Raw genomic sequence first — 41853 nt, forward strand, 5'->3', positions numbered from 1 at the left:
AGGGAGCACGACGGTTTCGTCATTCTGACGGCCGACAGCGCGGGCGGCATGCTTGACGTGCATGACCGCCGACCGGTGGTGTTCTCGCCCGAACTGGCGCGGGAATGGCTGGACCCGGCCACGCCCAAGGAGCGAGCCGAAGAAATGGCGTTATCCCAGGGCGAGGCCAGCGATGTATTCGAGTGGTACAAGGTCGACAGGGCCGTTGGCAACGTCAGGAACCAGGGCGCCACGCTGATCAAGGAAGTCCCATGAACTGATCAACAGCTGTAGGAGCGAGCTTGCTCGCGATGGACTCAAGAGCGCCGCGTTTAGCCAGTAAACACGCGTAATCGTTAACGACCATCGCGAGCAAGCTCGCTCCTACAGCAGCATTACGCTCAATGGAGGGGCTTCGTTGTATTCCCGTGCTGCTCAGAACTTGCGGTCAGGCTCTGACAGTTCCTTACCGTCGTCAGGATGCTTCCAGTCCGGTACCGAACGTTTCTGCTGCTCAATCTCTTCTTCCGTGGGTTCGTCTTCATCTTCTTCCGGGTCCGGTTGCTTGGGTTCATTGGCCATGTTCACCTCTCTTCCTGAAGGGATCGGTCATCAACTTAAGCTTAGATCAGTTCCCCTGCCCCGCTCAGAGCCACCAGCGCAGCAAAAAGAAGAAGCCCATGCTCAACAGCATGCTGAGCAACGTATTGCGCGTGTAGAGAACCAGCCCGACCGCCACCAGCGAGCTGATCAGATAGGGATTGTCCCAGTGCAGATTCAGCTGTTTTTCCGGCATGAACACAATCGGCCCGCAGATGGCGGTCAACATGCCCGGTACGGCAAACCCGAGGAACTGCCGGGCATTGCTGCTCAAGCGTAGCGGCAGTCGCGGTTCCAGAAAAACATAGCGGTTGAGGAACACCAACACGCCCATTCCGATAATCACTGCCCAGACCATCATGTGCGTCCACCGTAGAATTTATTGCAGACAAACCCGGCGGTCATGCCCGCCAGCCCCGACAGCACCAGCGCCGAGCCCCATTGCCAGTAGCTGAACAGCACCGAGCAGAACAGCGACACCGCCACGCACACCACGGTCGGCACATTGCGCACCACCGGGGTGATCAGGGCGATGAAGGTCGCCGCGATGGAGAAATCCAGGCCCAGGTGTTCAAGACCGGGAATGCTGCTGCCGAGCACAATGCCCGCCAGGGTGAACAGGTTCCAGGCGATGTAGAACGTCAGGCCCACGCCCAGGGCGTACCAGCGGTTGAACTGCTGTTTGTCGTGCTGGCTGGTCAGGGCGAACAACTCATCGGTGAGCAAGAACCCCAGGCCCGCGCGCCAGCGCCCCGGCAATGGCGAAATCACCGAGCGCATGCTCATCCCGTAGAGCAAATGCTGGGAGGTCAGCAGCAGTGTGGTCAGCAAGATCGAAAAAATCCCGGCACCGCCCTTGAGCATGCCGATGGCCACCAGTTGCGCGGCACCGGCAAACACAATGCTCGACAGGCCCTGGCCTTGCAGGGGCGTGAGGTTGGCTTCGATGGCCATGGAACCGGCCAGCAAGCCCCAGGGCGCGGTGGCCAGGGACAACGGCATGATCGCCGCTGCGCCGCGCAAAAAGGCACTGCGCGGCATGATTGAGTTGGACATAACGTTCTACAGACAGGGATAGACCCCAGACTGTGCCAGCAGTCGCGGCCGAAGGCTTGAACAATCTTGCTCACTGATACGTGGCGTGCCATTCATCGGCTGCCCGCTTGATTCGCCAAAGTGCTAGCAACATGATGGCCCTGCATTTTCATCGGGGCAGGCCCTTCATGAGTTCAGTGGAAACCGACAGCGACGTTTATAAAACCCTGCTTGAATCGACCCGGGCGATTCCCTGGCGCATCGACTGGAAAACCATGACGTTCAGCTACATCGGGCCACAGATCGAAGAATTGCTGGGCTGGAAACAGCACAGCTGGGCGACGGTCAATGACTGGGTCGAGCGCATGCATCCGGATGACCGCGACTACGTGATGGACTTCTGCGTCTCGCAATCGCGCGCCGGTATCGATCACGAGGCCGACTATCGCGCACTCACCGAAAGCGGTGAGTACGTCTGGATCCGCGATGTGGTGCATGTGGTGCGCAAGGACGGCGAAGTCGAGGCGCTGGTAGGTTTCATGTTCGATATCAGCGAGCGCAAGAAAACCGAAGAGCACCTGATCCGCCTGCAAAAGCAGCTTGAAGAGTATTCCTTCCAGGACGGCCTGACCGGCATCGCCAACCGGCGCATGTTCGACACCGTGCTGGAGCGCGAGTGGAACAATGCCCAGCGCACCGGCTTGCCATTGTCGGTGATCGTGCTGGATATCGACTACTTCAAGCAGTACAACGACCATTACGGCCACATCAAGGGCGACGAATGCCTGCGCCGCGTTGCGCAAACCTTGTCCCTGGCGGCGAACCGGCCACGGGATTTCATTGCGCGGATCGGCGGTGAAGAGTTTGTCTGGCTGCTGCCGGAAACCGATGCCGAGTCAGCGCGGCTGGTGGCGCACAAGTGCCTGCACCTGATTCGCCAGCAGCAGATCCCCCATGAATTCTCGAACGTGTCGAAGCTGCTGAGTATCAGCCTCGGCGTCGGCACCACCCTGGCGTCGATGCACGCGACGGCCCTGGAATTCGTCGAACAGGTCGATCATTTGCTGTACAAGGCCAAGCACAATGGCCGAATGCGCGCCGAGTACGCTGATTTTCGTGATTGACAAACGGCGCGCCGGCTTTTAAAACTGAGCGCCTCACTCAGGGTGTAAGCAAGTATGTCCGCAACCTTCAATCTCGACTCTTCCGTCATTGGCTTGATTGCCAAGGCGCAAGGTTGCGTTGCGCACGCCCTCAAATCGAAGAAACAGTCGCTCATGTGACCGGGGCGCGCTGTCCCGTCAGATGAGCTGACAGGACATTGAGCGCGACGGACCACCCTCCCCTTGCTTACTCTCCTTCCATGCCCCTGACGGTGACGAAATCGGTCAACCATCAGGAGAAAGTGCATGTCAGCGTTTCAAGGTATCTGGGTTCCACTGGTCACACCGTTCCACAACGGTGCCATCGATTTTGTCGGCTTGCGCCGGCTGGTCAGCCATCTGCTGGAAAAAGGTGTCGACGGACTCATCGTTTGCGGCACCACCGGCGAACCGGCGGCGATGGGCAAGCATGAGCAACTGGCGGTGCTCGATGCGGTGCTGGAACTGGTGCCGGCGCAACAGGTGGTCATGGGCCTGGCCGGTAACAACCTGACCGAGTTGTTGCAGTTCCAGAGCGAGATCCTCAAGCGCCCGGTGGCTGGCCTGCTGGTGCCGGCACCGTATTACATCCGCCCTTCCCAGGCCGGCCTCGAAGCGTTTTTCCGCACGGTCGCCGATGCCTCCAGCGTACCGCTGATTCTCTACGACATCCCATACCGTACCGGCGTGGCCTTCGAACAGGCGACCCTGCTCAACATCGTCGCCCACGAGCGGATCGTCGCCATCAAGGATTGCGGCGGTAATTTTTCCAACACCCTCGCCTTGCTCAACAGCGGCCTTGTCGACGTGCTGTGCGGCGAAGACAACCAGATCTTCAATGCCCTGTGCCTGGGCGCCAAAGGTGCGATTGCCGCGTCGGCGCATGTCCATCCCGAACTGTTCGTACAATTACACCGACAGATCCGCGACAACCAATTGGCCGAGGGCCGCGCTACGTTTTTCCGTTTGCTGCCACTGATCAACAGCCTGTTCCTGGAGCCCAACCCGGCCCCGGTGAAAACCGCACTGGCCCTGCAAGGCTTGATCGGTGACGAACTGCGCGCGCCCATGCAACGCAGCAGTGACCCGATGACCGAGCGTTTGAAGGGTGTGCTCAGCGCATTGGGCCGCGACAATCGATAGAGCAACGGCCTGCGGCCCGAGTAACATGGAGCGATTCGTTCAGCCTTCAGGGGCACCGACATGCTGTACCGAATCGCCGCCGACGGGCTGATGCTGTTTCACTTGCTGTTCATCGTGTTTGTGTTGTTCGGCGGGTTGCTGGTGCTCAAATGGCGCCACCTGATCTGGTGGCACCCGCCGGCCGCGCTGTGGGGTATGGCGGTGGAGTTCTTCCACCTGCCCTGCCCGCTGACCGACTGGGAAAACCTCATGCGTCATGGGGCCGGGCAAAGCGGCTATGGCGCGAGTTTCATCGAGCATTATGTGTGGCTGGTCATCTACCCGGCCGGGCTGACCCCGGCTATTCAACTGTGGCTTGCCGCTGTGGTACTGGTACTCAACGTGCTGGTTTATCTTCGAGTGATCAGGAAGTGGAAGCGCCCCTGAAAGATCGCAGCCTGCGGCAGCTCCTTTTCCAGAGCAAAGAGTTGAATCGGGCGACTAATTTGTAGGAACTGACTCACTCGATAAATGGAAAAGGAGCTGAAAACGCAGGAACAATCCGACTTAACAACCCATCTACAATCGTCAATAGTACCCCCCTATTACGGAAAATTTAAACTGCAAAGGGGGCATCATGAATCGTACGGATCTACTCTCCCTAAAAAATCATATTCACGCGGTCATATCGCAGAGCGAAACAGTCGAAAGTTTATGGGCTACATGCTTTAAAATAATAAAAGAAATGAATTTTGACTATTTCTCCTATCACATCCAGCATCCGACTCCTTTTACAAACCCTAAAGTGCATACTTATGGAAACTACCCACTTGACGCATCAAGCTTCCTTACTAGGAAAAGCTCTCATATAAGCACAGGACATTTTAAGATCACGCCAGAACAGTTAACAATTTTCAATCAAGCACAAAACCATGAAACTTTACACACGATAAAAATAAATGATTCGATTTTCTTTATAACTCAATCCACTCAAAAACCCGAAGGAATAGTAGAACATTTTTTATTAGCAAGAACACATTATGAAATCGACCACCATGAGCTAAAAATATCACGCGCATTAATGAAAACCATTGCAGAAGAAACTTACAGAAAACTACTCAATTTAAACAACACCACTTCACAGACAATATTTTTATCGCCCAGAGAGAAAGAAATACTGCTCTGGGGCGCAGACGGAAAAACCTCAGAAGAAATCGCAATAATTCTCGGCCTATCGCAAGACGCAATAAATTTTCACCACAAGAAAATACAAAAAAAGTTAAATACGACCAACCGCGCACAAGCCATTGCCCATGCAATAGTTAAAGGCTACATATAGAACACAACACACCGGACAAATATCACAGCAAAAAACATCAAATAAGGACCGAATTGTCAGATTATCAATGAATGGTTGCTCCGGCACTCAGGTTCAATATCGTTCCAGTCATTGCGGTGCATTGCTCAAGAAAAAACACGGCCTGTGCAACCTCTTCAGGCTTTACCCAGCGCTTGAGTGCCGTGTTTTTTGCGGCTAGGGCGATCAACTCTGTCACATCAGTGCCCGTTTGGGTCGATCTTGTTTGCAGGCTCTTTTCTTCCCCGGGTGTCATGACATCACCAGGAGCAATGCAGTTGACCCTGATCGTCTGGCCACACTCCCAAGCCAAGGGCCCAATAATGGCGTGCAATGCGCCTTTGGCGGCAGTGTAAAGGGTGTTGCCTGTGTGCTTTGCACCTGGCAAAGCCGCCTGTGAGCCGATGAAAATGATATGTCCTTCCCTTTGCTCCTCCTGCCAACGGCGTATTGCCAGTCGTGCCAATAAGATAGGACTGAATACATTCAGCGCAAAGATCGCCTGCAGCCCGGGTAACCGAGAGTTGACGAACTCATCATCAACACAGGCCCCTGCATTTAAAACGAGCAAATCGGGTATGCCTTTGATTCTTTCAGCCGTTTGCCAAACCTGTTCGATTTTTTTTGTTTGATAAAGATCGCAGACAACATCACCGCCACCCCGCTGCAAGGTAACAACTGCATATCCTGCCTCCCTGAGCGAGTCAGCAATAGCCCGACCAATGCCGTAGCTGGCGCCCGTCACCCATGCTGTTTTACTCTCCAGCGCCTTCATCGAGGGTCTCCATGTCATACCCTAATACAGCAGAAGCGATTCTCTGCGCTTCAACGAAAGGTGTGGACTTGCCATCTATCGTAGGGACATACCAGTTGTAGTAGGTGCTGCCTTCGGTCAGGACCCCTGTAATGAACAAATGCTCTTGTGCCACGCCATACAACGATACTGCTTTTGATTCAGCATTCACGGCAATTCCTGGTGTCGCGAGCCAATCAGTGTGACGTGCATGAATACGCCCGCCGTCAACCAGTGCGCCCAACAACACAGATGTGTTGTTCTTCAGCGTCGGTTGAGAGGTATAGCCTTGCAGAAGTTGGTCGAGATCAAAGGATACCGGGGTGTCAAATACGGTTGACTGCACATTCCAGCAGTGTTTCTTTGGCGCCCATTGCAACTCGGGAGCGGGACCGAGCGGCGTTGAAACAATTCCCGCGTCGATCAACATCAACAACTCGTCCTGGCGGTCATGCTGCGGGCCTATTGCATTACGGTTAATTGCAGAAGCAAAGTGGTTGTAGAACCAACTATGGGAGGATGGCGTCAGCCCCCCGTAATTCACAACAGTCCTGATGGCATCCCGTGCATTCATCAAGACTTCAACTGCACGCTTCACGGCGCTTCCGGATAGCCCCAAATGAGCCTCACAAAGGTCCTGTTTTACGAACTCAACGACCGCAGCACTGTATTCCTGACTGTTTTTTTGCGACATCTCAGGCCAAAGTAAGCCATTCATCAACTCCATGGCGGCCTGCGCCGGCACTTCCCGATCCAGCATGACTCGTGCAACATCCTGGGCGAGCAGCGGATAAATTTCCGTCATGAAGTTGATCGCTGCCTGCCCCCGCTGCTTGCGCAACGCCAGTGCGGCTTGCTTATTGAACTGGAGCGTCGGAGCAAAGACCGCGCGACCATCATCGACAGGACGTGCCCGTGAGGGTAGTCCGCTACGAGAGAAAAGGATGATATTTGGCTCGTTACCTGACGGTTTATAGACGCCATCGGCAAAAATCCCCCCCCTGCCCCGGGTCAATTCAGCGATAGCATCCATGGCCGTCAAACCAAAACCTTGTATTCCGACAGTGCTGCCTGCCGGAATATTCAGGCTACTGAGTTCGGCGGTGTAGATATCAGCGATCATCTCTTGGCCGTTGGCCACTGGAAGCATATGACCGATAGCAACCACTACATGGTCACTGACAATTTTGCGCTGCGTAAGCAAACAGGTGACTTCTTTCTGCCCGGCCTGTTGTACATCGATAGCCTCGTCATCAATGTATTCCACTTGGCAATTCACCGGACAACGCTCCAACAAGCGCTGATACAGTTCATGGCAGTAAGCTCCAAACAGGCGTCTGGGTACGTAAGCGCCGGTATCCGCCGCGATCCCTTTTTGATTCAGCCAGGGCAAGAAATCAACAAACGTGCCTTTGAGCAATGATGTCTGAAATCCCCCCCCGGGGATCAAGGTCAGTAAGCCTGCCACTGTGTTCAGAAGAAACCTGTCAGAGAGGGACTGCTCATGAACGCCCTGCCCCGGCACGCCTTTATTAACGACAACGATCTGTACCTGCTGCTCCGGCTGTTGCGCGGCCAGCGACAAAATACGCTCCAGCACGCAAAGCCCTCGAGGACCCAGCCCGATAATGGTAATACTCACGGCTTTCATGGCATGTGACCTTGTGAATGACATTAAAACGCGTCGGATGTCGGTGCCTGGCGCTCGGAGAGAACCTTATGCGGCTGAGCAACCAGTGTTCTCAAGGCCTGAGCAATTCTTTGCGCTGCGCCAGCGCCTCCCAGCAAAACCCAGTTTGGCAGCGTAATGTGATGACGCCTTGCTGATTCAGCTTGGGGCAGTTGGTAACGCGTCGGCTCGAAATCGCCCTTATTGCTAAAGTTCTTTATTCGCGGGCTCGAGAGTGGGTTGTACAGCGTGAACTTATTCATCGGCTGATAAAGCGGGCTGACTTGAACATTCAACTCTTCGGTCATGGCCAGGGCCAAGGCGTCTATCGTGCATCCAGGGAAGTACTTTCCGAGCCCTACTTTCATTACCAGGTTGTAATAGGTACACCGTGTATTACGTGGATCACGTCGCAAGAAGGTGACGAAGTCCTCCTCACCTTTGAACAAAACCTGCAAGGTCTCTGCGCACTCTTCACGTTGCGCATTCTGCCGATCCAGGTGCTGCAGCCGGTCAAGCAATATGGCGGATTGAAATTCCGTCAGGCAAAAATTCTGCCCTTGTACCGTTCCTCGCTCTACCAGCTCCAAACGTCTCTCTTCAGGCGTCCCCGAAAACAGCCGGCCGTCAGCCCTCAATTGCTCAAGCTTCTCCGCCAGTACGGGATCCGATGTCACAACGGCTCCCCCTTCTCCTGAGGTCAGCACCTTGGCTTGTTGCATGCTGAAACATCCCAGGGCGCCAAATGTACCTACCTTGCGGCCACGCCACATTGCCCCGTGAGCCTGCGAGCAATCCTCAATAAGCGGGATTTTGTAACGCTCGCAAATGTCCACGAACGAGTCGATGTCCGCCGTTCGGCAGTAGGCATGTACAAGCAAGATCGCCTTTGTTTTCGAGTTAATCCGTGCTTCGGCCGCTTGCGGTGACATCGCCATGGACTCGGGATCAATATCAACCAGCACCGGGACTGCGCCCACGCTGCAGGTTGCGGAAGCGCAGGCCACCCAAGTCAGGCCGGGGATCAATACTTCGTCGCCCGCCCCTATGCCCAATGCCAGAAGCGAAATCGTCAGCGCAGAGGTTCCGCTAGTGACAGGCGTGCAATACCGAGTACCACAGTACTCGGCAAAAGCCCTTGCAAATCGTCGCTCATAGGCCTCTTGGCCGCTATAAGCTCCACTTATCGTCCACCGTGTCGACTTCAGCACCTCAGTAATGACTTTCAGAGTATCGCTGTCATGGGAAGGCCATTTTGGCCAAACGTGCGTTGTCACAGGTGTGTTGGAGCCAATTGAAGTTGTTGTATCGGTAATAGGAATACTCATGACTTTTCCTAATGATGGGTTATGGCCTGGTTAAAAGAAATGGCTCAAGAAATGAGATCCCAAAAAGGTTCGGAGCGATCGGACTTTCCAAGTGTGGTATGGGCGCGGTTGGTGCAGTTGGTACACATCTCGCAAGCACCTTTACGATTACCGATTTCCAACTCTCCTCGAATACGCGAGTAGTCATCACTGTTCCAAATCTCGGCAATGGACTGGTCGCATATATTGCCCATGACATGACTTCGATAGGCGTCCTCGTAACACAGGACAACATCTCCAGTGATCGTAACGATCAACATTTCCGTAGGTGCAAAACATCGTTGAGAGATATCCAGTTCCGTGGCCTTTGGCAGTTCCGCCATTTTTCCGCCACGATTGGTCAGCACCAGATCGTCTGAGAACTGGACAACTTGTTTGGGCCTGGGCGGGTGTGATTTTCCGCTGTGGGAAGTGATAACAATCATTTGCATGCCGGCATCGACCAGCGAGTCATACCGCTGCTGAGTAAGAAGATCCCCGTTTGTAAACAGTACAGGGCGGCATTTTGGAACCGCCTGTAAAATACGCCTGACGACACACTCCAAACCTTTATGTATTAGCGGTTCATTATAAAAATGAAAGGAAATTCTCCCGTCGAAATCTATTTCCTCCAACCGGAGAATAAACGACGACAGCACGTTCTCCTGAATTAATCTGGGCACCTGAGGGAAAGGCATAATCGACACAGGGCAATAGCTGCATTTTCGATTACACCGCGAATTTATTTCTATTTCAACGTTCAAAAGTCTCATAAAACCTCGCTTCGTAATTTTCAAATGACAGCGTTCACTATTGTTTTCAGCGGTGCTTCATCCTTTGACGATAGTTTCAATAGTGCGGCAGATTGCCAATGCATGTTTATGGTCAATAGCCGGGGAGCACAACATTTCAATACCGACCGGTAACGCATCTGGGCCCGTCACGGAGAAATTCATTGCAACTGTTTCAGCACAGCTGGAGACCGAAACATGGCGGGCCAGTGCCAGATGATCAGCTGAAAATTCATTTCGACTATTTATCGCAGGTGCTGCTATTCCGACGGTGGGATGTATCAGCACCTGGCATTTGCTTCTATTGAAATAATCGACAACGTCTTGCTTTATTTCCCCCGCGACCGCCTGAGCGCGCTCATACACGGGTAGACTAGGCCTGCCTGGTGGAAAAGCCAGTGCCTTGATTCTATTGGCTACCGAGGTATCACGACTTTCAAGTAGTTCTTCCAGTGACGCGGGCCCCTGTGATCGAGAACCGAGATAAGAGTTAAACGCTTCTAACAACTCATGGTTGACGATCGTTGCTAATGCATGAGCTGCCAACTCGAATGAGGCAGGTACCTCTTGCATGACAATATGGGCACCCGCGGCGGAAAGTTTAAATATTGCCTCGTGCATGCTCTCTTCAATACTCGGCGTCAATGCCGCCAGAGAAAAGTTTGCCGCAACGGCAATATGCAAATCGATAGGCTCTACGGCGGGTAACTCCTGGTACTCATGGATGAGACTGTCCAGCAACGAGATATCGTCAAGGGTATTCGCGATCAGCCCTAACCGATCGTAACCGGAGGACGTCAGCGGACAAACTCCATCCGTGGCAAACCCCGGGCAAGGCGCTCGATAAGCAGAAACGCCACAGAATGCCGCCGGGATACGTAGCGAACCCACTGTATCTTCGCCGACGGCGAAATAGACAGCACCGCCTGCTACTCCTGCTGCGCATCCACCGCTGCTCCCACCCGGAGAGTGATGAGGGTACGCAGGATTAACCACCTGCCCGAAGTAGGGGTTATCGGATGACCAGCCATAACTCATTTCATCCAGATTAGCTTTGCCGATACAAATGGCACCCAGGGATCTCAAGCGGCCAATAAGTGAATTATCAGCTGGCGGGTAATTGTTGTTCAGGACTAGAGTACCGTTAGTTGTCGGAAACCCTGCCACGTCAATACTATCCTTGACGATATAACTTATGCCGGAAAGTATTCCGTCTCGACGTTTCAATTCTGCACGGCCAGAAAAGTCACTTTCCGGAGCAGCAGATATCCGATTGACAAAGACGTTATAGTTGTCCACCCAGTCGCTGTCTTTATAAAACGGATGCGACGCATCCATTTTGATTGACGCCGATTGCTCCAACGCTTGACGCAGATTTTTCTTGCTAAGCATCTGCTGCACCCTCTGATATTTACCCTTGCGTACCGGAAAGACATGAGCGCAGAAAAGCGATATCGGCGTTCAGCCCATCCATGGAAAGTTTGGAGTAGTCATTTTCAAGGATGTAGGCTTCACAAAACCCCAGTTTCTCTATTCGTTCAATAATGGCAGCAACACGTCCTTCACCCTGCCCTAAAAGGGCATTACCATAACCAGGCAGGACACCATCCTTGACATGAACCTGGGAGAATAAATAGGGATGAACTGAAGAAATAATGTCTTCAACTGAATGCCCCCAGCGGACTGGATTAAAAATATCCAGAAGCACCCTGAAATTGGGTTCACCAACCTGCCCCACCAGCGCTAACTGTTTTTCCGCCGACAAACTGTTTTCGCTGGCAATCAAGACTTTGTGTTGTTGCGCCGATTGACACAACTCTTTGAAGAATACTGCCGTTTCGGCAAGGTCATCAGCCCCAACTATTTCATTTTTATTGAAGCTCGGGATATAAATGGCAGATATATCCAAAAATTCTGCTACATGGAAAACATGTAGGCAAAACTCAAAAAACTCAGTTTGGAATTTTTTCCCGGCATAACTATTCAGGCCAAAGTCCTCAACCAGATTCAATCCTAGGGCACTGATTTTCTGACGACTATCGCTACACCCCAGACATTGACGCAGCTGTTGCTCATTGCCGACACGACACGCCCTCAACATACGCATCTGGGACAGCGTCTGGATGCCCACGTGCATCATCATTCCATCAGGCAAAGTGCCAGGCAGGCCAGATTCGGGCAAGCTCCAGGCTGCGCAACCTACGTTAGTCATCGTAGGATTCCAGGTAAGTAACCGCCTGCTGCAACTGCCCGCAAGAAAGCTCACGCCAGTGTTCAATATAAGCAACCGTGCCAATCGTTACAGGGATAACCAGGTTCAGCGCTCCGGCACGATGCGCAACGATCGCCGCCAAGGATTCATACAGGGCTGCTGTCTCGACCTCTGCGGGGACAGTCACTCTCAAGCCTGCACTTTTCAGCGCATTAACAATGACATGGCAGGTATCCCACGCCAGCAGATTGCGTTGGGCACTGATAACGGCAGATACGGCAATGTCGATAGCCACGGCTTCACCATGACTCACTTTATAGTTAGTCGCCGATTCAATATGAGGGCTAAAGGTATGACCAAAGTCGACATACCGCTGATAACTATCAAGCTCATACAAATTCTCAGACAATTCCGTCAGCATGCCAGCCACAGAGCGGTCAATAACCTCCCAGCCTATTGCGCTTTGGAGTTTCTCCTCATTCATGTGAGCCGAGACGCTGACCAGTTGCCTGAAAAGTTTTGCATCCTTGATGATGGCTATTTTGATCGCTTCCGCAAAACCGGCTCTTAAATGCTCTACGGCGAGGGTCTTTAAAAAACAAGGGCAAACAAAGGTATACTCCGCCGGGTAAAATGCCCCCAAGACACTTTTTTTACCATCATAGTTAATTCCGTTCTTTATGCCGACCGAGGCATCAATCATGCCAATGAATGTAGTCGGAACCTTTATGCACTTTACACCGCGCCTGTATATCGAAGCTGCAAACCCGACAATGTCCAGGCATACGCCGCCACCGACGGCAATAATCTGGCCATTTCTTGGCAAGCTGACGTCCTTCGCCAGGCGACACACTTCCAGCGACATCTCAATTTCTTTATTTTCCTCGGTTACGGCAAGCTCAAAAAAATTGACACGCTCTCCTCCTTTCAACTGAGAGAATTTTCTGCGAATGGCTTCTCCATACAGAGCATTTACGGTCGGAGTGTAAATAACCATGACAGAGGCGGTGTCGACGATAGATTCCAGCAAGCCAGAGCTTTCTGAAAATATATTGTCAGAAAGAAAAATCTTGTACTCCCTTAATAGAGTGGTACTAATTGCATAACGATTGTCGCCCTGCTTTAGCTCAGATACTGAATGCCACCTATTTGAAAAGCTCATTAAGTTACTCATGATCTACGCCCCTCTTTATTCATTAACAACGTATCAAATCCCAGCGAAGTGGCGGCTACAGGCTCTGGTGCAACCTGCACAAGTCGCTTTATGACAAGTTTCACCGCACAACTACTGACTATCGCCTGAGATAGAAAAGCAAAGTTCGAGAGCAAGCATAACCATTGAAGGGTGACTTTGTTCAGACTGACCAGAAATAACAAGGGGAAAGCAAATATTGCCAGGCGAGTACAAATAGCCAGCAACGACCAGGCCGTTCGCCCGGACGCCTGTAATATCGAGCCATTGATATGTATCAGGCCCGATATCACAAAGTTCAACGAAATGCACGTCAGAAAATAGGCGGCCTTACCTTCTACATGGCTGTCGCTGGAAAAAAAAGACACCATGACACTTCCCCACAAAAAGCACCCTGCCGTCAAGCACAGCATAGTACTCACTACCATCGTCAACGAAACAACATATATTTTTTTGACTTTGCCAATATCGTTGGCGCCAAAACAGTATGCAGCTACTGGAACGCATCCATAAGCAACCGAAACGGATGGAATAAAAAGTGCCTGGATTAACATTAACCCAATCCCGACTGCCGCCTGCACTTGCGCGCCCAGTTTTGCAGCTGCCCAATACATCAGTCCGGTGTACACATAAATCACAAACGTTTCCAAGCCAGCTGGCAGGCCGACTGAGATGATTCGTCGTGCGATAACGCTCTCCCAGCAAAACGCTATTCTCGGCTGTGCAAAATGACGATAGCGAACAACCGCTCTATATAGGATGATCACCGCTGCAACCGAGGTTGCCAGGGTTGTAGCCATTCCTGCGCCTAACGTGCCAAGCCCGGTGATACCCGGTACACCGAAGATCAGTAACGGCGCCAAAACCAGGTTGATTGGAACGGAAATGCATTGAGCAACCAAGGGCCCATAGGGCTCGCCAGCTGCACGCAGCCCGAACGTTGTCACAGTGATAATAATTTGCAGCGCTAATCCAGGCATATAGCCATACAAATAGGATTCACCCATCTTTTGTGCGGCCTCACCTGAGGCAAACCCTGACATGGCGCGCCCGCCGCCCATATAACCCGCAACGACAACACATACACCGCAAGCGATAGCCATCAGCCCTGCATGAATAAAAACCGTACGCGCCTGTGCATACTTCCCTGCCCCCAACGCCTGGCCAATCAAGGACACAGCACCTATCCCCAGTAGTTGGCCAAACATGCCGGTAAGCAAAGCAGCGGTGGCTGTAGAGGTGACCCCTGCTATGGCATCAGCGCCCAACCGACTGACAAAAAACAAATCAATAACCAGATATAAGGATTGAATAACGATTCCCACCCCAATGGGAATTGACATGTGCGAAATGCTCTTTGCGACCCTTATATAATCAGCAAACATAGCCTCTCACTCTAACGGAATTACAGCACTACGCGGGAGTGCCTTGCTGCAGTGCGAATGGGTAGAAGAATAGTACCTGCGTGGAAGCGCACAACTACCAAAATTGGTAGTTGTGCCTTAATTGCGTAGCCGGCACGATAACTGGTGAGCCATCGATTATCTGTCTGCCGAGGGGATGTTTTATATGGGTCATCGCACTTACGACAGCATTATAGACATGATCTTACATCACGTAACCGCTTCCCCTGATCGCGTCGCCGTTAAATGCGGGGCACAGTGGTTAACCTATAGGCAACTGAACGAACAAGCGGAGCGAGTGGCTGCGTACCTGGAGCAAACGGGTGCCGCAAACCATGGAATTATCGCTGTTGCCATGGAGAGAACAGTCCAACTGGTAGCCGTCTGCTTGGGAATCATGAAGCATGGCAGTGCCTATCTCCCAATAGACATCGAACACCCAAAGGAAAGAATCCAGAGCGTGCTGAACAACGCCAAGGTTGAGCATATTTTTTGCGACGCCCCTGTATCTTTTCCTCAGCGATTCTCTGAGAGGATCGTAAACCCCCAAGATATTGTCAATGATAGCTATCAACGGAAAAGGACGAATCTTCCAAATAGTGAGACGCCGGCTTACTGCATTTATACGTCTGGCTCGACAGGCGAATCTAAAGGAGTGCTAATAAGCCATGGTGGGTTACTGAATCATACCCAATGGTTTATAGATGAATTTGGCGTTACTGAAACAGACATCATATTGCAACGAACCTCGGTCGCATTTGACGCGTCCGTATGGGAACTGTGGACTGGGCTGGCGGCTGGCGCCTGTACGGTCATGCTGCCCGCCGCTTATGCTAAACATCCGTTTGGCATATTATTGACACTGCAACAAGAGCATATATCGATTGCGCAATTTGTTCCGACACTGCTACTTGAATTAGTGCGATTAAGGCAATTCGAGCATATTCCCTGCCGATTGGTCTTTTGCGGTGGTGAGTCATTAACCTGGGCGCTTGTCGATCAGTTCTTTTCGAAGACCCAAAGTCAGCTGGTTAATCTCTATGGGCCTACCGAAACGACCATCGACGCAACTTTTTGGCGCGTGAACCAGGATACCGGCAGAGATTTGCCTCCATCCATTGGTAACCCCATTCGCGGCATGCAGGTTTATCTGCTGGATGAACAGGGTGGCCCAGTCACGCGGGAGCAAGAGGGGGAAATTGCGATCGCTGGACCAGGTGTAGCGATAGGGTATGTCAATACTCCGGGCGATAACGCCCTGCGTTTTTCAACGCTCAACGTTGATGGAAAGCCAGTACGCATTTATAAAACCGGAGACATCGGGATTGTTTCAGCCTCCGGAGAGCTCTCCTTCCTGGGTCGGCGCGACAGTCAGCACAAGGTGAATGGGCACAGGGTCGAGCTATTGGCCATTGAGCAAATTGTCCAACAAACACCAGGAGTGCATTACGCCACCGTCTATCTCGACACTCTGGTTAGCGGAGAAAAACAGATTTGTGCGTGTTACGTAGCACAGGCCAACGTTGAGACTCACTTGCTTGAGCAAAGAATCAAACAGACAGTCTCAGCACAACTCCCCGCCTACATGCACCCCAGCCAGCTGTATTCGCTTGCCAATCTGCCTCTTTTGCCTAACGGAAAGGTCAATCACAACGCACTGCGTGAGATGAATGTAAAACCCAGTGTCATCATACCGTCAGTCACTGGCGACGCTTCGACATTGGATCGATTACAAGCTATCTGGAAAGAGATCCTCAGCCACCAGGCGATCTCGGCCGACAGCCATTTTTTTGAATGCGGCGCGACTTCCCTTTCGGTGATGATGCTGCTTGGCAGAATTGCCAACCTCTTCAATGTTGACCTGACCCCCAAAGATATTTTCGACCATCCGATACTGGCTCAGCAGGCGGGGTTGCTCAACGGCAGCGCACGCCAGGGTGATGAAAACAGCCTATTGCTGGACGCCCAAGCCTGGCGCAAGCGCGAAGGCGAAGATACGCCCGGACTGGCTCAACGCGAGATTCTTGAAAAGCCCCCCGAAACCCCAGCCTATCTGGAAAATGTGGTGATGGCGTTTTACATTCGAGGCGAGTGTTCAGTGGCCAGGGTTCGCGAAGCCTTCGGCGCCGTACTTGAACAGCAACCAGCGTTACGCTGCAGTTTCGAACTCAACTCACACGGCCAGTGGCGTCGTTCACAACACGCCCTTGATGAGTTTCCGTTGCCTTTTCACCTGATAAACCTGCCGCTTGAAAGCGATATCAGCCAAACCGTGGCCGATCTGATCGTTGAAGAATCATTGACCGCTTTTGACCTGAGACATCCACCGTTGATTCGGGCAACCTACCTTGAATGCCAAGGGACGGATGACGTGCTGATCATCACCGCCCATCACATTGCATTCGATGGCTGGTCAGGTGCGGTACTGATGGACCAGCTTTGCGCGCACTATCAGTCGTTACTCGCTACCGGCGTGCCTGACGAAGCCAAATATTGCCTGCAATACGCAGAATTTACTGATGCCCAACATCAACGTTTGGCTGAAAACCTGCTGGATAGACATAGCGCTTTTTGGCAAGAGACACTGAAACAACTGCCCGAACCCTTTCCGTTGCGCGGTGCTATTCAGCGGCCTCAGCAATTTACCTATCGCAGTGCCGTTCTACCGCTCAACCTGGATGCGCAATACCCCGCAATCGCGCAATTGTGCAGCCGAACAGGCTTCAGCCTTTATACCGTTATCCTCACTGCGTTCTTGGTTTCTCTCGCCAGAAACACAGGCACGATCGACCTCTACGTACGCTCTCCAGTAGCCAACCGGACCGACGCGGCCCTGGAGCCGGTAGTGGGGTATTTTGTTCACCCCATGGTGATTCGACCCCGGCTTTCTGAATGGTCTCCTTCTCTGCGGCTGCTGGAGCAGGTCAATCATTGTGTGTTGGATGCCTATGGCCACGCCATGCTGCCGCCGCATATTTTTGAGGCCAACTGTTCGCCCCGCGCTGTCGCTTACGGCTCCCGATTTCCCTATTGGTATAACCACCATAACTATCCCTCACGGCAGCGCCAATTAGGCACCTCACAGCTCCACGGTATCGGGGTTCCGTCCAGCGGGATTAAGACCGATGTTTCGCTTAACACACTACGTACCGAAAGCGGATTGGTCGGTAGTCTTTCCTACTACCGTGACGCCATTCCTGACGATTGCGTGCACGCCCTGTTGGTCAGCTTCAAGCAGGCATTGAATGAGTTACTTGCCATCGGGAAGTGACAGCAAGTAGTGGTGCAGTGTTAAGACACACTCTTTACAGGAGACGATCATTGTGATGGGTCAACTCACTGAAACACCTGAAAATAGTGATACATCGTTACTTCTGCATTTAGACGAACTGCCTAAGCTTGTAGAGAAGACAGTGAGATTCAGTGGCCGCTGCGAGGCTGTCCGGCAGCTGGGAGGCCTCACGTTCCTGCGAGTGGCCAGCCAATATTTTTCGTTGCAGGTCATTGTTCTGGATTCGACACTCAGAAACGCCACGGCCGAGATTAGCCGGGGGGACATCGTCTCGGTGAGCGGCCTGTTAAGATCAAGGCCGGATGCCCATGAGCGTCCAGCCAGCCCGCGAATAGATCCGAATAAATACGAGGTCGTTCTCCAGCAATTCTCCATCATTCTTCAATCGCAAAAAATTGATCTCTTGACGGAGAAGGATGCAAAAAGTCGGCAATCCCTCAGGCATCGCAATCATCAGGCCAGCCAACTCATATCGTTGGTCAGACTTCACCTTGAGCAGCAAGGCTTTGTGCAGCTTCAGGCGCCGTCGTCGACAGACTTCCATGAGCAGCAACGAATACGTGAGTTAACGGCACTGAGCGGTAACAGCTTTTTCAGCTCTCCCCTGTTCAGTGCTTACACGACCGAACAGTTGATGTTTGGCACGCAGCGTTTTTATTTTTTTGTCAAGGGAACAGGTGCCCTGCCCGACTTACTGCATCTCGTGATTGCTCATCATGAACCTGGTCTCCACGCGAACGAGAACTTACTGACCACCATCACTGGACATATTATCGAACTGCTCGCGCCTGATATTTCTTGGGAACTGGATGAGGCAACCGCTCGCTGGCAAGACTTGATCCTTCATACCCAGCCGTCACCTCGAATCTCCAGCAGTTACAACGGGTCCCCCCCAATTCAGCCCCTTGCCAGCGCGAAAAATGGTAAACGGATTGCGATACGTCGGCGCCTGCAAGGCGCGCGAGAAACGTCGGGCAGTATCGCCTCTGCCGTGAGTTTGACCCTGGGCCCACTCAAAGAGGCGCTGGAAGCAACCACCCCCACTAAACACCTCAAGCCCCCCGCGCACGAAGTTCTGGCAGACATGGACGCTGAAAACGGTACAGCCTACGAAGCCTACTCAAAACTGGAATCTGAACATCAGGCGCTGTTGGTCGAACAATCCTTACGGGCGTTCAACCCCTATCAAGACCTTGCTGCGGCCCAATGCTCATCCCGGGCAGCGCTACGCTACATGGAACCTGCCCTGCATCACTACGGAATTGATCCGGCCATGGCGCAACGATTTCTCTCGCTCCAGGCCCAGCTCCACGGAGACTTGAGCAACGCCGTTTGCCCCATTGTGCTGTTCCAGCTGCTGTGGACAGTGCTGGGCAATCCTTCGGCCAAACTGTTACTTCAGAGCAACACTAGCCGAGACCGCCTGCTTTCCACGTTTGTCAATCGACGGATCCTGACCGATATTCGTCAACTGGTGTTTATCCATCCCTCCGCGATCGACGCCCTGGAGTCGTTACTGGAGCGCATACGTGACAAAGATACGCTGGGGCGGCTTCGCACACTGTTGCGCAACGTGATCGCCAAAACGCCTACCGAGCTTGCCACGTTGCTGACCACCCTGGCCGCGATGGAACCCATCAGAGCAAACGCTGCAATTGCAGAAACAAAAATGCTCGAAAATGCCGTGAAGCACGGTCTTACCACACCTTACTGGATGTCTCTCTGTTTAGGTTGTAAAGACCTGGCGCCTTTCATCAACTCGTTACGCAGCAGCAATCTGCAATCCAGTCAGAGGATACTTGGCAATAATCCTGTTTTTTCACCAATATCAGAAAACAGCCTAAATATGCTTGATGGCGTAACTCTCGGTAACCACGAGAGCTTGCCGCTCGCCGAAACTATTTACACGCTATTCAGACCGGTCACCGCGGGCATTAGCGAGTTGAAAAACACACTATCTGAATTGCAAGACCATTGTGTGCATATAGAGCGCGCACGATTAAATAATTTCAGTCTGAATTTTATTCCACACCTGCACTGCTATCGCTACATTATCTGCCAACGGCGACAAATCCATGACCAGATCCGAATTTACCTATCTAAAAATGCAGCATCATTCTTTGCAAAATCAACGAGTGGAATTTGCACCGACATTAATCGGGAACTTTTCAAGCGAGCCGATCACTTCCATTTAAATATATTCAGTGAGCGTTTAGGAAAAGTAATAGGTAATGTACAGCTGTATACCTTAAGCATCCACTACGAAAATGCGCTGCTTATTCGCGGCATAAATCCGATAAAAAGCTATTCAACTGTTTACTTGGCGGATGAGCTATTGGATTGTGTCATTGCCTGCGCAAAGGATCTTGCGACCGAAAATGATTTTTCGCTGGTTTGCGTTGCAGAACAAAATGGCCTTTGGAATTCTAACTCCAATCGCCCTGAGATACGTGCCGCGCTGGCAAAACGGGTTGCGCATCAGGACCCTATTTTCTTGGAAGATCCCTTTCTTCTTTATAAACACTACACTACGGATATATATATTTCCTCCGTCTATCAGTTATGGCGTAGTCCACGTTAAACCACCCGGCGTACTTGTCAGCACTACGGGCTCCGGCGACGGCACCGAGTTTAACCAGGAAGGCACCGGTAACCAGGCAACCGGATTGCAACAATAATTGCGTAGTGGCCCTTGTGGGGATGGTCGCGATCTTTATTGCCGCACACGAAACTCAGGGAACGCATATTCTTCTGTAGATACCGTATTACCCCTCAAGGATTTTGCACATGCTGTCGACAGAAGACCTGGCACTGCTCGAAGCCATCCGCGAAACCGGCAGTCTGTCGCGGGCGGCGGCGCACTTGGGCTAGGCGCCGTCGACCGTGTCCTATGCGGCGCGGCAACTGGAGGAGCGCTTCGATGCGTTGCTGTTCGATCGCCGCCGCTACCGTTTGCAACTGACCCCGGCGGGCGAGTTGCTGGTCAACGAAGCGGCGCGGCTGATGCAGGACGTCTCGCGCCTGACCCAACGGGTCCAGCAAGTCGCCAACGGCTGGGAGAGCCGCTTGTGGATCGTGACCGACGAACTGCTGGAGTTCGAACCCCTGATCCCGGTGATCCACGAATTCGATGCGCTGCAATCCGGCGTGCCGCTGCGCATCACCCAGGAAGTGCTCAAAGGGGTCTGGGAAGCCCTGCGCGAAGGCCGTGCGGACCTGGTCATTGGTGCCACCAATGAACCGCCGGCCATTGCCAGCTTGCGCTGGATGCAATTGGGGGAAATGGAATGGGTGTTTGCGGTGTCGCCCAGACACCCGCTGGCCAAGGCCAAAGGCCCGATTACCCGGGCCATGGTCGCGCAGCACCGGGCGATTGTGGTGGCCGACTCGTCCAGAGTCACCGAGGGCAGCACCTACGGCGTCACCGGGGGGGCAACCGGTGCTGGCCGTGCCGACCATGCGCGCAAAAATCCTCGCCCAGTGCAATGTGCTGGGAGTGGGCTGGCTGCCGCGGCATAGGGTTGGCTCGCTGCTGAAAACGGCACGCTGGTTGAAAAGCCAATGGCCGACCCGCGAGAGCCGAACATCCTGTACGCCGGTTGGCGTGGCGACCATGACGGTCGCGCCCTGAGCTGGTGGCTGGAGCAGCTGAAGAAATCGTACCTGGCCACCTGACTGGTCCAGGGAACGGACCGGTTTACCTGACGCCCGACGTTCAGTTGGCAATCACGCTCATGTTCCGCCCACTGGCCTTGGCCACGTACAGCGCCTTGTCTGCTGCACCAATCAAGTCTTCGGGGCGGACCTGGGACGCGGCATTGCTGGCACAGACGCCGACACTGACGGTCACGATGCCTTCCGGGCTGTCACTGTGGGCAATGTCGGCCTGCAGTACCGCACGGCGGATTTTCTCCGCCACCAGAAATGCCCCCACGTAGTCGCTGCCGGGCAGCACCACGGCAAACTCTTCGCCACCATAGCGGGCGGCCAGGTCACCGGGACGCTTGATGCTGTTCGTGATGATCGCACTGACCTTGCGCAAACACTCGTCACCGGCCAGGTGGCCGTAGCAGTCGTTGAACGGTTTGAAATGGTCGACATCAATCATCAACAGCGCCAATTCGGACTGGCTGCGTCGGGCACGGCCCATTTCGGCATCGATGAAAGCGTCGAGCTGACGGCGGTTGGCCAGCCCCGTCAGCGCGTCCTTGAGGGCCAGGCCTTCGAGGTTGCGATTGACCTCCAGGAGCTTGTCCTGGGTGTCCAGCAACTCGACCTGCACCAGATTCTGCTGCCTCATCAGGTTGATAAGCCGAAACCCCAGTACCCCGAGAAAACTCAGCAACAGCGCGACGATGCCGGCGCTGAGCAGCGTCTCCTTGCGCCAGCTGCCGAGCACTTCATCCTTGTTCACCGCGGTAAAAACGATCAGCGGATAACCCTCGACCCGGCGATAGCCCGTCACCCGCTCGACACCGTCAACGATCGACCTGAGCGTGGCCGTACCCGCATCGCCCTTGGGCAACAACTCGTTGAACAACGGGCTCTTGGCGAGGCTGGAACCGATCTCCGCTTCCTTGAAGGGCCTGCGAATGACAATGCGGGCATTGTCGCCGATCAGGTTGATCACGCCGTTACTGCCCATGTCGATGCTGTCGTAGAGCTGCAGGAAATGGCTGAGGTAAATCGTCGCCACCGCCACCCCGGCAAAGCTGCCGTCGGGATGATTGAACCGGCGCGAAACCGTCATGATCCATTCACCGCTCGAACGGCTCTTGATCGACGGCCCGATGTGCGGCCCACGGCTGGGGTTATCGCGATGGAAGGTGAAGTATTCGCGGTCGGAATTGTTGACGCCGGTTTGGCCGGCGCCGTTGGAATTGGCGATCCATTGCCCTTTTTCGTCGAAAACGAACACGCCATGGAGCTGACTCAACTCACTGCGCTGGGCATTGAGCAATGCCGGCAGCCGGGATTGATCCACACCCTCGTGCTCCAGCCGATCGACCAGGGTGAACAACAGTGTGTCGGCCTGCTTGATCGTTGCCTGCGCTTGCGATGCCAGGGTCTGCGCAAGGTTGGACATCGTCACTTCCTTGTCATGCAGGTAGTACTGGCGCGAGCTCCAGGCTTCCCAGATCACGATAGCCACCATCGACAGGCACACTGCGAGCAGCAGGATCACCGCCGAGCGAACCTTGAGCCGGGGCACCGCTGGCCGGAGCATTTCAATATGATCGTTGATCGATGGATGTACCATGCTGCTCCCTGATTGTCTGTGACAGGGCGATTCTTCCTGATCGCCTCTTTTGCTGACTATGCCTGATACAGGCTCGCAATGATGTTAGCGCGACGCCTGCTTTACCGCCTCCAGCCACGCCGGATCCAGCCGCGTCTGTTCGGTGTCGATGCCCAGCGCTTGCATTCGTTCCTTGTGCTGATCCATTTCGCGGAGCAACTGGCCGTGGTCGCTGGAGTTGCCATCGAGTTGATGCATCTGGTTCAACCCCAAATGGTAGAAACGCAACAGCTTCATCGCAACCGGATCGCCCTTTTCTACGGCCGTCGTTACATGATGCATGACATTGGTAACGCTCATCAGGCTGCGCTTGAGTTGCCAACTGTAGACCGCCGGCGCCATCCATTCCTGGCGCCAGAACACCTTGCGCATCAACGCTGCCATCGCCAGCACCGCAACGAACACGCCACCGGCATTGAAGCGCAGATTGTCGCCTCCCGGCGTGCCGAACAGAGCCACCGCCGCCGTGGACAGCACCATCGCCAGCGCCAGAAAGATCAGGGCAATGATGATCGTGCTGCGCCGTGTCTGTTGCCGGTAGGTCTGGGCGTTCATCGGCTGGATTTCGAACATTGCGTCGGGTTTCCTGAGCTTCAATGGTAAAAAGGGGTCTGAGGCAAAAAGACTGCGGGCCATTATCGCCTCTGCGCGGGATTTAGCTATGCTGGGGCTCCTTTTCATCTTTTCATCGTCAAGCAGGGACATGGCGAGACAGCGCAGTTCGTGCCATCTTCTTTCATGAATACACATTATTCGGATGCCATTCGTTGTTGTTGTGTGAATGACATCGTTTTAAGGATCATTGAATGACCCAACGCCAAGTTATCAACGCCTCCGTCAGTCCCAAAGGCAGCCTGGAAACACTCTCGCAACGGGAAGTCCAGCAACTGAGCGAAGCCGGTTCCGGCAGCACCTACACCCTCTTCCGCCAGTGCGCCCTGGCCATCCTCAACACCGGCGCCCATGTCGACAACGCCAAGACCATTCTTGAAGCCTACAAGGATTTTGAGATCCGCATTCACCAGCAGGACCGTGGCGTGCGCCTGGAACTGCTGAACGCCCCGGCCGACGCCTTCGTCGACGGTGAAATGATCGCCAGCACCCGGGAAATGCTGTTCAGCGCCCTGCGTGACATCGTCTACACCGAAAACGAACTCGACAGCCAACGCATCGACCTGAGCAGCTCCCAGGGCATCAGCGATTACGTCTTCCACCTGCTGCGCAACGCCCGCACCCTGCGCCCTGGCGTCGAGCCGAAGATCGTGGTGTGTTGGGGCGGGCACTCGATCAACACCGAAGAATACAAATACACCAAGAAAGTCGGCCACGAACTGGGCCTGCGCAGCCTGGACATCTGCACCGGTTGCGGCCCCGGCGTGATGAAAGGCCCGATGAAAGGCGCCACCATCGCCCACGCCAAGCAACGCATCCACGGCGGCCGCTACCTGGGCCTGACCGAACCCGGAATCATCGCCGCCGAGGCGCCGAACCCGATCGTCAACGAACTGGTGATCCTGCCGGACATCGAAAAACGCCTGGAAGCCTTCGTCCGCGTAGGCCACGGCATCATCATCTTCCCGGGCGGCGCCGGTACGGCCGAAGAGTTCCTGTACCTGCTGGGCATCCTGATGCACCCGGGCAATGAAGGCCTGCCCTTCCCGGTCATCCTCACCGGGCCGAAACACGCCGCGCCGTACCTGGAACAACTGGACGCATTCGTCGGTGCGACCCTGGGCGAAACCGCCAAGCAGCACTACCAGATCATCATCGATGACCCGGCCGAAGTGGCGCGGCAGATGACCCAGGGTCTCAAGGCGGTCAAGCAGTTCCGCCGCGAGCGCAACGACGCGTTCCACTTCAACTGGCTGCTGAAAATCGACGAAGGCTTCCAGCGCCCGTTCGACCCGACCCACGAAAACATGGCCAACCTGAAACTGAGCCTCGACCTGCCGTCCCACGAACTGGCAGCGAACCTGCGCCGCGCGTTCTCCGGCATCGTCGCCGGCAACGTCAAGGACAAGGGCATCCGCCTGATCGAAGAACACGGGCCGTACCAGATCCGTGGTGACGCGGCGATCATGCAACCGCTGGACCTGCTGCTCAAAGCCTTCGTCGCCCAACACCGGATGAAACTGCCGGGCGGCGCGGCGTATGTGCCGTGTTATCGGGTGGTGGCATAACCCTTTCGGTGTAATAACGCCGACATGAGCTTTACCGTCGCGAGCCGCAGTGAAAGCTGCGGTTCGCGGCACTCTATGGAAAGAAAAAATGCGCCAACGTAATTCCGCCAGACTGCTGGTGATCAATCCCTCGCAACAGGTTCTGCTGTTTCACTTCCAACACAAAAACGATGCCCTCGCTGGCCAAAGCCACTGGGCGACACCCGGTGGGGGGCTTGAGCAGGGTGAATCCTTTGAGGTTGCGGCGGTTCGTGAACTGTTTGAAGAGACGGGTTTACGCATCGACACGGTGGGTCCGAGCGTTGCAGAACGCAGTTTTCCGATGATGCTGCCAAGCGGCGAAACGGTGTTGTCCGTTGAGCGCTATTTCGTGGTTCGTACCGACAGTGAACACCTGTCCCGGGAGGGATGGACGGCTAACGAAGTCCGGGTAATGGCTGACCATAAATGGTGGTCGGTGGCAGAGCTGCAAGAGACCCGAGAAACGGTGTGGCCGGAGCAGTTGATCACGATGCTGGAAAACGCCTGAAGCGTGCAAGCGAACACAACCCCTGTGGCGAGGGGGCTTGCCCCCGTTCGGCTGCGCAGCAGTCGCAAATTCATTCAGCGCGGTCAGCCTGAAAAACCGCATTGCCTGATTTGGGGCCGCTGCGCAGCCCAACGGGGGCAAGCCCCCTCGCCACAAAGGTTCTGTGTTTAGTCCAATGGGGCAACATTATCCAGAGCGCGGTTGACCGCCAGGTCGGCCAGCATGATCACCTGCTGGATGCCCAACAGCATGCTGCGTTGCGGGCCGTCCAGAAACGTGGCGAAATCAGTCGCCATCACGCTTGCTGAAGCCAGCGATTCACAGGCGTGGGCCAACAGGGTTTCGGTGTCGATGTTCGGGGCGATGACGAACATCGTGCTGGGATTGTGGGGGGCGATGCTTTTGAGGATGGCAGGTTTCAGGTGGAGAGTTGATGCACGCTGACCGGTATCGGCTTTTGATTCGGGGGGATTTGGCGTGGGTTTGACCATGACGAAGCTCCTTGATTGATGGAGCCGCCACAATTCGCTGCGAAACGAAGAAGGTGGCGGCCATACGCGGGTTCGCAGACCGGGAATCAAGGAACCCGGCAGACCCGAAAGTCTCCCGCGCACAGCCGCCATAACGCAAAACAGTGGGCGAACAAAAGCGCCAACTGCAAGGAAACGGTGGCGCTGAGCGCCTTGATTAACCTGGGCTGCGAAACCCGATCGCTGAATTTGCAGCGACCCGGCAACGATAGAATCAGGGTCCAAGGCCCACAAGCCGGCGGATTCTGGCGTAGATGTAGGCAACGACGCAAGGCGGTGTAGCCTCACTCCTGGTCCTACAGCCGCCTCTGACATCCACAAATTCCTGTGGTGTGAGCCAAAGGATTATCGTTGGTTGTAAGACCGCCATCGCGAGCAAGCTCGCTCCCACAGAAGAGCAAAAAGCAGAGCATCCCGCACCACCGCGTCGCTTCTCACCACTCATCAGGCCGAGCGTTAGCTCGCCTGCAGCTTTTGATCTTGATCCACCCGCCCCCTCGGAAGGCTGAGTGGAGGTGTTTATCCGGGGATTGGCGCGCAGCGCCGTTCGACGCAGTCGAACACATCGCATGTAGGTGCCAGCGAAGCCAACCGGAGGGCGATGCCCCCGGATGAATGCCGCAGCGAAGGAACCCCGAGCCTCAGCGAGGGGCCGTACGTAAGGGGCGAGACTTTTTGGTTCCTTTTGTGTCGTTTGACAAAAGGGACTCGCCGTAAGGGCGAAACCGCCAGCCGCCGTTACCGCAGCAATGGATATGTACACGGTCAACAAAAAGACAGGTCGGCTGTCAGGCCGCCTTCGCAAGCAATCCCGCTCCTGCGATTCAAGGCTGCAATGCCTGGGGCCCGGTGGACTGTTCTTTCGGCGGCCCGTCGGTACCTTCGAAGGAGACTTTCTCGGCCACGAACTGCCAATCCTTGTAGCTGGCCATGCCTTTGAAGTCCGCCCACTGGCTGGGAAAATTCTCTTGCTTGAGCGGCTTCTGCTCGGACGGGCAGTACACGCCGCTGATCCGCCCGTCAAAATCACGCATCAGCTCCCATTCGCCCCCTGTCATCGGCTCCGGGTACAACTGCCGCAGATGATGCCTGGCCGACGGAAAACGCTCGTCCTGCAACAGGTCCTTGAGTTCTTTCGGATACTGGGCCATACCGGGCGAACTGCGGTAATAGCTGCGCAGCGCCTGGGCATATTGCGTACCGACCCAGAGCAACTGGTTTTCGCGATCGCGGCGCGAAGCGGTGGCCCACAACTCGCCGGCACTGGCCAGGCCCATGCCCAGCACGACGACCAGAAACAGCACACCCAGGTAGGTGAAGCCGTCCTGGTTCGAAGGTTTACCACTCGGAATACAGGCTGCCATCACGCGCCCTCCCGCTGGCCCCACTCTTGATATCGGCCACCCCGCCCGCCACGCCATCCGGTGGCGCGACTATGACCCAGGTGTCCTTGCGCTCGGCAATCGGGTCCAGCGGCTGGTTGCGCAGGTAGCGCAGTTCGACCAGCTGTTCGATGGAATCGGGATAACGCCCGGTGTCTCCATAGTAATGATCCAGCGCCTCGCGCATGGACGACAGGCTCTGATGCAAGGTGGTCTCTTTGGAAGCTTCCAGGCTGCTGAAGTAGCGTGGCAAGGCGATCGTCATCAGGGTCGCGATGATTGCCATGACCACCATCAGTTCAATCAGGGTAAAGCCCTTTTGCCGACGCATATGCTCACCACTCTCGGTAGGCGATGCCATTGAGGCCCTTGCCGCGGGCCTTGGAGTAAACGTCAAAGACGTCCTGGCCCTCGCGCGGGTTCTCAGCCGAACTGTCATAGGAACGCAGGCCCCAGCCGCCCTCGTCGTCACGCTTGACGGCTGCCAGCGGGTCACGGGGGATGCGCCGCAGGAAGTAGAACTTGGCGCCCTTTGCGCTGCGCGTGTCACGCACACCCTCGACCAGTACTTGCAGGTTCGGCGGGTAGCCGCTGCTGTCGAGCGACTTCTCGATGTAGCCCGCGTCGAAGGCTTGTTTGTAAGCGTCGATGGCATCGCGGATCTGGTACAGCGCGGTTCGCAGGTCCTGCTCTTTGCCCCGACGCACCACGGTCTCGGTCAGCGGTGCGGCCATGCCGGCCAGCAGGCCGACCAGGGCGAGCGTCACCACGACTTCGACCAGGGTAAAACCGCGTTGCGAGGCGTTCATGATCAAGGCTTCCCGACGGTAACGGTGGTGGCGATCGGGGCGATCATGGGGTTGGCCTGAACCGTGGTGCTCATCGAACGGTCCGGTGCCTGGATGTGCATGCTGGTTTCGGTACCGGTCGGGAATTCCATGTCCGACGGACTCTGGTACGGCAGATTGCGCACGATCCGCGGGGTGATCGACAGCACCAGTTCGGATTTGATGACGTCGTCCCTGTTGCTGCCGAACAGGCGACCCAGGCCGGGAATGTCGCCAAGGCCGGGAATCTTGTTGCCGGTGGCGCCGTGGTCGTCGCGCACCAGACCGGCGAGGATCTGGGTTTCGCCGTCATGCAGACGCAAGGTGGTCTGGGCGTTGCGGGTATCGACCTGGACCGGAATGGTGCCCTGAGCGGTCGGTGTCAGCGGCGTGGCGTTACTGACTTCCAGCGCGATCTTGATCGCCACTTCGTTGTTCAGGTGCACGATGGGCTGCACTTCGAGCTTCAGACCGACGTCGAGGTAGGTCACGCTTTCGGTGATCACCGGGCCCTGGGTCGAAGGCACCGAGGTGGCGCTGATGATCGGCACGCGCTGACCGATGTGGATGCGCGCCTGTTCGCGGTTGCTGACCCGAATCACGGGGCTGGCCAGGGTATTGATGTCCTTGTCCTGGGCATTGATCTTGGCCTGGGGCGATGGCGAGATCGTGATGCGGCCGGAGTTGATGCCCTTGAGCTGATCGAGAAGGGTCACCGCCGATCCGTCGCTGTTGACCACGCCGAAGGTGTTTGGCCATTGCAGGCCAAGGTCGAGAATGCGCTGGCGGGCGACTTCCATCACTTCCACTTCCAGCACCACTTCCGGGTTGGACTGGTCCTGCGATTGCAGGAGTTTTTCCGCCATGCGCACCGCGTCACCGGTATCGCGCATGGTCAGGGTGTTGAGGCGCTCATCGACGAACACGTCGCGGGTCTTGAGCATGGTCTTGATCATGTTCAACGCCGTGTTGGCATCGATGCTGGTCAGGTAGAAGGTGCGCATCACCAACTCCTGGTAATCCTTGAGTTTCTGCGGCGAGTCCGGGTAGATCAGCACGGTGTTTTCATTGACCACTTTCTGATGCAGCTGGTTCTGTTGCAGCAGCAGATCCACGGCGTCTTCGATACGCACGTCACGTACGAAGATCGTGGCTTTCATGTCCGGGCGCAGGTCCTTGTCGAAGATGAAGTTCAGGCCGGCGACCTGGGACAGCACTTCGAAAATGGTCTTGAGGTTGGCATCGCGAAATTCCAGGGTCACCGGCCGGTCAAGGCGCGTGCGCAGTTGTGGGTACTGCACCACGTTGCGGCTCTGCACCAGGCGGATGCTGCCTTGCAGTTCCAGGGCGCCTTCGTTCTTCGGGTCCAGTTCGAGAATCTGTCTGACCTGGCGGTCGGCACCGTAGATGTCACCGCGACGCAGGTCGCCACGGGCCAGTTCGAGTTTCTCATCCATGCTGCGCAGGTAGTCGAGTTGGCGCAGGGAATCCTGGGCACGACGGTTGTTCGGTTCGATGTTCAAGACCCGGCTATAAGTCATGCGGGCCCCGGCGAAATTACGCTGGGTGCGGTCCATGTCGGCCTGGGTCAGCAGCGCCGTCACGGCGCGGGCCCGTCCGCTGTTGAGAGCCATGTGCAGTTCGGTATCGCGAGGGTTTTCCCGCAATCCCTCTTCGATGCGCGCCAGACCGGCTTCATATTGGCCCGATTCGATCAGGGCCGAAGCTTCATCCCTGGCAACCTGCGCCGAACTGCATGCGGCCAGCCCCGCGCAGAGACAAAGGCTCATCAGCAAACGGGATTTGTTCATTCCGTACTCCCCACAGACAAGGTCTGCGCCAAATGCAGAGGCAGGTAGACCAGGCTCAGTTCCTTATCGGAAATCCGCTCGATCCGCCAGGTTTCGTCGATGACATCCCCTTTGCGCACGACGTATATTTTTTCGCCGCTCTGCAAAAACACCTGCAGATCGGAACGGTCATCCAGCCTGCCGACAAACTGGAAGGGCAACGGTGGTGCAGTGGGGACTTGCACCACAGGAGTAACGACTACCGGTTGTTCAGTGACGGTACCAAGGGCCGGCGCCGCTATCCAGCTGCGGGCGGCGAACAGGTCGCCTGCCGGGCTCAGGTCCTTGATCGGCGCCAGCGCAGCGGCGCTCGATGCAGCCGTCGATGCGCCAGGGGTCTTGCCCTTGGCTGGCGTAGCCACGGTGGCCACCGCAAGGTCGCTGTCGTCGGCCTGATTGAAGTATTCGGGGAGCCAGGCAAGCGCAGCCGCTACACCGAAGAACGCCACCCAACCCGACACTCGTTTGGTATTCATCATGACCTCGACAGGTAAAGGGTCATGCGGATCCGCCCGGTCAGGTCGGTATCGGCGATATTCTTGCGCTGTAGCTCCACATCCTCGAGCACCACCGCCGGCAACTGGCCGAGCAAGGCGTGCAGGAAACGCCGCAGTTGCGGGTAGCTGCCACGTACCGGCAGCAGAATCTGATAACGGGCCAGCTGGGTCTTGGGGTCCACGCCCAGGGAGTATTCACCCCGGGACAAGGTGATGCGTTCCTGGGCGGCCAGGGCGTAGATCTTGTCGATGGCCACGGTGGCCTGGGGCTGGGACGGCAACTTGCTGCGAAAATCGTCGAGCTGGCGCTGCGGCACCACCGGCGCGGCCACGCTGCCGTCTTCGACCTTGGCCAGGTACTCGGTGGCTTCGCGAGTTTGCTGGCTGAGGCTTTGCAGCGACTCCCAGTTCGGCAGCAACCCCACCAGGCCATAGCTCAGCGCCAGCACCAGCATGACCATCCCTGCCAGCCCCGGAACGCCCAGGCCTTGCAGGTATTCGTGGACGATCAATTTATGGATTTGCATCGCCGATCTCCCAGGTAGCCGACAGGTTGAACTGCACCGGGTGTTCCGGCACGTTGGCGACAATTTCGTGGCTCAGCAGCGATACGTCGGACAGCTCGTCGCTGGCTTCGAGACGGCGGTGGAAATCGAGCATGGCGTCCAGGTCCAGCGCCTCGGCGCTGATCCGCACCTGGCCCTTGCGGGCGTCCGGGGTCAGGGTCAGCAGGGCAATGTTGTCCCGCGGCATGGCTTCGAGGGTGGCGAACAGGCGTTCCCAAGGGCGGCGCAACTGCTGGGAGACCTTGCGCATTTCCGCCAGGTTATGCGCCTGCTCGCGAATTTGCGCCGGGGTCAGGCTGAGCTTGCTGCCGGTATCGCCGGTGAGCACTCGCTGTGTGATTTGCAGATGACCTTGCTGTTGTTCGGCTTCGTGGCTCAGGTGCTGTTGCACCAGCAGGCAGGTCAGTGTCAGCACCACGCCACCGGCCAGCAGGCTCCAGCCCAAGGGGCCTGCACGGCGGCGCGGCTGAAAGTCGAGCATCAGGGGGCGCATGTCAGGCCACCGCCCGAGACATGAGGTACAGGCAATCGCGTACGGCTGTCCGGTCTTCTTCGAGGGTGCGCAGATGCACACCAGGCACGTCAGGAGGCGAATCGATGCGCGCCGGTGCATGCAGGTAGACATTCAACGGCCGTTCGCTGCTGGAAGCCTGCAACTGGTGTTCACGACCGATCAACGCGGTCAGCGCCGCATCGCTGTCGCTGCTGCCCACCGATCGCACCGAGGTCCAGCGCCCTTCCCTGGCCAGCAGCAACACGCTGCGCACCGGTTCGGCGACCACGAACAGGAAATCCCCGGCCTCAAAGCTTTTGTCGAAATGGTTGAACGCCGTCATCAGGTACGGCTGCACCGAACGCAAGCGCAAACCGCGAGCCCTGACCAGGGCGCGCAGGCGTTCGAGCAGGTCCTGTGGCAGCGCGGTGGCGATGCGGTCGTAACCGGCGGGTTCGGCCGAGAGTACCAGGCTCCAGGGTTGTGTCGGGGCACCGTAGAGGTCTTCGAAACACAGTTGGGCGAAGCCGAGCAATTCGGCCGGGCTACTGATCTGCTCACTCCAGGGCACCAGGCAATAGCGGCTGAAGTGCCCGGAGATCACCACCGTCAGTTCCGCCCTGGCAACGGTGTGTTCGGCCAACAAACGGTCGAGGGTATCGAGGGCCACCGTCCAGGCCTGGAAGCCTTCGTCAATGTAGCCGACGCTGCCCAGCCAGTGGGTTGCAGCGCCTTGCCGCTGCCCCAGGCCAACACCGCTTGCGCCGAGCACGGCGACAAATTGCTCACGAGATAAAAGTGACACGATTGATCTCCTCGAGAGTCGTCCGGCCTTGTTCCACCATCTCCAGCGCCGACTCGCGCAACAGGCGCAAGCCACGTTTGCAGGCGTGCGCCTTGATTTTCGAAATGGGTTGGCGCTCGACGATCATTTGCCGCAATTCGTCGTCCAGGTGCAGCAACTCGGCAATTGCGCTACGCCCGCGATAACCGGTGCCCCGACAATGCCCGCAGCCCTTGCCGTGGACGAACCGGTAGTGAGCGACCTTTTGCGGATCAAGCCCCGAGACCTCCAGCTCTTCTTGCGTCGGGCTGTAGGGGCTGCTGCAACTGGTGCAGACCAGGCGGATCAAACGCTGGGCCAGTACGGCATTGAGTGCCGAGACCAGGCTGTAGGGATCGATTTCCATCTGGGTGAAACGGCCGATGACGTCGAACACGTTGTTGGCGTGAATGGTGGTGAACACAAGGTGACCGGTGAGCGCCGATTGCACGGCGATCTGTGCGGTGTCCGGGTCGCGGATTTCACCGACCATGATCTTGTCCGGGTCATGGCGCAGGATCGAGCGCAGGCCCCGGGCGAAGGTCAGGCCTTTCTTCTCGTTGACGGGGATCTGCAGCACGCCCGGCAGTTGATATTCCACCGGGTCTTCAATGGTGATGATCTTGTCCACGCCGTGGTTGATCTCGGTGATCATCGCGTACAGGGTAGTGGTCTTGCCGCTACCGGTCGGCCCGGTCACCAGCACCATGCCGTAGGGTTCGGCGGCCAGCCGGCGCAGCTGGCGCAGGGTTTCTTCTTCAAAGCCCAGGGCCTGCAACTGCACGCCACAGACCTTGTCCGCCAGGTCCTGTTTGTCGAGTACCCGCAGCACCGCGTCTTCGCCGAAAATGCTCGGCATGATCGACACCCGGAAGTCGATCTGACGGCCGCTGATGCCGATCTTGAAGCGACCATCCTGGGGCACGCGTTTTTCGCCAATGTCCAGTTCGGCCATGACCTTGACCCGGGAAATCACTTGCTCGGCGAACTCGCTGCCCTGGATTTTGCTGATGTTGTTGAGCACGCCGTCGATCCGGTACTTGATCACCAGGCCGCTGCCGGTGGTGCCGAGGTGGATGTCGCTGGCGTGCATTTTCAGCGCGTCGTACAGGGTCGAGTTGACCAGTTTGACCACGACGCTGGAATCTTCGCTGATGCTGGTCAGGGACAGGCTTTGCAGGTTATCGGTTTCGGCGCCGGCGTCGCTCTGGGCGTTGAGCGACTCCACCGCATGGAAGCTTTCTTCGTGACGCGCCAGATAGGCCTTCAGGTCATCGGCATGCACCAGGTACAGCGGCGCACCTTGCAGGCACTCATCGATCCAGGCCAGGCGCGCACTGTCGAAGGGGTCGGCGAAAACACCGATGACCGCATCGTTGTGACGCAACAGGGTGAATTCGCGCTTGAGGCATTGGGCCAGGGTCACCCGGTCGAACACCGGCGTGGAATTGAACAGGCTGTCGGTGTCGAGCACCGGGTAGTGCAGGGTTACGCCGAGGCATTGAATGAAAGGCATGGGAGCCAGTGCGCACAGCCGCCCCAGGGCGTCCAGCATCCGCTCGCCGGAACTGGTGGCCAGGGCTCGGGCCTGGGCCAGTTGCTCACTGGTGAAACGAGTCGGTGAACATTCCGGTTGCGCCGGTTCTACGGCAAAGGATAGACGGTCCATGGCTTGCTCTCCTACGCCCGGGGCTTTGGGCCCTGTCGGCGCGGCGAGCCATTCGGCGGAGGCCGGAACGTCTTGTCGCGCCACTACTCCCCGGTGAGCAACTGTTCGTCGTCTGGCGCCTTGGAGGCCGATGTATTTTTTCGGCGATCTGCCAGCACCCAGCTACCGTCGTACAACTGCAGCGGGAAACTCTCGGTCCTGCTCTGGCGTCGTTCGACAAAGCCTTCGGAAGTGCTCACCCCCACTTTGGGTTCGCGTTGCCTGCCCAGAAGATCAAGCACGGCACGGGCCAATTCCGCCAATGGAAACGGTTTGAACAGGATATGGCTGACGCCCAGTTGCCGGGCCCGCTCGCAAACCTCTGCGGTTGGATGCCCTGTGATCAGCACGAAATGACACTTCCTGTTCTGGCGGACGGCATCGAGCACCTGAAAGCCTTCCATATCGGGCAAGCGGTAATCGAACACCATCACATCGGGCGCGAAATCATCGGCTTCAGCGATTCCTTTCGCACCGTCGTGGGCAATCCGGACTTCCAGTGCTTGCGCCTGCAGGTAACCCTGGAGGTTCTCCGCCAGCAACTGTTCGTCATCAACAACCAGTACTTTATTCAACAAGGTGGACTCCTTGAAACCGCAGGTCCGGATTTTGAACCTGACGGAGTGCGCGTCCTGATAGGACTAACGCACACTTCGTGCCAGGCTGGGCACCGGTAATTTGAGGACTTCATGTCCTTGAATTTAAAAAACAATGCCTTTTCGTAGCGCAGTTCCATCCCCCAAAAACGGGGAAAGCGACGTGATTGGCACTGGACTTTTCCCCCCACTGTTGGGGAAACCCCCTATTGATCGGCAATCCGTTCGATTCGATTGCGCGAGCGCAATGGCGCCGACGCCCTCATCCCGGTTAAGCGTAGCCCTGCGGTTTCGCCAGTGGAAGCGTCTGCACCGGGCGGTATCGAGTTTCATGATCGGCCTCCGGTCAGGGCGTGGCAGCAATGGGTTTATAGGGTGCGACCAAATAGAAACGCTGGTCCGGCAGATCCACCGTGACGATATGGGCACCGCTCAAGCCCAGGCGCCGGCCCGGACCAAAGCTGATCAGCGGTGTCAGCCCGGTATCGAAGTCACGCAAGCCTTCCAGGGCCCTGACCAGCTTCTCGCGACTGGCATTGCGCCCGGCCTGCTTCATGCCTTCGCTGAGCAGCATCATCGAACTGAACGCGCCCACTTGCAGCACCGCATGCTGGCCACCGAGGCCCTGGTGTTCGCGCAACTGGGTCAAGGCCAGGCGCCCGGCCTGGGTCCAGTCGCTTGGCACGAACGGATAGGCCAGGAATACCCGTCGGGAAAATCCGCTGGGCACCTGCATCAGATTGCCCGCCACCTGGTTCGAGGCGGCGAACAGGTAAGGCACCTGCCCCGCCGTTTGCAAGCGCTCGGCCAGACGACTGAAGCCGCTGCTGCTGCCCAGGTAAAATACCGAGCGCGACCCCAAGGGAAAATCATCCCCGGCCGGGTCATAGGCTTGCAGGCGCACCTTTTGCCAGGCGTGCCCCTGCAAGTACTTGCTGAGCTCCTGCGCCGCCAGGCGTTGGCCGGGCTCGTCCGGGTAGGCGATCAGCGTCGGCCCCTGAAGCACCCGCAGGCTCGCACTGGCGTAGTTGGCCAGGGCGATCAATTGGTCGCGAAGGCCCGGCAGTGGCTCGAATATCTGCGGGCTGGTGTGGAGCGTGCCCTGCAAGGACAGCGGCCCGATCAGGGGAATGCCGGCCTGTTCCAGACGCATGGCGAAGTTCAGGTCCAATGCCGGCGCCATCGGTGCGATCAGGGCAAACACCTGCTCTTCATTGATCAACCGGTCCAGCGCCTTTTCGGCACTGGCGCGGTCGGCGCCGGGGTCGAGGATGGTCAGGCGCAACTGCCGGCCATGAATTCCGCCCGCCTCGTTGATGCGCGCCACGCAGCCATTGAGCACCGCCGCCACCGTGATGCCCTCTTCGCCCAAGGGGCCGGAACCCGGCAACAACGTACCCAGGTGCAGACTGTCGGGGGCCAGTCCCGGAACGCGGTCTTCGGCCAGGTGTTTGAGGTACGCCGTGAGGTTGCGTTGATCGATCATCGACAACACGAACCGTGGCATCGTCGGGTCGAGCCGATTGTTGCCCGGGTCGCGCCCCTCCTGCACCGCCCGCGCCAGGGTGATTTCGCTGTAGGCCGGATAACTGCGGCCGTTGATGTGCTGCTGGCCTTGGCTGCTGGCCAGTCGCGACCAGCGCAGGTCCGGCGGTCGCACCTCGCCTTCCGGGCGCCCGAGGCCATCCTCGCCATGACAATTGGCGCACGGCAGGCGGGTGGCCGGCAGCAGCACGCCCGCTGCGCCGACCCGGACCATGATCGGTTCGCCGCTGGCCGACACGCCTTCGTGGTACAACCGTTTACCGGCACTTTCGCTAAGGCTCAGCGGCAGCGCCTGGGCGGTGAGCGCGATGCTGCCGAAGAGCAGCAGGCCAAGGACGAGGGCAGTATTCATGGCCGTGGCTCAGCGACGGGTCACGGGCATTGTCAGCAACTGTAAGCGCTGGGCAATGTCGGCGGCCGGGGCGGCGGAACGGATTTTGCTCCAGCGCTTGTTCGCCGCGTCACCGACGATCAACCGTGTGGAGTGCTGCAAGGGGGTCGGCACGATCTGGTCGATGCGACCCCATACAAGGTCCATTTGCACCTTGTCTTCGGTAAGAAAAAACCAGTGGGGCCCATCGATGCCCTGTTTCAAGGTGCAAGCCTTGAGTACCGCTGGCGTGTTGCGCAGCGGATCACTGGTAAGGGAGATAAAGGTGCTGCCGTTCTGGTCCTGCACGGGTATGTCGGGGAAGCAGGTTTTCCTGTCGAAGGCGCTCATGGCTGGTGCTCCATGGCGATGGCGGTGTGCTTGGCGTGGGCGTTGCGTTCGCCTCTGAGCCTCTCGACGGCCCAGGCCAGCTCCGCCGGTTCGGTGAGACCGTAGTAGCGGGTCCAGTAGCGGTTGTTGCCGTCCCCCACCAGAATCAGTGGCGAGTGGTTCTCGAAGTTGCCGCTGTAGACACCCAGGCCCTTGAGGGTGGCATCGACCGACTGCGGCGAACCGGTCAGCCAGCTCCAGCCCGGCCCTTTCTGGAAGGTGCGGGCGTAGTCGTTCAGGCGTTGGGGATCATCACGCTGCGGGTCGATGCTGATGGACACCAATTGCACCTCGGTGCCGACCCGCGCGCCCAAATGTTTCTGTACCCTGCCCATGATCGAGGACATCACCGGGCAGACCGTGGTGCAACGGGTGTAAATGAAACCCATGACCACGATTTTGTTGCTTACCAGGTCTTTTTCCAGGTTGACGACCTTGCCGTTCTGGTCCAGCAAGGCCACGTCGGCAAATCTGATCCGGGCGTTCTCCGGGCTGGCGGTGCTGGCCGCCATGTCGTGCCCGGTGTGCTCGTCCGCCGAGTGAGCCAGCGCCTGGTCGATACCGAAGGCCAACAGGCAAAACGTCAGCAGGCCGCAATGCGCGAATCGGTCCATGTCGGTTTCCTCGTTAGTGGGTATCACCGGGACTGACCCGAAATCCCGGCACGACGCCGGACAAGGGTTGGTCCTGTTTTCAGCAACATTCCTCTTTACCGATCTGTACCTGTCTTACCCGCCCCGTTGTGGGAGCGAGCTTGCTCGCGATAGCGGACTGATAGTCGACATCGTTGGCGAGTGGAAAGCAGTCATCGCGAGCAAGCTCGCTCCCACAGGGGGGGTAAGCAAATCAATCAAGGACCAAGCGTGGGATATGCCGATCATGGACTCGGGCCTCGCTGCGGGTTATCGGGGGAACACTTCTCGATAAATCGACCGGAGCAATCCGCATGCCACAAAAAAATACGTTATTAATCAGCTTGTTATGATCACGACTTGATAGGCCGGGGGATATTCCCCACCCAATCCCCCCCCTTTTTCGCCGGGGCCACTATTCCCCACTATTGGGGAAATTTCCCCGGGTGTTCGATCACAGCGGCGCATCCGCGGGCAACCCCTGCAAACGCCGATACTGCTTCAGCACACTGGGCACATAACGCTGGGTTTCGGCGAACGGCGGGACCACGTTGCCCCGGCTGAGCACCGCTTGCGGGCCGGCGTTATAGGCCGCCACGGCGAGCCGGATATCGTTGTCGAACATCGTCATCAGGCGCTTGAGATAGCGGGCGCCACCCTGGATGTTGGCCTTGGGGTCGTAGACATTGGTCACCCCCATTTCGCGGGCGGTGGCGGGCATCAATTGCATCAGCCCGCGAGCGCCCTTGGGTGAGGTGGCGCGGGCGTTGTAGCTCGATTCGGTCTTGATCACTGCATGCAGCAGCGCCGCCGGCAGTTCGTTGGCCGTGGCCGCCGCCGCCACCAGCTCGGCATAGGGTTGCGCGGCGATCATCTGCGGTTGCTGATCGAGGCTGACCACCGGCGCATCGGGCTCACGAATCACCCGTTCATAGTGGCGTCCGGGGCGGTGGACATTGGACAGGACGTAGCCGCCATTGGCGTCCACGGAAACAAACACATCGGCCTGTGCGGCGCTGGCCAACACAAGGAAACCCAGCAATCCGGCGGTGAGTGTCTTCATTGTTATACCTCCCCTTTCCGGCCCCGAAAATTGGGGGTATTGCCCCAATGGCCAGTCGTGCACCAGCCATACGCAAGCACTGTGCCGTAAGCGAGAAGGCCCGTAGCAAGGGGGGCGCGCAAGGGTCGGCAATCGTGAGCATGGCAATTGCATGCAACTACATGGCAACTCTGCTGCCGACTGTTATGAGGTCATCATGAATCAGCGACTGTGTTATGCCCGGCGAACCCAAAGCGGGTTCACCTTGCTCGAACTGTTGGTGGTGCTGGTGGTACTGGGGCTGTTGGCCGGCATCGTGGCGCCGAAGTATTTCGCCCAACTGGGTCGCTCCGAAGTGAAAGTGGCCAAGGCGCAGATAGAAGGCTTGAGCAAGGCACTGGACCTTTACCGTCTGGAAGTTGGCCATTACCCGTCCACCGAACAGGGTTTGCAGGCGCTGGTCACCGCCCCCGCCGACGAACCGCGCTGGACCGGCCCGTACCTGCAGAAAAAACTCCCGCAAGACCCCTGGGGCCGCAACTACGCCTATCGCTATCCCGGTGAGAACAGCGAGTACGACCTGTTGTCCATGGGCAAGGACGGGCAGCCCGGTGGCGAAGGCGAGAACGCCGAAGTCACCAACTGGAACTGACGGGAATGGCGACCATGCGCTTTCATCTCAAGGCCGTCGGCAAGGCCGGTGTGGTCTCGATGACCGTCGAGGCACCGGGGCACAGCGAAGCCAGGCGCATCGCCGAAGACCAGGGCCTGCGAGTGGTCAGCCTGCACGCCGAGCGCCATTGGCGCGCATTGCGCCTGCACAAGCGCGAGACGTTCAACCTGGTGTTGTTCAGCCAGGAACTGACCACCCTGCTCAACGCCGGTCTGCCGTTGATCGATGCCCTGGAAAGCCTGGCGGAAAAGGAAAACGCGCCACAGGCCCGCAAGACCTTGAACGAGTTGGTCCGCCTGCTTTACGAGGGCAAATCGTTTTCCCAGGCCCTGAGCCAGCTGTCAGCCGTGTTCCCCCCGCTGTACGTGGCGCTGGTGCAGTCCAGTGAAAAGACTGGCGCCGTAGGCGATGCCCTGGGCCGCTATGTCAGCTATCGCCAACGCATGGACGAGGTTCGCCAAAAGATCATCAGCGCTTCGATCTACCCCTTGCTGTTGCTGGTGGTGGGCGGTGGCGTGGTTTTGTTTTTGATGGGGTATGTCGTGCCGCGCTTCAGCCTGGTGTTTGAAGGGCTGGGGTCGAATCTGCCCTGGATGTCGCAGATCCTGATGAGCAGCGGCATGTTCCTGCACGCCCACCAGGGTGAATTCTTCGGTGGCTTGCTGGCCATCATCGTCGCCCTCACCCTGCTCCAGCGCCAGCCGGCCTTTCGTCGGGGGCTGGACCGCCTGATCGAAAAACTCCCTGCGGTGCACCAACGCATCTTCATGTATGAACTGGCGCGCTTCTACCGTTCACTGGGGATTCTGCTGCAAGGCGGCATTCCCCTGGTCACCGCCATGGGCATGGTCCGTGGCCTGCTCACCGTCGCCTCCCGCACGCGCCTGGACCAGGCCTGCGACCGGGTGCGCGAGGGGCAATCACTCTCTGCCGCGCTGGAACTCAATCACCTGGTGACCCCCGTGTCCCTGCGCCTGCTGCGAGCCGGCGAACAGTCCGGCAACCTCGGGCAGATGATGGAGCGCAGCGCCGACTTCTACGACGAAGAAATCAGCCGCTGGATCGAATGGTTCGTGCGGCTGTTCGAACCCTTGCTCATGACCTTCATCGGTCTGTTGATCGGGGTGATCGTGATCCTGATGTACATCCCGATTTTCGAGCTGGCCTCGAGCATTCACTGACTCTTTGACGCTGCCCCTTCAGACGCTGCTCCGGCTGAACGCTGCACTCTTTTTCAATGTTCCCGCCGAATAAATCGGCGCGCTGAACTGTTCATCAAGTTCCCACGGGGAAAAATCAGCACATTGCACTGTTCATGAAGGTTCCAATCTGAATTACAGGACGGAGAACGACATGCTCATCAATAAGCTTTTACTGGCAGTAGCTATTGGCGCGGTTCTGTCGGCGTCTACCGTATTGATTCCGGACAGTCTGTCTGGAGTTTCCAGCGCTCAGGCCAAGGATGGGGGTAGTGGTGGCGGTGGTGGCGGTGGCGGAAGTGGTGGTGGCGGCAGTCACGGTGGCGGCAGTGGTGGTAGCGGTGGTGGCGGCGGCAGTGGAAGCGGCGGCGGCAGTCATGGTGGAAGCGGCAGTGGTGGTAACAGCGGCAGCGGCCACAGTGGCGACCATGGCAGCAACAGTGGCCATGGCAGTGCCAACAGCGGTTCGAGCCACTCCGGATCGGTCTCGTCCTCAGGACGCAGCGGCACCCATGATGAACCCGGGGACGACCATGGCGTTCATCGGTCCGGTGAAGTCGGCGACGATCATGGCGTTCATGCCAATGGCGAGCCCGGCGATGACCGTGGTGTCCATGCCAATGGCGAGCCCGGTGATGACCGTGGTGTCCATGCCGAGCCCGGTGATGACAAAAGGAGCTGATTCCCACTGATTCCCATGCAACACAAAACCCTGTGGGAGCGGGGGGGGGGGGGGGGGGGGGGGGGGGGGGGGGGGGGGGGGGGGGGGGGGGGGGGGGGGGGGGGGGG

General features: G+C 57.0%; 39 protein-coding genes and 2 pseudogenes (1 of these 41 only partly in view). 13 read left to right on the forward strand and 28 right to left on the reverse strand.

Features of this window, described 5'->3' with window-relative positions; all coding sequences use genetic code 11:
- On the forward strand, window positions 1–255 hold the 3' end of the coding sequence (locus tag AC1RP7_RS02955; RefSeq protein WP_218498330.1) for an SOS response-associated peptidase family protein. 426 nt of this gene lie to the left of the window's left edge; 255 of the gene's 681 nt are visible here — the last part of the coding sequence; its start codon lies beyond the left edge, outside the window; the stop codon is at window positions 253–255.
- A gap of 159 nt (window positions 256–414) precedes the next feature.
- On the opposite strand, the gene AC1RP7_RS02960 is transcribed toward AC1RP7_RS02955, so the two are convergent.
- The 3 genes from AC1RP7_RS02960 to AC1RP7_RS02970 all read right to left on the reverse strand — a co-directional run bounded on the left by AC1RP7_RS02960 (window position 415) and on the right by AC1RP7_RS02970 (window position 1635).
- The gene (locus tag AC1RP7_RS02960) at window positions 415–561 is read right to left on the reverse strand and encodes a hypothetical protein (RefSeq protein WP_167362858.1); all 147 of its coding nucleotides are present in this window, start codon (window positions 559–561) and stop codon (window positions 415–417) included.
- Between the two features lie 64 nt (window positions 562–625).
- Window positions 626–937, reverse strand: a complete 312-nt coding sequence (locus AC1RP7_RS02965; protein ID WP_167362889.1) for an AzlD domain-containing protein — start codon at window positions 935–937, stop codon at window positions 626–628.
- Window positions 937–1635, reverse strand: coding sequence for an AzlC family ABC transporter permease (locus AC1RP7_RS02970; RefSeq protein ID WP_007978998.1), 699 nt, complete (start codon window positions 1633–1635; stop codon window positions 937–939). Before AC1RP7_RS02970 ends, AC1RP7_RS02965 begins: the two co-directional genes overlap by 1 nt.
- 167 nt (window positions 1636–1802) lie before the next feature.
- Here AC1RP7_RS02970 and AC1RP7_RS02975 point away from each other — a divergent pair, with 167 nt between their 5' ends.
- The 4 genes from AC1RP7_RS02975 to AC1RP7_RS02990 all read left to right on the forward strand — a co-directional run bounded on the left by AC1RP7_RS02975 (window position 1803) and on the right by AC1RP7_RS02990 (window position 5217).
- Window positions 1803–2738, forward strand: a complete 936-nt coding sequence (locus AC1RP7_RS02975; RefSeq protein WP_493182497.1) for a diguanylate cyclase — start codon at window positions 1803–1805, stop codon at window positions 2736–2738.
- 285 nt (window positions 2739–3023) lie between these two features.
- Window positions 3024–3899, forward strand: a complete 876-nt coding sequence (dapA, locus tag AC1RP7_RS02980) for a 4-hydroxy-tetrahydrodipicolinate synthase (RefSeq protein ID WP_493182499.1) — start codon at window positions 3024–3026, stop codon at window positions 3897–3899.
- Window positions 3900–3959: 60 nt separating this feature from the next.
- Complete coding sequence (locus AC1RP7_RS02985) at window positions 3960–4325, forward strand: DUF2784 domain-containing protein (protein ID WP_492625381.1); 366 nt, start codon at window positions 3960–3962, stop codon at window positions 4323–4325.
- A 190-nt stretch (window positions 4326–4515) separates the two neighbouring features.
- Entirely contained in the window at window positions 4516–5217 is a 702-nt protein-coding gene (locus tag AC1RP7_RS02990) for a LuxR C-terminal-related transcriptional regulator (RefSeq protein ID WP_492625380.1), read from the forward strand.
- A 64-nt stretch (window positions 5218–5281) separates the two neighbouring features.
- Here AC1RP7_RS02990 and AC1RP7_RS02995 read toward each other — a convergent pair whose 3' ends face one another.
- Genes AC1RP7_RS02995 through AC1RP7_RS03030 form a run of 8 tightly spaced genes read right to left on the reverse strand, consistent with a single transcriptional unit; the run spans window position 5282 to window position 14581 of the window.
- Window positions 5282–6010: an SDR family NAD(P)-dependent oxidoreductase gene (locus AC1RP7_RS02995; protein ID WP_493182502.1), complete on the reverse strand. Its 729-nt coding sequence runs from the start codon at window positions 6008–6010 to the stop codon at window positions 5282–5284.
- Window positions 5991–7679 (reverse strand): FAD/NAD(P)-binding protein, encoded by a 1689-nt coding sequence (locus AC1RP7_RS03000; protein WP_492625378.1) that lies wholly within the window; start codon window positions 7677–7679, stop codon window positions 5991–5993. The genes AC1RP7_RS02995 and AC1RP7_RS03000 overlap by 20 nt, the downstream gene beginning before the upstream one ends.
- A gap of 23 nt (window positions 7680–7702) precedes the next feature.
- Window positions 7703–9025, reverse strand: a complete 1323-nt coding sequence (locus tag AC1RP7_RS03005) for a DegT/DnrJ/EryC1/StrS family aminotransferase (protein ID WP_493182504.1) — start codon at window positions 9023–9025, stop codon at window positions 7703–7705.
- 44 nt (window positions 9026–9069) lie between these two features.
- A complete protein-coding gene (locus tag AC1RP7_RS03010; RefSeq protein ID WP_493182506.1) occupies window positions 9070–9816 on the reverse strand; it encodes a radical SAM/SPASM domain-containing protein in 747 nt (248 codons plus the stop codon).
- Window positions 9817–9873: 57 nt separating this feature from the next.
- The gene (locus AC1RP7_RS03015; RefSeq protein WP_493182508.1) at window positions 9874–11226 is read right to left on the reverse strand and encodes an amidase family protein; all 1353 of its coding nucleotides are present in this window, start codon (window positions 11224–11226) and stop codon (window positions 9874–9876) included.
- Window positions 11227–11245: 19 nt separating this feature from the next.
- A complete protein-coding gene (locus tag AC1RP7_RS03020; protein WP_492625374.1) occupies window positions 11246–12046 on the reverse strand; it encodes a sugar phosphate isomerase/epimerase family protein in 801 nt (266 codons plus the stop codon).
- Window positions 12039–13220 carry a 3-dehydroquinate synthase family protein gene (locus AC1RP7_RS03025; protein WP_492625373.1) on the reverse strand — a complete coding sequence of 394 codons (1182 nt, stop codon included), beginning with the start codon at window positions 13218–13220 and terminating at the stop codon, window positions 12039–12041. Before AC1RP7_RS03025 ends, AC1RP7_RS03020 begins: the two co-directional genes overlap by 8 nt.
- A complete protein-coding gene (locus AC1RP7_RS03030; protein ID WP_492625372.1) occupies window positions 13217–14581 on the reverse strand; it encodes an MATE family efflux transporter in 1365 nt (454 codons plus the stop codon). The genes AC1RP7_RS03025 and AC1RP7_RS03030 overlap by 4 nt, the downstream gene beginning before the upstream one ends.
- A gap of 226 nt (window positions 14582–14807) precedes the next feature.
- On the opposite strand from AC1RP7_RS03030, the gene AC1RP7_RS03035 reads away from it, so the two are divergent.
- The 3 genes and pseudogenes from AC1RP7_RS03035 (at window position 14808) to AC1RP7_RS03045 (ending at window position 21608) form a co-directional block, all read left to right on the forward strand.
- Window positions 14808–17912: an amino acid adenylation domain-containing protein gene (locus AC1RP7_RS03035; protein ID WP_492625371.1), complete on the forward strand. Its 3105-nt coding sequence runs from the start codon at window positions 14808–14810 to the stop codon at window positions 17910–17912.
- Window positions 17913–17967: 55 nt separating this feature from the next.
- Window positions 17968–20514, forward strand: a complete 2547-nt coding sequence (locus tag AC1RP7_RS03040; protein ID WP_493182512.1) for a single stranded DNA-binding domain-containing protein — start codon at window positions 17968–17970, stop codon at window positions 20512–20514.
- 206 nt (window positions 20515–20720) lie between these two features.
- Window positions 20721–21608 (forward strand): annotated as a pseudogene (locus AC1RP7_RS03045) (LysR family transcriptional regulator).
- A 40-nt stretch (window positions 21609–21648) separates the two neighbouring features.
- Here the strand turns inward: AC1RP7_RS03045 and AC1RP7_RS03050 are convergent.
- Together AC1RP7_RS03050 and AC1RP7_RS03055 are read right to left on the reverse strand one after the other, a co-directional pair.
- Window positions 21649–23193 carry a sensor domain-containing diguanylate cyclase gene (locus AC1RP7_RS03050; protein WP_492588031.1) on the reverse strand — a complete coding sequence of 515 codons (1545 nt, stop codon included), beginning with the start codon at window positions 23191–23193 and terminating at the stop codon, window positions 21649–21651.
- An 84-nt stretch (window positions 23194–23277) separates the two neighbouring features.
- On the reverse strand, window positions 23278–23805 hold the full coding sequence (locus tag AC1RP7_RS03055; protein ID WP_493182515.1) for a DUF3087 family protein: 528 nt from the start codon (window positions 23803–23805) through the stop codon (window positions 23278–23280).
- Window positions 23806–24038: 233 nt separating this feature from the next.
- On the opposite strand from AC1RP7_RS03055, the gene ppnN reads away from it, so the two are divergent.
- Both ppnN and AC1RP7_RS03065 read left to right on the forward strand, forming a co-directional pair.
- Window positions 24039–25412: a nucleotide 5'-monophosphate nucleosidase PpnN gene (ppnN, locus tag AC1RP7_RS03060; protein WP_057715483.1), complete on the forward strand. Its 1374-nt coding sequence runs from the start codon at window positions 24039–24041 to the stop codon at window positions 25410–25412.
- Between the two features lie 88 nt (window positions 25413–25500).
- Window positions 25501–25941 (forward strand): NUDIX hydrolase, encoded by a 441-nt coding sequence (locus tag AC1RP7_RS03065; protein WP_090454722.1) that lies wholly within the window; start codon window positions 25501–25503, stop codon window positions 25939–25941.
- A gap of 167 nt (window positions 25942–26108) precedes the next feature.
- On the opposite strand, the gene AC1RP7_RS03070 is transcribed toward AC1RP7_RS03065, so the two are convergent.
- From AC1RP7_RS03070 to AC1RP7_RS03140, 15 genes and pseudogenes are all read right to left on the reverse strand, one after another.
- On the reverse strand, window positions 26109–26432 hold the full coding sequence (locus tag AC1RP7_RS03070; protein ID WP_493182517.1) for a DUF6124 family protein: 324 nt from the start codon (window positions 26430–26432) through the stop codon (window positions 26109–26111).
- A gap of 863 nt (window positions 26433–27295) precedes the next feature.
- Window positions 27296–27835, reverse strand: coding sequence for a type II secretion system protein (locus AC1RP7_RS03075; RefSeq protein ID WP_493182519.1), 540 nt, complete (start codon window positions 27833–27835; stop codon window positions 27296–27298).
- Window positions 27810–28184: a type II secretion system protein gene (locus AC1RP7_RS03080; RefSeq protein ID WP_057715487.1), complete on the reverse strand. Its 375-nt coding sequence runs from the start codon at window positions 28182–28184 to the stop codon at window positions 27810–27812. Before AC1RP7_RS03080 ends, AC1RP7_RS03075 begins: the two co-directional genes overlap by 26 nt.
- A gap of 4 nt (window positions 28185–28188) precedes the next feature.
- Entirely contained in the window at window positions 28189–28662 is a 474-nt protein-coding gene (locus AC1RP7_RS03085; RefSeq protein WP_090454714.1) for a type II secretion system protein, read from the reverse strand.
- Between the two features lie 2 nt (window positions 28663–28664).
- Window positions 28665–30491 carry a secretin GspD/PilQ domain-containing protein gene (locus AC1RP7_RS03090; RefSeq protein WP_057715489.1) on the reverse strand — a complete coding sequence of 609 codons (1827 nt, stop codon included), beginning with the start codon at window positions 30489–30491 and terminating at the stop codon, window positions 28665–28667.
- On the reverse strand, window positions 30488–31006 hold the full coding sequence (locus AC1RP7_RS03095) for a hypothetical protein (RefSeq protein ID WP_218498335.1): 519 nt from the start codon (window positions 31004–31006) through the stop codon (window positions 30488–30490). Before AC1RP7_RS03095 ends, AC1RP7_RS03090 begins: the two co-directional genes overlap by 4 nt.
- Complete coding sequence (locus tag AC1RP7_RS03100; RefSeq protein WP_057715491.1) at window positions 31006–31554, reverse strand: GspMb/PilO family protein; 549 nt, start codon at window positions 31552–31554, stop codon at window positions 31006–31008. Before AC1RP7_RS03100 ends, AC1RP7_RS03095 begins: the two co-directional genes overlap by 1 nt.
- On the reverse strand, window positions 31541–32086 hold the full coding sequence (locus AC1RP7_RS03105) for a PilN domain-containing protein (RefSeq protein ID WP_057715492.1): 546 nt from the start codon (window positions 32084–32086) through the stop codon (window positions 31541–31543). The genes AC1RP7_RS03100 and AC1RP7_RS03105 overlap by 14 nt, the downstream gene beginning before the upstream one ends.
- A gap of 1 nt (window position 32087) precedes the next feature.
- A complete protein-coding gene (locus tag AC1RP7_RS03110; RefSeq protein WP_057715493.1) occupies window positions 32088–32891 on the reverse strand; it encodes a hypothetical protein in 804 nt (267 codons plus the stop codon).
- Window positions 32872–34578, reverse strand: coding sequence for a GspE/PulE family protein (locus AC1RP7_RS03115; RefSeq protein ID WP_150814697.1), 1707 nt, complete (start codon window positions 34576–34578; stop codon window positions 32872–32874). Before AC1RP7_RS03115 ends, AC1RP7_RS03110 begins: the two co-directional genes overlap by 20 nt.
- Before the next feature lie 83 nt (window positions 34579–34661).
- Complete coding sequence (locus tag AC1RP7_RS03120; protein WP_057715495.1) at window positions 34662–35195, reverse strand: response regulator; 534 nt, start codon at window positions 35193–35195, stop codon at window positions 34662–34664.
- A gap of 364 nt (window positions 35196–35559) precedes the next feature.
- Window positions 35560–37110 (reverse strand): ABC transporter substrate-binding protein, encoded by a 1551-nt coding sequence (locus AC1RP7_RS03125; protein WP_340315510.1) that lies wholly within the window; start codon window positions 37108–37110, stop codon window positions 35560–35562.
- Window positions 37111–37119: 9 nt separating this feature from the next.
- Window positions 37120–37488 (reverse strand): annotated as a pseudogene (locus AC1RP7_RS03130) (hypothetical protein); the annotation flags it as partial.
- Window positions 37476–38132: an SCO family protein gene (locus AC1RP7_RS03135; RefSeq protein ID WP_493182521.1), complete on the reverse strand. Its 657-nt coding sequence runs from the start codon at window positions 38130–38132 to the stop codon at window positions 37476–37478. The gene AC1RP7_RS03135 and the pseudogene AC1RP7_RS03130, both read right to left, overlap by 13 nt.
- Window positions 38133–38604: 472 nt before the next feature.
- Entirely contained in the window at window positions 38605–39213 is a 609-nt protein-coding gene (locus AC1RP7_RS03140; protein WP_057715500.1) for a transglycosylase SLT domain-containing protein, read from the reverse strand.
- A gap of 196 nt (window positions 39214–39409) precedes the next feature.
- Here AC1RP7_RS03140 and gspG point away from each other — a divergent pair, with 196 nt between their 5' ends.
- The 3 genes from gspG (at window position 39410) to AC1RP7_RS03155 (ending at window position 41746) form a co-directional block, all read left to right on the forward strand.
- On the forward strand, window positions 39410–39844 hold the full coding sequence (gene gspG / locus AC1RP7_RS03145; RefSeq protein ID WP_057715501.1) for a type II secretion system major pseudopilin GspG: 435 nt from the start codon (window positions 39410–39412) through the stop codon (window positions 39842–39844).
- A gap of 14 nt (window positions 39845–39858) precedes the next feature.
- Window positions 39859–41046 (forward strand): type II secretion system F family protein, encoded by a 1188-nt coding sequence (locus tag AC1RP7_RS03150; RefSeq protein WP_090457830.1) that lies wholly within the window; start codon window positions 39859–39861, stop codon window positions 41044–41046.
- A 172-nt stretch (window positions 41047–41218) separates the two neighbouring features.
- Complete coding sequence (locus AC1RP7_RS03155; RefSeq protein ID WP_493182523.1) at window positions 41219–41746, forward strand: hypothetical protein; 528 nt, start codon at window positions 41219–41221, stop codon at window positions 41744–41746.
- Window positions 41747–41853: the final 107 nt, after the last annotated feature.

This window comes from Pseudomonas sp. GW822-FHT01E03, from assembly GCF_058802985.1.

Bases quoted from the DNA above. Each gene is read 5' to 3' on its own strand.
- AC1RP7_RS03080 (WP_057715487.1), bottom strand. From the start codon at position 28,184: ATGCGTCGGCAAAAGGGCTTTACCCTGATTGAACTGATGGTGGTCATG.
- AC1RP7_RS02995 (WP_493182502.1), bottom strand. From the start codon at position 6,010: ATGAAGGCGCTGGAGAGTAAAACAGCATGGGTGACGGGCGCCAGCTAC.
- AC1RP7_RS03140 (WP_057715500.1), bottom strand. From the start codon at position 39,213: ATGAAGACACTCACCGCCGGATTGCTGGGTTTCCTTGTGTTGGCCAGC.
- AC1RP7_RS03065 (WP_090454722.1), top strand. From the start codon at position 25,501: ATGCGCCAACGTAATTCCGCCAGACTGCTGGTGATCAATCCCTCGCAA.
- AC1RP7_RS02965 (WP_167362889.1), bottom strand. From the start codon at position 937: ATGGTCTGGGCAGTGATTATCGGAATGGGCGTGTTGGTGTTCCTCAAC.
- AC1RP7_RS03010 (WP_493182506.1), bottom strand. From the start codon at position 9,816: ATGAGACTTTTGAACGTTGAAATAGAAATAAATTCGCGGTGTAATCGA.
- gspG (WP_057715501.1), top strand. From the start codon at position 39,410: ATGAATCAGCGACTGTGTTATGCCCGGCGAACCCAAAGCGGGTTCACC.
- AC1RP7_RS03100 (WP_057715491.1), bottom strand. From the start codon at position 31,554: ATGCAAATCCATAAATTGATCGTCCACGAATACCTGCAAGGCCTGGGC.
- AC1RP7_RS03030 (WP_492625372.1), bottom strand. From the start codon at position 14,581: ATGTCAATTCCCATTGGGGTGGGAATCGTTATTCAATCCTTATATCTG.
- AC1RP7_RS03055 (WP_493182515.1), bottom strand. From the start codon at position 23,805: ATGTTCGAAATCCAGCCGATGAACGCCCAGACCTACCGGCAACAGACA.
- AC1RP7_RS03020 (WP_492625374.1), bottom strand. From the start codon at position 12,046: ATGACTAACGTAGGTTGCGCAGCCTGGAGCTTGCCCGAATCTGGCCTG.
- AC1RP7_RS03125 (WP_340315510.1), bottom strand. From the start codon at position 37,110: ATGAATACTGCCCTCGTCCTTGGCCTGCTGCTCTTCGGCAGCATCGCG.
- AC1RP7_RS03115 (WP_150814697.1), bottom strand. From the start codon at position 34,578: ATGGACCGTCTATCCTTTGCCGTAGAACCGGCGCAACCGGAATGTTCA.
- AC1RP7_RS02975 (WP_493182497.1), top strand. From the start codon at position 1,803: ATGAGTTCAGTGGAAACCGACAGCGACGTTTATAAAACCCTGCTTGAA.
- AC1RP7_RS03050 (WP_492588031.1), bottom strand. From the start codon at position 23,193: ATGGTACATCCATCGATCAACGATCATATTGAAATGCTCCGGCCAGCG.
- AC1RP7_RS02985 (WP_492625381.1), top strand. From the start codon at position 3,960: ATGCTGTACCGAATCGCCGCCGACGGGCTGATGCTGTTTCACTTGCTG.
- AC1RP7_RS03085 (WP_090454714.1), bottom strand. From the start codon at position 28,662: ATGAACGCCTCGCAACGCGGTTTTACCCTGGTCGAAGTCGTGGTGACG.
- AC1RP7_RS03040 (WP_493182512.1), top strand. From the start codon at position 17,968: ATGGGTCAACTCACTGAAACACCTGAAAATAGTGATACATCGTTACTT.
- AC1RP7_RS03000 (WP_492625378.1), bottom strand. From the start codon at position 7,679: ATGAAAGCCGTGAGTATTACCATTATCGGGCTGGGTCCTCGAGGGCTT.
- AC1RP7_RS03015 (WP_493182508.1), bottom strand. From the start codon at position 11,226: ATGCTTAGCAAGAAAAATCTGCGTCAAGCGTTGGAGCAATCGGCGTCA.
- AC1RP7_RS03095 (WP_218498335.1), bottom strand. From the start codon at position 31,006: ATGAATACCAAACGAGTGTCGGGTTGGGTGGCGTTCTTCGGTGTAGCG.
- ppnN (WP_057715483.1), top strand. From the start codon at position 24,039: ATGACCCAACGCCAAGTTATCAACGCCTCCGTCAGTCCCAAAGGCAGC.
- AC1RP7_RS02970 (WP_007978998.1), bottom strand. From the start codon at position 1,635: ATGTCCAACTCAATCATGCCGCGCAGTGCCTTTTTGCGCGGCGCAGCG.
- AC1RP7_RS03090 (WP_057715489.1), bottom strand. From the start codon at position 30,491: ATGAACAAATCCCGTTTGCTGATGAGCCTTTGTCTCTGCGCGGGGCTG.
- AC1RP7_RS03075 (WP_493182519.1), bottom strand. From the start codon at position 27,835: ATGGCAGCCTGTATTCCGAGTGGTAAACCTTCGAACCAGGACGGCTTC.
- AC1RP7_RS03070 (WP_493182517.1), bottom strand. From the start codon at position 26,432: ATGGTCAAACCCACGCCAAATCCCCCCGAATCAAAAGCCGATACCGGT.
- AC1RP7_RS03035 (WP_492625371.1), top strand. From the start codon at position 14,808: ATGGGTCATCGCACTTACGACAGCATTATAGACATGATCTTACATCAC.
- AC1RP7_RS03155 (WP_493182523.1), top strand. From the start codon at position 41,219: ATGCTCATCAATAAGCTTTTACTGGCAGTAGCTATTGGCGCGGTTCTG.
- dapA (WP_493182499.1), top strand. From the start codon at position 3,024: ATGTCAGCGTTTCAAGGTATCTGGGTTCCACTGGTCACACCGTTCCAC.
- AC1RP7_RS02960 (WP_167362858.1), bottom strand. From the start codon at position 561: ATGGCCAATGAACCCAAGCAACCGGACCCGGAAGAAGATGAAGACGAA.
- AC1RP7_RS03105 (WP_057715492.1), bottom strand. From the start codon at position 32,086: ATGCGCCCCCTGATGCTCGACTTTCAGCCGCGCCGCCGTGCAGGCCCC.
- AC1RP7_RS03150 (WP_090457830.1), top strand. From the start codon at position 39,859: ATGCGCTTTCATCTCAAGGCCGTCGGCAAGGCCGGTGTGGTCTCGATG.
- AC1RP7_RS02990 (WP_492625380.1), top strand. From the start codon at position 4,516: ATGAATCGTACGGATCTACTCTCCCTAAAAAATCATATTCACGCGGTC.
- AC1RP7_RS03135 (WP_493182521.1), bottom strand. From the start codon at position 38,132: ATGGACCGATTCGCGCATTGCGGCCTGCTGACGTTTTGCCTGTTGGCC.
- AC1RP7_RS03005 (WP_493182504.1), bottom strand. From the start codon at position 9,025: ATGAGTATTCCTATTACCGATACAACAACTTCAATTGGCTCCAACACA.
- AC1RP7_RS03025 (WP_492625373.1), bottom strand. From the start codon at position 13,220: ATGAGTAACTTAATGAGCTTTTCAAATAGGTGGCATTCAGTATCTGAG.